The following is a 57671-nucleotide window of genomic DNA, read 5'->3' on the forward strand; positions in this document are numbered from 1 at the left end:
ACCCCTCGACGCGCTCCTTCTCCCGCCCGGCGAGGCCGACCAGGTCGAGGAGGGCGGCGATCCGCCGCTTCTGGTCCCGGGGCTCGACTCCGTACAGCTCGGCGAAATAGCGCAGGTTGTCGAGGGCGGAGAGCCGGTCGTACAGGCCCCGGTCGCCGCCGAAGACGTACCCGATCCGGCGGCGTACGGCGACCGGGTCGGACGCCACGTCGTGCCCCAGCACCCGGGCCGTGCCGGAGGTGGGCAGCAGCAGGGTGTTGAGCATCTTGATGGTGGTGGTCTTGCCCGCGCCGTTCGGCCCGAGGAGCCCGAAGAGCTCGCCGCGCGCCACCTCGAAGGTGATCCCCCGCACGGCTTCGGTCTCGGTGCGGCGCGGACGCAGGAAGCCGGTCCGGCTGGTGTAGGTGCGGCGCAGGTTCTCCGCCTCGATCGCAAGCATGGCCCGGACGCTAGATCCGCCGCTGCCGCCCTGCCATCGATTCGGAACCCCCCGAATCGTCCGCGCTCGCGGCCTTCCTTTTCACGAGACCGCGCGCAGCACGTCCTCCCCCGAGAGCAGTGCGAGCAGTGCGCGGCCGGTGTCGGTGAGCTGGTAGTAGACGCTGCGGCCTATTCGGTGCCGGGTGACCACATCGGCCTCGGCGAGGGCCGACAGATGCTCGGAGACCGTGCTCGGCGCGAGCCCGAGCCGGTCGGCTATCCCGGCGGTGGTGAGCGGTCCGCCGAGCTGGCGCAGCACGGAGGCCCGGCCCCGGCCCAGCAGCAGTCCGAGCCGGTCGCCGCTGTCGGCGCGCTCCACCGGCCGCTCACGCAGGGCGCCCGCGCCGCGCGCCTGGAAGGACACCGTCAGGACCTCGGGGTCGTCCGTGGAGTAGAGCCGGCATCCCTCCGCGAAGACGAGGGGCACGAGCAGGAGCCGCCGCTCGCCCGCCCGGTACTCCGCGTCGATGTGCTTCGTCAGCTCCAGGACCGGCGGCTGCCACTTGGCCCGGCTCTCCAGGCCGGTGAAGAGCGCGTCGATGCCCTCGGTGGCGAAGGTCCGCGCACGGATGAGCACTTCGTCCTCGACCAGGCGGCGCATGACGGGCCAGTGAGCGGCCATCGCACCCTCCCAGTACGCCGCGTACGCGTCGGCGAGCGCCGCACACGCGCCTTCGGGATCGGCGAGATAGGGGCGTACGTACGGATGGTCCTCAAGCCCCGCGTAGTGCTCGACGACCCCCGCGCGTACGACATCGGCCGGGGTGGTCCGTACCGCGTCCAGCTCCGTCCCGACGGAGGTGGCCCCGACCGGCCGGGGCAGCATGAAGTCGGGGAACTGGTGCGGGCCGTCGGTCAGCAGCCGGAGCGCATGCGTCCGGTCGTCCTCGCGCAGCACCTCGCGGGCCCGCACCACCCATTCCTCGTACGGGCGGGAGGGGTGGCGGTGCGGCATCGCGAGGTGAAGGCTGCAGAAGGCGTCCCACAGCGGGCTGATGGCGATACGGGTCGCGCCGAGCGACGCCTCGTCCAGCTCGATCCGGATCATCCGGTCACCGCCCGCCCGGGGGCAGCGGCTCCAGGAAGCCCTCCTCGACCAGCAGCCGGATGGCCTGCGGGGTGCGGTCCCGGAGCAGCACCGGGTCCTCGTTCATCAGCTGGGCGATGGCGTCGAGGATGCGCCCGGCGGGCAGCGAGCCGTCGCAGACACCGGCGAACCCGGCGCCGACCGCGTCGACCTTGGTGGCCCTTCGCATGCCCCGGTGCTGACGGAGCACCACATGCTCCGGGTCCTCCGCGCCGGGGAGCCCCACCTGTTCCTGGACCACCTCGGCGGCCAGGGTGAAATGGGCGGCGAGAAGCGCGGCGTCGTCCTGCTCGCGCAGATAGTCCTGACGGGCGAAGTGCGCCTCGACGGCGGGGCCGAGCGGCTGCTCCACCGCGTGCGGCCACTCCTCGATCACGACGGAGGGCTTCCCGGCGGCGGCCGCGGCGGACTTGCGCAGGGTGATCCAGCCGAAGCCGACGCCCTTCGTCCGCCGCGCCTCGAACTCGTCCAGCCAGGCGTCGTACCGCGCCTCGTACTCGGCCGGGTCCGTGCGGTGGTCGCCGCTGTCGCGCAGCCACAGCTCGGCGTACTGCGTGACGTCCTGCACCTCGCGCTGCACGATCCAGGCGTCGCACCCCTCCGGGACCCAGGTGCGCAGCCGGTCCTGCCACTCCTCGTCCTCGGTGTGCTCCCAGTTGGCCAGGAAGTGCGCGAAGCCGCCCTCGTTGAGCCGGTCGCCGGTCTGCCGCACCAAGGTCCGGCACAGGTCGTCACCGGCCATTCCGCCGTCGCGGTACGTCAGCCGGGCGCCCGGGGAGATGACGAACGGCGGGTTGGAGACGATCAGGTCGAAGGTCTCGGCGCCGACCGGCTCGTACAGCGAGCCCTCCCGCAGGTCGGCGGGGGCGGCGCCGGACAGGGCGAGGGTGAGCCGGGTGAACGCGAGGGCGCGCGGATTGAGGTCGGTCGCCGTGACCCTGGTGGCGTGCTGTGCGGCGTGCAGCGCCTGGATGCCGGAGCCCGTACCGACGTCGAGGGCGGAGCCGACGGGCTTGCGGACGGTGATCCCGGCCAGGGTGGTGGAGGCTCCGCCGATGCCGAGGACGACGCCCTTCTCGCGGGAGCCGATCCCGCCGGCGCCGCCCACCGCGCAGCCGAGGTCGGAGACGATGAACCAGTCCTCGCCGTCCGGCCCGCCGTAGGGCCGCACATCGACGGTCGCCCGCACCTCGCCGGCCGACTCGGTCAGCCAGCCGTCCGCCACGCACTCCTTCAGCGGGAGCACGCCCGCGGCCCGCTCGACGGGCACGGGCCGCTGAAGGAGGAAGAGGCGCACCAGTGTGTCGAGCGGTGCGTCACCACGGGTCGCCCGCAACGCCGGGACCGTCTCGCTGCGCGCCAGCGCGGCGTAGGCGGACGCGCCGAGCCGGTCGAGGAGCCCGTCGGCCGTGAACGCGGCCGCGAGCAGGGCCTCGCGGAACCGGTGCGCGTGGTCCGCCGCGGGAAGGTCTGCTGCGAAAAGGCTGGTCTTACTCACGTGCTCCATTGTGACGGCTCCCACTGACAACGGCAGCGACCCGGCCACCGCACCGGGCATCCCCGGGGTGGCCGGGCCGCTCACCCGGTGTCTGTCCGTCCGGTCCCCGTATCCATCTCCGTCCGGTCTCCGTCTCCGTCCGGTCTCCGTCTCCGTCCGCTGCCCGCTTCCGTCCGCTGTCGCGGACCGGGGGCCGGCCGCCCGGTTACGCCTTCTTGCTGGCGGATGCGGAAGGAGACGCTTCCTTCGACGGCTCGGTCGAAGGCTTGGCGGAGGACTCGGAGTCGTCCGACGAACCGGCCGAGGGATGCGCCGAGGCGGTCGGCTTCTGGCAGCCCTCCTGCTTGGCCATCGCGGTACCGACCTCGCCGGACTGAAGCTTCTGCAACGCCTGGTCACCGCTGGTGCTGATCTTGTTCAGCTCCTCCGCGATGCCCTTGAGGCCGTCGGCGAACTTGCCCTGGTCCTTCGTCTCCAGGGCATCGACCTTCTCCTGAAGCTTCTTGTAGGCCGCGGAAGAGGCGTTGAGCTCCTTCACAGCCTCCTTCTGCGTGGTTTCACCGTCGTCCACCGGCGGCGGACCCGCCGATTCGACGGCGGAACCCAGCGCCTTGTACGCCTGCGAGATCTGCTGGAAGGCTGCGGAGTCGGTCTCCTGGACATCCGCGGGCTTGCTGTTGTCGGAGGTCTGCTCCTGGATGGACGCGTTGGCGTTCGCGATCTTCTGCAGCTGCGGCTCAACCTGGTCGCAGACCTTCTTCGCCCAGTCGTTCACCTTGTCGTCGCTGTCGTCGCTACAGCCCGACAGGGCCAGTACGAGTACCGCACCGCCGGACAGCGCGGCTGCAAGCTTCTTGTTCACCGGTTTGGTCCCTTCCAAGGCTCTCGGCCCCGGAACTTACACGCCGAACGCCCTCCATCCGGGTGCCAGGCGTCCGATAGGCAGGCTTTTGCAGCCATTTGCACCAAGGGAAATGAGGGATACGCAACTCACCCGGACAGCCCTCGCCGAGGGGAACACGCAAGCGATTCTTCACTCTCGCGGGGCCAGTCCGGCCGGACGCAACGTCAGAACGTCACAGGGGCAGGGGAGCTGATCGCACGTCGTACGCGACGCGCCCGGACACCGCTCAGGGGAGAACGGCGACCGGCGTCTTCGGCCAGCTCATCCGGATGACTCCGCCGTCCGCACCGGACCTGACCTCCACGTCGTCGACGAGGCCACTGATGACCGCGAGGCCCATCTCGTCCTCATCGTCGGCCTCGGACTCATCGAGCCCTCCGCCGGAAGCACCGCACCGCCCGGAGACCCCTCCGGAAACGGAACCGTCGGCGCCGGGGCCCGGCACCTCGTCCCCGACCTCGATGGCGAAGGTCTTCTCCTCCTCGATCAGGCGGACCGTGACGGGAGCCGTGATGCCGTGGCTGCGGTGCAGCCCGACGGCACGGCTGCACGCCTCGCCCACGGCGAGGCGAACCTCGTCGAGCACGGCCTCGTCCACCCCGGCCCTGCGCGCCACGGCCGCCGCCACGAGACGGGCGGTCCTGACGTGTTCGGGCTGGGCGCTGAAGCGGAGTTCAACGGTGGCCATGCGATCCCCCTCGAACGTACGTATGTGCATGCCAGGGACAGACCGCACGGCCCGAAGCCTTGGCCGCTTCTGCTTCTGCGGACCTTGGCTTCCGGCGTCGAGCGGGCTCTCCCGGACGGATCGGGCGGCTGACGAACAACAGCTGACAAATAATCGGCCACGGCCGCCGACCGGGTGATCCCGGCAGTCCGGGCACGCCCCGCCGACCACGGCGGGACAGGGACTGCCGCCCCCGGCAGGCTCCCTCCGGAGCCGCCACGGGCGGGGCCGCCGCCGGACCGGAACGAACCGGCCCGGCGCCGGACCGGATGTCAGTCGGTGGCCGCGACGGCCTCGTCAACCGTGGTGTGGATCGGGAACACCTTGGTCAGACCGGTGATCCGGAAAATCTTGAGAATGCGCTCCTGGTTGCACACCAGGCGCAGCGAGCCCTCATGGGCCCGCACCCGCTTCAGGCCACCCACGAGCACGCCGAGGCCGGTGGAGTCGAGGAAGTCGACGCCTTCCATGTCGACAACCAGGTGGTAGCTGCCGTCATTCACCAACTCGACCAACTGCTCGCGCAGCTTGGGCGCGGTATACACATCAATCTCGCCACCGACCTCGACGACCGTACGGTCGCCACCAGGGCCGGACACATTGCGAGTCGACAAGGACAGGTCCACGGATCCTCCAGCACCTTGCTATCGAGCGGTCGCCCCTCGGTCTCCCCGACGGAGCCGGGGGACGGATCGCCAGCCGCGATGGCATTCAATCACTTACCGGCAGCCATGCACGACGCCTTCGGACCATTGTCCGCCTCGCCAGTGACACACTCGGTGCCGATGGCCAAGAATCAACGCCCCAGTCGACCCCTGGGGAGTGGGGGCTCCCGCCCCTCTCCCGACATGGTCCTCGACCGGCTCGCCGCAGGGGCGGGCCGGTCCGCGCGCATCACTCATACGGAGCACTTGCCCCCGCGCGCGGGAACCCATGCCGTCTGGCCCGACCGCATCCGACCGGAAGTGATCGCCGCCATCCAGAAGGCCGGCATCGACCATCCCTGGGCCCATCAGGCGGCCGCCGCGGAGCACGCGCTGGACGGCACATCCGTCGTGATCGCCACCGGAACGGCGTCCGGCAAGTCCCTGGCCTACCTCGCCCCGGTCCTCAGCGCCCTTCTGGACGGCTCCGAAGCCCCGAACGGGCGCGGTGCCACCGCTCTCTACCTCGCTCCCACCAAGGCCCTGGCCGCCGACCAGCGACGCTCGGTCAAGGCACTCGCGGCCCCGCTGGGCAACGGCATCCGGCCCGCCGTCTTCGACGGCGACACGCCGGTCGAGGAACGCGAGTGGGTGCGCCAGTACGCCAACTACGTCCTCACCAACCCCGACATGCTGCACCGGGGCATCCTCCCGTCACACCCCCGCTGGTCCTCCTTCCTGCGCTCCCTGCGCTACGTCGTCATCGACGAGTGCCACACCTACCGGGGCGTCTTCGGCTCCCACGTCGCCCAGGTGGTGCGCCGGCTCCGCCGCCTCTGCGCCCGTTACGGCTCCGATCCCGTCTTCCTCCTCGCGTCCGCCACCTCCGCCGAGCCCGCCCTCGCGGCCGGCCGCCTCACCGGCCTCCCCGTCACGGAGGTCGCCGACGACGCCTCCCCGCGCGGCGAACTGGTCTTCGCTCTGTGGGAACCCCCGCTGACCGAGCTGCACGGCGAGAAGGGTGCTCCCGTACGCCGTACCGCCACGGCCGAGACCGCCGACCTGCTCACCGACCTCACCGTCCAGGGCGTCCGCTCGGTCGCCTTCGTACGCTCCCGGCGCGGCGCCGAGCTGATCTCCGTCATCGCCAAGGAACGCCTCGCCGAGGTCGACCGCACCCTGCCTTCCCGGGTCGCCGCCTACCGCGGGGGGTACCTCCCCGAGGAACGCCGCGCCCTGGAACGCGCCCTGCACTCCGGCAGCCTCCTGGGCCTCGCCGCCACCACCGCCCTCGAACTCGGCATCGACGTCTCCGGGCTGGACGCCGTCGTCATATCCGGCTACCCGGGCACGAGGGCGTCCCTCTGGCAGCAGGCGGGCCGGGCCGGGCGGGCGGGCCAGGGCGCCCTCGCCATCCTGGTGGCCCGCGACGATCCGCTGGACACCTTCCTCGTCCACCACCCCGAGGCCCTGTTCGAGCAGCCGGTGGAGTCGACCGTCCTGGACCCGGACAACCCGTACGTCCTCGCCCCCCATCTCTGCGCCGCCGCCGCGGAGCTGCCGCTCACCGAGAACGACCTCCCGCTCTTCGGCCCGGCCGCGCCCGGGCTCCTGCCTCAGCTGGAGACCGCCAGGCTGCTCCGCGAGCGGCCGTCGGGCTGGCACTGGACCCGCCGCGAGCGGGCCGCCGACCTCACCGACATCCGGGGCGAGGGCCGCCGCCCCGTCCAGATCGTGGAAGAGGGCACCGGCCGGCTGCTGGGCACCGTGGACGAGTCCGCCGCCCACAGCGCCGTGCACGAGGGCGCCGTCCACCTCCACCAGGGCCGCTCCTACCTGGTCCGCAAACTGGACCTGGAGGACTCCGTGGCCCTGGTCGAGCAGGCCGACCCGCCGTACTCGACCACCGCCCGCGACACCACCTCCATCGCCGTCCTGGACACCGACACCGAGATCCCCTGGGGGGACGGCCGGCTCTGCTACGGGTCCGTCGAGGTCACCAACCAGGTCGTCTCCTTCCTCCGCCGCAAGCTGATCACCGGCGAGGTGCTCGGCGAGACCAAGCTGGACCTGCCGCCCCGCACCCTGCGCACCCGAGCCGTCTGGTGGACGGTGACCGAGGACCAGCTCGACGCCGCCCGGATCAACCCCGAGATCCTCGGCGGCGCGCTCCACGCCGCCGAGCACGCCTCGATCGGCATGCTGCCGCTCTTCGCCACCTGCGACCGCTGGGACATCGGCGGGGTGTCCGTCCCGCTGCATCCCGACACCCTGCTGCCCACGGTCTTCGTGTACGACGGCCACCCGGGCGGCGCCGGATTCGCCGAGCGCGCCTTCCACACCGCCCGTGAGTGGCTGTCGGCCACGCGCCTGGCCATCGCGTCCTGCGAGTGCGACGCGGGCTGCCCGTCCTGCATCCAGTCCCCCAAGTGCGGCAACGGCAACGACCCCCTGCACAAACGAGGCGCCGTCCGCCTCCTCACCGAACTCCTCCGCCCAGCCCCGCCCGCCGGACCGGCGAACGGGACGGACGGGGCCGACGAGCGGGGGGATGCGGCAGGGGAACCGGGGGATACGGCGGAGGGCCGGGACGCTACGGCGGAGGGCCCGAGTGCCACGCCGGAGGAGCCGTCTCCGCCGGCCCCGCCCGGGACCTGACCTCCGGCGCGTACGGCCCGAACCGCACCCGGGCCGTCACATCGGCGACCTCCCCCAGCACCGCGCACCGCACCACCTCCGCCCCCTGCGCCCTGGCCACCTCCTCGGCCGACGCGCAGGCCGGTTCCACGCCCTCCAGCGCCCGGTCCGCCGCCGCCAGTGCCGCCAGATCGGCCGCGCCCCCGGCCCGGTGCCGGGCGGCGACCACCTGTCCGAGCGCCAGGACCACCGCGAACACGGTGCACAGCGTCGTCGTGGTCACCGCGGCCCAAACGGTCGCCAGCCCCTGATCACCCACCGGCACCCGACGCCGCCCCCACCACCGAACCGGAGCCCCAACCCTCCGGCACCAGCCCCGCCCCCTCATCGGCCACGCCCTTCCACCGCTGGGTTCGGCGCACCCGCGGCAACCGCGGCGGCAGGCACCGGCGCGTCCTCAGCCGCGGCCGCCGCTTCCGCTCTCAGCGTCACGGCGAGGCGCCCGGGCCCGGGCGTCGGAGCGGTCACCGTCACCCGCCACAACGCTCCGGCCCGCTCCACCTTGACCGCCGCCCCGCCGGGCGCGGCGGAAAGAGCGGCTTCCCGCACCTGGGGCGCCGGCTCCGAACGGGCTGCGGCACGGGCACCGGCCCGGGCCGCGTCCACACAACGGATCTGGGCCGACGCGGCCATCAGCGCCCACAGCAGGGCCAAGGCGAACACCGCCAGCACCGGGATCACCATGGCGGCCTCCGCCGTCACCGCTCCCCGATCGCCGAACCTCCGGCCGCCCGGCACGGCGCCCCCGCGCCGTCCGCTCTCCCCTCGTCCCGGCCGGTCCCCTGGCACGGCCCCTGTCACCCCCGCAACGGCCTCAGAACTTCGCATCGAGCGCGCCCTTCAGCAGCGACTGCAACTGGGCCATCACCGCCGCGCTGGTGACGACCTTGTAGAGCACAGCGGCGAACGCACAGGCCGCGATCGTGCCCACCGCATACTCGGACGTCGTCATTCCGCTGTCGGCCCGGGCCCGTGCGTAACAGACCACGGACCGCGTCCAGTTCTTGATCTTGCGCATCACTTCAAACCCCCGATACATCGGTTACGTACAACACGACTGAACTGCGCTTACGTCTTCGCCTTCCGGACTACGCCGGCTGGAGCAGGCCCCCGGCCAGCCCGATCACCACGGGCGCCACTCCCACCGCCAGGAACGCGGGAAGGAAGCAGAGCCCGACGGGCGCGGTGACCATCACGGCGGCCCTCTGCGCCCGCGCCACGGCCGCCCTCGCCCGCTCGGCCCGCAGCGCCTCGGCGATCCGGGCCACCGGCTCCGCCGCCGGAGCCCCGGTCGAGCCCGCCCGGTCCAGGCAGCCGGCCAGGGCGGCTGCCCCCGGTATCCCGCCGAACCTCCCCCAGGCGACTACCGGGTCTCCACCGAGCCGGATCTCCGCCGCCGTCCGGGCGAGCTGATCGCCCACCGGACCGTCCAGGGACTCCCCCACCGCCTCGGCCGCCTCCACGGGGCCGGCGCCGGCGGAGAGGCAGGCCGCCAGCAGGTCCGCCGCCATGGGCAGTTGCCGTGCGGCCTCCGTCGCACGGGTCTTGGTCTCGGCGGCGAGTCGTGAGGCATGTCCCAGCCTCTGCCGCTGCCACCGTCGCGCACCCCAGGCCGAGGCCAGGCCGACCGCCCATCCCACCAGGCCGCCCACAAGGAACCACCCGGCCAGCACGACCGCCGACAGCACCACCCACCGCCTGACCGGACCCACGGAGACCGTCCGGCCCACCCGAGGCCCGGACGACCGGAACGGCCCCGTCCAGCCCCCGGAAACCGCCGGCCCCACCGCCAGAAGTTGCTCACCCCTCCGACGCACCCGCCGGCCGGCCTGCCGTCGCGCCACGGGAAGAACCACTCGCGCGTAGAGGCACAGCGCCACCACGACGGCTTCCGCCGCCCTGAGGACCCCTCCGGCCGAAGCGCTCATCCCGATTCCCCCGCCCGGACGATCCGGGCAGCCCAGAGAAGACCGCACACCTCCAGCAGGACGCCGGCCACCAGACAGACGAGGCCGGCGGTGCTGTGCAGCAACACCCTCAACGGGTCCGCGCCCAGCGCGGCACCGAGCCCCAACCCGAGCACGGGGAGCAGGGCAAGCACCGCGACCGTCGACCACGCCCCCGCGAGTTGCGCCCGCAGCTCATCCCGCTGACGGCGCTCGGCGCGCAGAGCGCTTTCGAGCCGCCCCAGGCCCGCCGCGAGCCCGGCCCCGCTGCCCACCGCCACCCGCCAGCAGGCGGCCACTCCGGCCAGCCCGTCCAGTCCGGGCTCACCCGCCGCCTGGACGAGAGCTCGCGGCACATCTCCCCCGAACCGCGCGGCGGCCGACACCCGGAATCCGGCCTCGCCCATGACGTCCGCACCGCGCACCGCGACAAGCAGCGCCTCCCCCGGCTCGCGACCGGCCCTGAGCTCGCCGACCAGCGCACCGCACAGATCGACGACCCCGTTCGCCCGGGCTTCCTGATCCTTGCGCGACCGCCTTTTCAGCAGCCACCTCCGCGCCAGAGGAACGGCGACGGCCCCCGCGATCAACGGCAGCACGGACTGTCCGAGCACCGCCGGCACCGAAGCCATCGGGAGACACAGCCACTCCCACCGCCCTCGCAGCCGCTTCTCGATCCGGCTGCGGACCCTCCACCACCTCTCCCCGCCCGTCGACCGCTCGCCCCCGTCGGTCAGCAGCGCCCGCGCCCGGCGCAGCGGCCGACTGCGTCCGATCATCACCAGCCACACCGCCATCGCCGCACACAGCGCCGCCGCGTGCACCACGTCCGGCACCCCGATGCGAGCCGTCTCCCCGGTCACAGCGCACCCCCGATGAGCTCGTGCAGCCGCTCCCAGCCCCGCTCCCGCTCAAAGCCCGTGACGCCCCACCGCAGCGCCGGAACGGTCAGCACCAGCCCGGCCGCATCCCGCTCCAGCACATGGATGTCCGCGATCCGCCTGCGTCCCGTCCGGTCCCGTACGAGGTGGACCACGACCGAGAGAGCCGCCGCCAACTGGCTGTGCAGCGCCAGCCGGTCGAGCCCCGCCGCGGTTCCGAGCGCCTCCAACCGTGCCGGGACGTGCCCGGCGGCATTGGCATGAACAGTTCCTGAGCCTCCCTCATGTCCGGTATTGAGGGCGGCCAGGAGTTCAGTCACCTCGCTTCCCCGTACCTCACCGACCACCAGTCGGTCGGGGCGCATACGCAGAGCCTGTCGCACCAGGTCCCGAAGGGTGACCCGTCCGGCACCCTCCTGGTTCGCGGGGCGCGACTCCAGCCGTACGACGTGCGGGTGGTCCGGTCGCAGCTCTGCCGAGTCCTCGGCGAGCACGATGCGCTCGCGCTCCCCCACCGCCCCCAGCAGGCTCGAAAGCAGAGTGGTCTTGCCCGCCCCCGTCCCCCCGCTGATCAGGTAGGAGACCCTCGCCTCCACCAGGGCCCTCAGCACCCGGTCGCCTCCGGGTGGCACCGTCCCGGCCTCGACCAGCTCTGCCAGCGAGAAGGCCCGGGGCCTGACCACCCGCAGCGACAGGCAGGTCGACCCGACCGATACCGGGGGAAGCACGGCGTGCATGCGGGTGCCGTCCGGCAGCCTCGCGTCCACCCAGGGCCTGGCATCGTCCAGCCGGCGTCCCGCCACGGCCGCGAGCCGCTGGGCCAGCCGGCGGACCGCAGCCGCGTCCGCGAAGGTCACCCCGGTGAGTTCGAGTCCGCCGCCCCGGTCCACCCAGACCCGGTCGGGCGCGGACACCAGAACGTCCGTGACATCGGGATCGGCGAGCAGCGGCTCCAGCACCCCGGTCCCGATCAGCTCTCCCCTCAGTTCGTCCGCGCGGCCGAGCACTTCAGCCGTGCCGAGCAGACGTCCCTGGGCCCGCAGAGCGGCGGCGACCCCGGCCGGGGTCGGCGCAGTGCCGCTGGAGGCGAGCCGCTGCCTCACCGCGTCGAGCAGCGCTTCGGTCATCGGATGCCCCCGGCGACCGGGCCGCTGACGCTCTCCCCCACGAGGGCCTGTTCCCAGAAGGCGTCACAGAATCTGGCCAGCGGGCCACGCGCGTTGCCGCCGGGCGGCTCGCCGGCGTCCTGCTCGGCCGACAGCCCTCTTTCCAGCGGGACCTCACCGGCCAGCGGCAGACGCATGGCTCGGGCCACCCACTGCGCGTCGAGCCCCGGCGCGTATGGCCCCCGCGCCACCACCCGCAGATCGTCAAGCACCATCCCGGCCATCGACGCCACCCGCTTGGCCGCCGCGACCGCGCGCAGCTCACCGGGAACGACCACAAGTCCCAGGTCCAGCTGGGCAAGGGCCTCGGCCACCGCCTCGTCCACCCGGCGCGGCAGGTCGACCACCACCACTCCGCCGAGCCGGCGCGCGGCGGCCAGCACCGCCCGCATGGCGGGTGGCGGGATCACCACCCAGTCGTCACGGCCCCAGCTGAGCGCCCGAAGCCCATGCAGCGCGGGCAGCGACTCCTCCAGCGCGCCCCCGCCGACCCGGCCCTTGGAATGGGCGAAATCCGGCCACCGCATGCCGTCCGCCCGCTCGCCGCCGAGCAGCACATCGATGCCGCCACCCAGCGGGTCCCCGTCAATGAGCATGGTCCGCTGCCCCGCCCTCGCCGCGGTCACCGCGAGGGCGCAGGCCAGCGTGGACGCGCCCGCACCGCCCCGGCCTCCGATCACCCCGACCGTGACCGCCGGCCGGCCGACGCCTTCCGACGCGTTGGCGATCTGGTCGACAAGCCAGGTCTCGGCGTCTGGCAGCCGGATCACGCACTCGGCGCCGATCTCGACGGCGCGACGCCATACGTCCGGCACCTCCTGGCCCCGTCCCACGACCATGACGCCCCGCCTGCGCGCCGCGCCGCGGCACCGTGCGGCCGCGTCGTCGCCGACGAGGACCAGGGGCGCCTGCTCCCACCCCTCTCGATGTTCCGGCAGCGTGTGGTGCACCTCCGGTTCCGCGCCGGCGGCGGCACACAGCCTCAGCAGGTCGTCGAGCAGGTCCACGTCCTCGGTCACGATCAGCGGCCCGCCCCGCCGCGTGGTGACAGCCGCCCGCCGGTTCTGCGCACTGGATTCGGCCACGCTCTCCCCCTCCATCACTCACCTTCACCGCGGTTCGCGGCGATCTCGGAGCCCGTCCGAGAACGGCGATTCCGGTACCCGTGGAGTTCACAGGTGGAATCACGGTGCAGCGCTTCCGGAAATCATGTGGATCTTGCTCAAAAACCGTGGACAACTCTGTGGTTGTGAATAACTTCGTCGCTCATACCGGTGACTTCCCGGTGCGACCCTTTCGCTACCCAACGTCACAGTGCACGCTGAAGGAAGTCGAGCACGGACATGCCTCGGCAAGGAGCAGGAGGAGGAGAAATGGTCGATCCCGAGCGACAAACCGCGTCCGGACATGCGACGACCCCCGCCGGGGGGGGAGAGCGGGGGTCGTCCCCACGGCCGACTCGGGGGGGAGGAGCCGGACCGGGTTAGCACGGTCGCGAACGATCCGTGACTTCCATGGTGTACCCGAGGCCCTTCTCAAGCAAACCCACGCACCGGGGTTTACGCCGAATGGCGGGCCCCTATGCTCTGCCGTGTGGAAAACCGCTTCTTGCCGCGCACAGCTGCCTTCTTCGACCTGGACAAGACGGTCATCGCGAAGTCCTCGACTCTGACCTTCAGCAAGTCCTTCTACCATGGCGGGCTGATCAACCGCCGCGCGGTGCTGCGTACCGCGTACACACAGTTCGTGTTCCTCGCCGGGGGCGCGGACCACGACCAGATGGAGCGGATGCGCGAATATCTTTCGGCGCTCTGCAAGGGCTGGAACGTGCAGCAGGTCAAGGAACTCGTGGCCGAGACCCTGCACGAACTGATCGACCCGATCATCTACGACGAGGCAGCGACCCTCATCGAGGAGCACCACACCGCCGGCCGCGACGTCGTGATCGTCTCGACCTCGGGCGCCGAGGTGGTCGAGCCGATCGGCGAACTGCTCGGCGCCGACCGTGTCGTCGCCACCCGCATGGTCGTCGGTGACGACGGCTGCTACACGGGCGAGGTGGAGTACTACGCGTACGGCCCCACAAAGGCCGAAGCCATCAAGGCGCTCGCGGAATCCGAGGGATACGACCTGGCCCGCTGCTACGCGTACAGCGACTCGGCCACCGATGTCCCGATGCTGGAGTCCGTGGGCCACCCCCACGCGGTCAATCCGGACCGCGCACTGCGACGGGAGGCAACGCTCCGCGAGTGGCCGATTCTCGCCTTCGACCGGCCCGTCCGCCTCAAGCAGCGGCTCTCGGCATTTTCCCTGCCACCGCGACCGGCACTCATGGCCGCGGCTGCCGTGAGTGCGGCCGCGCTCACGGCGGGAGCCGTCTGGTACGCCGCCCGCCGACGGACCGGCGCGGCTACCGCCTGACCCAGCAGGTTGAACCAACTCATCCGTAATTGAACCTAAAAGTAAAGAAGTGCGGCCACCACTACCGCTCCACCAGCCCCTGGAGTACAAAGGACTCAACGGCCCGCGAGACCAAGGACATCCGTGAGGATGACCTGAAGTACGCAGCAAAGGCCCCACGGACCGCGCACGGAAACCCGGCACCCACGCGACGTCGACCCGTCGATTACGGGCCAGCCACACCAGGAGCGGGCAAAGACTCCGCCCTGATGGGCATTTCTCGAGGACGCTTGGTAACTGGGCGGACGTGCCAGCGGCGGTACCGCGACCGGTACCGCCGCAACCATGCTCAGCCCGTACGACAGCAGCCGGCCGACGTTATGCCGCGCCCCGTTGCAGCGCCTCGCACACCGCTGTCGATTCCCTGACGCCCAGTTCCGCCGAGCGTCCGCAATGACCGATCCAGGCCGCCATCCCTTCGGGCGTGCCGGACAGGTAGCCGTCGAAGGCGGCCGCGTAGGCCGCTCGCCCCTGCTCGGCGTGCCCGACCTCTGCCGGGCAGATCGATTTGGGATCGAGTCCGCTTCCGATCAGCACGATCCGCTCCGCGGTCCGCGCCACCAGGCCGTTGTGCGAACCGAAGGGGCGCAGTGCCAGCAGCTCTCCGTGGACGACGGCGGCGGTCACCAGAGCGGGCGCCTCGGTCCCCGAAAGGATGATCCTGCCGAGGCCGCCCAGCCGGCCCGCGACCTCGTCCGCGTCCGGCAGCGGCGCTTCGATCAGAGGCTCGTCGACCGGTTCGCCCGCGAGCCGGGGCCGCCCGACCGCGTCCTCCGGGGCAGCACTGCCGGCCGCCACCAGGTGAAGCCGGGCCAGCACCCGCAACGGCGACTGCCGCCAGATGGAGAGAAGCTGACCCGCCTCAGCCGTCAGGCGAAGCGCGGCCCCGACGACACGCGCCTCGTCGTCACTGCTGAAATCGGTGCGCCGGCGCACCTCTTCGAGGTTCCAGTCGGCACCGGACAGGGCGGCCGATCCACGCGCGCCCCGGAGAGCGGCCTCCGCCGTGACCTCGTTGCTGCGGCGCCGCATCACTCGGTGGCCGTATACGCGGTCCACGGCCTTGCGTACGGAGTCCACCGCGTCGGTCACGCCCGGCAGAGCGCCCAGAGCGACGAGCGGGTCCGAGGAAGTCGTACTCATAAGTAGCGAGGCTACGCGCCTCCCGGCCGCCTCCCGGCCGCCTCCCGGCCGGGAGTGGTCTTCTTCACGAAACCAGACAACCCATTGCGATCAATCGACTACCCTAGGTGAACATGAAGATCGCTTTCGTAGGGAAGGGCGGCAGCGGGAAGACCACGCTGTCCTCGCTCTTCATCCGCCACCTCGCAGCCAATGAAGCCCATGTCGTCGCGGTGGACGCCGACATCAACCAGCACCTCGGAGCCGCGCTCGGCCTTGACGAGGACGAATCCGCAGCGCTGCCCGCCATGGGCGCCCAGCTGCCCCTGATCAAGGAATACCTGCGTGGCAGCAATCCGCGCATCGCCTCGGCCGAGACGATGATCAAGACGACGCCGCCGGGCGAAGGCTCCCGCCTCCTGCGCGTACGCGAGGACAACCCGATCTTCGACGCCTGTGCCCGTACGGTCCGGCTCGACGACGGAGACATCCGGCTGATGGCCACGGGGCCGTTCACCGAATCGGACCTGGGCGTGGCGTGCTACCACTCGAAGGTCGGCGCGGTCGAGCTCTGCCTCAACCACCTCGTGGACGGCCCCGACGAATACGTGGTGGTCGACATGACCGCCGGTTCGGACTCCTTCGCCTCGGGGATGTTCACCCGCTTCGACATGACGTTCCTCATCGCCGAACCGACCCGCAAGGGCGTCTCCGTCTACCGCCAGTACAAGGAGTACGCGCGGGACTTCGGCGTGGACCTGAAGGTCGTCGGGAACAAGGTGCAGGGCGAGGACGACCTGGACTTCCTTCGCTCCGAGGTGGGCGACGACCTGCTGGTGACCGTCGGCCATTCCGACTGGGTGCGGGCGATGGAGAAGGGCCGCCCCGCGCGCTTCGAGCTGCTTGAGGCGGACAACCGGATGGCCCTGCAAACCCTGCAGAACGCGGCGGAGGATTCGTACGAGCGCCGGGACTGGGGCCGTTACACGCGCCAGATGGTGCACTTCCACCTGAGGAACGCGGAGAGCTGGGGGAACGAGAAGACCGGCGCCGACCTCGCCGCACAGGTCGACCCCGGCTTCGTACTGGACGAGCGCTTCATCCGCGCCGAAGCCACCCAGCCGGCGTGAGCGACTGAGGTCCCGGTCGAGGCCGGCCACGGCGTGGCTCCGACGGGCGCACCGGACGGCGCCGGGCACGTCTCCTGCCCGGCGCCCGGAGCCACCGGATCTAACGACCGGCCGGGTTGCCCGCGGCCGCGGCCGGTGCCTTCGAGGCCGACTGCTCCCGGCCCGCACCCGTCGTGAGGAACGCGGGCCAGCCGGCCTCGGGCGCCTGGCCGACCTTCAGCGTCCGGAGCTTCGCCAGGGTCGCCGGATCCTGGGCGTCGAGCCAGTCCGCCAGCTGCCTGAACGAGACACAGCGCACATCCTTCTTGGTGCAGACCGCCGCGATCGTCTGCTCGATGGCGCGCATGTACGTGCCACCGTTCCAGGACTCGAAGTGGTTGCCGATGATCAGCGGCGCACGATTGCCGTCATACGCGCGATCGAATGCCTGGAGCAGGCCGTCCCGCATCTGGTTGCCCCAGTACTCGTGCTTGTCGGGGTCGCCCTGCGTCGTGCCGGACTGGTTGAACATGAAGTTGTAGTCCATCGACAGCGTCTCGAACTCGCGCCCCGGGACCGGCACCAGTTGCATGGAGAGGTCCCAGACACCGTTCTTCTTCTGGGGCCACACCTGGTCGTTGACACCGCTGGAGTCGTAGCGGAACCCCATGGTGCGCGCCGCCTCCACCATGTTCTTCTGCCCCTCCAGGCAGGGGGTGCGGCCGCCGACGAGCTCCTTGTCGTAGTCGAAGGGCAGCGCCTTCTCGTCCTTGAGGACCGGATCGTTCGTCTTCCAGCCCTTCACGAATGACTTGGCCTGACTGATCTCGCTCTTCCATTCCTCGACGGACCAGGTGCCGACGCCGCCGTCCTTGCCGCAGAAGTGGCCGTTGAAGTGGGTGCCGATCTCGTTGCCGTCCAGCCAGGCGCCTCGGAGCTGGGTCAGGGTGTCGCGGATGCCCTTGGTGTCGTTGAAACCGATGTCCGAGGCACCGGCGTTGTGCTTGGGCGGGTCGTACTGGGCCCGCTTCCCCTCGGGCAGCAGATATACGCCGCTGAGGAAGTACGTCATCGAGGCGTCGTACTTCCTGCCCACCTCGCGGAAGTGCGAGAAGAGCCGCTGGCTGTCCTCGCCCGCTCCGTCCCACGAGAACACCACGAACTGCGGGGGTTTCCGGCCGTTCGTCAGGCGGTCCACGGCCGGCTGCTTGGGCTGGACACCCGTGAACGCGGTGGAACCATCGCCAATGGCCTGGAACACGCGCTTGGGCGCAGCTTCAGCGCCCTTCTTCTTCTCTCCCGCGGCGCCGTTCACGGCCCCGAGTCCGGGACCCTCCGCGCCGGAGCCGACCCCCGAGCACCCGGCCGCCCCCGCGACCAGCGCGACGGCCACGACGCCCAGGCCGATCCTTTTCGTGGCGCTCATCGACTTCCTCGCGGCGGCCATCATCCGCCCACCTCTTTCTCGCAGGTAGCTTGCGCCGGGTGCCGACACGGCGCCGCCAAAGTCGCACGCACGGTCCAAGAGCCAGCACGACAGGCCGAATGAAAAGCTGACTATTCACCGGAATGGGTGGCTGGATGGCCCATTTGCTCTTAATCCTGGACATCACTCTTTACTCTCCATTACTGTCTGTTTACCGAGAGTTGAGAAATCCCGCCGCTGCATGCCGTGACCCACGGCCGCGTCACCGAGTTCCACGACCGCGCCGCCCAGGAAGAGACGGGAAATATGTCTGCCTGCGTGCCCACTCGCCACGACCACTCAGCCCGCAGTTCGCGCCCCTCCCGGTCCTCGGGAGTCAAGCGACCACACAGCCCGCCCCCGCCGCCGCGCGGCGGACGGTTCCGCATCCCGGGCGCCGATGTGTCCGCGTCCGTCACTGTCTTTCTGCTCGCCATCCCCATGTCGCTCGGCCTGGCCGTCGCCATGGGAGCCCCGCTGGAAGCGGGGCTCATCTCCGCCGCGGTCGGCGGCATCGTCGCCGGACTCCTCGGCGGCACCCCCCTACAGGTCTCCGGCCCGTCCGCCGGACTGACCGTGGTCACCGCCGAGACGATCCAGATCTACGGCTGGCGCACCACCTGCGCCATCACGATCGGGGCGGGCCTGCTTCAGCTCGCGCTCGGCTCATTGCGGGCGGCTCGCAGCGCACTCGCCGTCAGCCCCGCCATCGTCCACGGCACGCTCGCCGGCATCGGCGTGGCCATCGCGCTCGCTCAGCTGCACATCGTGCTGGGCGGTTCACCGCAGAGCTCGGCGATCTCCAACGTGCTGCATCTGCCCGACCAACTGGCACGTGCCAGTCCCGCCGCCCCGCTGATCGGTGCGCTCACCGTGGCCGTCCTCGTCCTGTGGCCCCTGCTGCCCGGACGGGCCGGGAGATTCCTGCGCCGGGTTCCGGCGGCCCTGGCCTCCGTGGGTCTGGCGACGGCCGTGGCCGCATGGGCGGCACCGTCGATCGCCCGGGTCGACCTGCCGTCCTGGCGTTCGCACGCCCTGCCCGAAATGCCGCATGGACCAGTGCTGGGCCTGGCTACAGCCGTGTTCACGATGATGCTGGTGGCCAGCCTGGAGTCGCTGCTCGCCGCCGTCGCCGTGGACAAGCTGGCCGCCGACCGGAGCCGCGCCCACTCGACAGACTCTGCTGCGCGGTCCGGTGAAGTACGGGGCCATGAGGCACGCGAGGCCGATGAGGCACGCGAGAACGGGGACCGCCCGGCCGCTGCCGGGACACCCGCCACCGAGGCAGCCACCGCCCCCGCCGGCCCAGGCGGCACCAAGCGGCCCGCGCCGCCCCTGCGCAAACGCTCCGACCTCGACCGGGAGCTACGCGCACAAGGCGTCGCCAACGCGGTGTCGGGCCTGCTCGGGGGACTCGCGGTCTCCGGTGGAGCCGTGCGCAGTTCGGCGAATGTGAGAGCCGGGGCGACCGGCCGCGCGTCCACCGTGCTGCACGGCGTATGGATCCTGGTCGCGTCCGGCCTGCTCGTCACCCTGCTGGAGCGCATCCCGCTCGCCGCCCTGGGGGCGCTGGTGATGATGGTCGGCCTCAAGATGGTGAGCCTGGCGCACATCCGCAACGTCCATAAGCACCGGGAGTTCCTGGTGTACGGCGCGACCATCGCCGGAGTGCTGGTCGTCGGCGTACTCAAGGGCGTGGTCATCGGCATCGTCGTAGCGGTGGCCGTCGCCCTGCACCGGCTGGGGCGGACCCGGATCTCGGTGTCCGAACAGAACGGGCAGCATCTCGTGGTCGTGCGGGGCCAGTTGACCTTCCTGGCCGTCCCACGCCTCAGCCGGGTCCTGGGCCGTCTCCCCCAGGACGCGGATGTGGTCCTGGAGCTGGACGGCTCGTTCATGGACCACGCCGCATACGAGACGATCCAGGACTGGAGCAACGCCCATACGGCCCACGGCGGCCAGGTGGCGTTCGCCGGGAGGTCGGGCGGCAGGATCGCCGAGCCCGCCGCAGCGGCGCACTCCTGCTGCCGGCCATGGACCCCCTGGCGCAACCACCACTGCCACGACCAGCCCGAACATGCCCCTCCCGCGGAGGCCGGCCACCGCGCGGATGCCACCGCGACCGAGGCCCCGCAGCACCCGGCGAGCGCCCCGGGCACGGCCCACTCGCCGACCCCCGCAGCCACCGCCGGCCCCACCGCCCCCTCCCCCCAGGCACCCACCGCCGCACACACACGGCGCCCCGCTCAAACCGGCTCCGCCCCGCAGCCCGCAGCCGCCGGCCGGCGCCGGCCCCCGCGCCCCATCCGCGATCACCGGCTGGTCAGAGGTCTCAGCTCGTTCCAGCGGGATACGGCGCCCCTGGTCCGGGGGGAGCTGGCGCGGCTCGCCAGGGAGGGCCAACGTCCCTCGCAGCTCTTCATCACCTGCGCGGACTCCCGCCTCGTGACGAGCATGATCACGGCCAGCGGCCCGGGCGACCTGTTCACCGTGCGGAACATCGGCAACCTGGTGCCACCGCCCGACGCCGAGGAGGGCGACCACTCGGTGGGGGCCGCGATCGAGTACGCGGTGGACGTGCTCGGCGTCGAGTCCATCACCGTCTGCGGGCACTCGGGCTGCGGCGCGATGAACGCGCTGCTGGGAGCCGCCCAGGAAGCCCCGGAAGCCCCGGACACCTCGCTGTGGCGCTGGCTCCGGCACGGGCTGCCCAGCCTGGCCCGGGTGTCCTCGGCCGGCGACGCCCCGGTCCGGCTCTCCGGGCGGCTGCCCGCCGACGCGGTGGAGCAGCTCTGCCTGACCAACGTGGTCCAGCAGCTCGACCATCTGAGGGCCCACCCCTCGGTGGCGCGCCGCATCGGCGAAGGCACCCTCCAGCTCCACGGCATGTACTTCCACGTGGCCGAGGCCCAGTCGTATCTGCTGGACGAGGACGCGAGCACGGAGAGCGGAACGGCCGAGGTGTTCGACCCGATCGCCCCGGCACACCCGACCACGTCGACGCACCCGATCACCCCGGCACACTCTGCCGAGCCCACACACCCCATCGAGCCCACACACCCTGCCGAGCCCACGCACCCCGTCGAGCTGACCCGTACCGGCGGCTGAACCGCAGGCCGCTCGGATCCGTAAGACCTGGTGATCCCGCTTCCGTGTCGGCGGCGCCCGCACCGACGGTGTGCTCCACCGCGCCGCCACGGCGGGGACGCGGGATCATGCCTCTATACACGAGACACAGGTCTAAACCAATTCCCGGCAGACACTTGTCACCCGGCCTTGGGACTGATGAGCTATGCCCCGGGACACAACGGACACCCTGGGACTGGGAGAAGTCGTGAGCAACGAGAGCCTGGCCAACCTGCTTCGGGAAGAGCGGAAGTTCGCTCCGCCTGCCGAGCTGGCCGCCAACGCCAACGTCACCGCAGAGGCGTACGAGCAGGCCGAAGCGGACCGGCTGGGCTTCTGGGCCGAGCAGGCCCGCCGCCTGACCTGGGCCACCGAGCCCACCGAAACGCTCGACTGGAGCAACCCGCCCTTCGCGAAGTGGTTCGCGGACGGCGAGCTCAACGTCGCGTACAACTGCGTGGACCGTCACGTCGAGGCGGGCAACGGCGACCGGGTCGCCATCCACTTCGAGGGCGAGCCCGGCGACAGCCGCGCCATCACCTACGCGGAGCTGAAGGACGAGGTCTCCCGCGCCGCCAACGCCCTCACCGAGCTCGGTGTCGGCAAGGGCGACCGGGTCGCCGTCTACCTCCCGATGATCCCCGAGGCCGCCTTCGCGATGCTGGCCTGCGCCCGCATCGGCGCCGCGCACTCGGTGGTCTTCGGCGGCTTCTCCGCCGACGCCATCGCCGCCCGCATCCAGGACGCGGACGCGAAGGTCGTCATCACCGCCGACGGCGGGTACCGCCGCGGCAAGCCCTCCGCGCTCAAGCCCGCGGTCGACGACGCCGTCTCCCGTATCGACAGCGTGGAGCACGTCCTGGTGGTCCGCCGCACGGGCCAGGACACCGCGTGGACCGAGGGCCGCGACGTCTGGTGGCACGAGATCACGGGCCGCCAGTCCGCCGAGCACACGCCCGAGGCGTTCGAGGCGGAGCAGCCGCTCTTCATCCTGTACACGTCGGGCACCACCGGGAAGCCCAAGGGCATCCTGCACACCTCCGGCGGCTACCTCACCCAGGCGGCGTACACGCACCACGCGGTCTTCGACCTCAAGCCGGAGACCGATGTCTACTGGTGCACCGCCGACATCGGCTGGGTGACCGGGCACTCCTACATCGTCTACGGACCGCTGGCCAACGGCGCCACGCAGGTGATGTACGAGGGCACCCCCGACACCCCGCACCAGGGGCGCTTCTGGGAGATCGTCCAGAAGTACGGGGTCACGATCCTCTACACCGCGCCGACCGCGATCCGTACGTTCATGAAGTGGGGGGACGACATCCCCGCCAAGTTCGACCTGTCGTCCCTGCGCGTCCTCGGTTCGGTCGGCGAGCCGATCAACCCCGAGGCGTGGGTCTGGTACCGCAAGCACATCGGTGCCGACAAGTGCCCGATCGTGGACACCTGGTGGCAGACCGAGACCGGCACGATGATGATCTCGCCGCTGCCCGGCGTCACCGAGACCAAGCCGGGAAGCGCCCAGCGCGCCCTGCCGGGCATCTCCGCGACCGTCGTGGACGACGAGGCCAACGAGGTCCCGAACGGCGGAGGCGGCTACCTGGTCCTCACCGAGCCGTGGCCGTCGATGCTCCGCACCATCTGGCGCGACGACCAGCGGTTCCTCGACACCTACTGGTCGCGCTTCGAGGGCAAGTACTTCGCCGGTGACGGAGCCAAGAAGGACGAGGACGGCGACATCTGGCTGCTCGGCCGGGTGGACGACGTCATGCTGGTGTCCGGGCACAACATCTCGACCACCGAGGTCGAGTCGGCGCTCGTCTCGCACTCGTCGGTCGCCGAGGCCGCCGTGGTCGGCGCCGCCGACGAGACGACCGGCCAGGCCATCGTCGCCTTCGTCATCCTGCGGGGCACCGCGACCGCCTCCGACGAGCTGGTCGCGGAGCTGCGCAACCACGTCGGGGCGACCCTCGGCCCGATCGCCAAGCCGAAGCGCATCATGCCGGTGGCCGAGCTGCCGAAGACCCGTTCCGGCAAGATCATGCGCCGCCTGCTGCGTGACGTGGCGGAGAACAGGGCCCTGGGCGATGTCACGACCCTGACCGACTCCTCGGTCATGGACCTGATCCAGAGCCAGCTGCCGTCCGCCTCCTCCGAGGACTGACACCGGCGCACGATCCGAAGGGCATCCGGCAGCGCGCCGGGTGCCCTTCGGGCGCTTACGGTGAGACCACCGCTCCCAAGCATCCTTATCGCCACACCCCACGGGTACAGTGGCAGCTGATCGACAACTTCATACGAAAATCTTCACAGGGGTGCCGGGAAGTCTGGTCGGCAAGTGCATCAGCCATGCCATCGCCGCCGTACCGACCCGGAGGTCTCCCCCCGTGGCCACACCCACCCCTACGCCCGCCGGCCCGCGCCGCACCCTTCTGGGGCGGCTGCCGCTCCCCGAGCGCAATTACGTCGCCGACGCCCTGCGTACGGAGACCGTCGGGGGCGTCATCCTGCTGGTCGCCGCCGTGGCCGCGCTGGTGTGGGCGAACACCGCGGGTGCGAGCTATTCGGCCGTCAGCGACTTCCACATCGGGCCCGAAGCCCTCGGTCTGCACCTCTCCGTCGAGCACTGGGCCGCCGACGGGCTGCTCGCGATCTTCTTCTTCGTCGCGGGCGTCGAACTCAAACGCGAACTCGTGGCGGGAGAACTGCGCGACCCGAAGGCCGCGGCGCTCCCCGTGGCCGCCGCGCTCTGCGGAATGGCGGCCCCAGCACTCGTCTACACCCTGGTGAACGTCTTCGGCGACGGCTCGAAGGACGGCTGGGCCGTCCCCACCGCCACGGACATCGCCTTCGCGCTCGCCGTTCTCGCCGTCATCGGCACCTCGCTGCCCGCCGCGCTCCGGGCCTTCCTGCTGACGCTCGCCGTCGTGGACGACCTCTTCGCGATCCTCATCATCGCCGTCTTCTTCACCGAGGACATCGACTTCCTCGCGCTCGGCGGCGCCTTCCTCGGCCTGGGCCTCTTCTATCTGCTGCTCCGCCTCGGTGTGCGCGGCTGGTACGTCTACGTACCGCTCGCCCTCGTCGTCTGGGGGCTGATGTACAACAGCGGCGTCCACGCCACCATCGCCGGGGTCGCCATGGGCCTGATGCTGCGCTGCACCCGCCGCGAGGGCGAGGAGCACTCCCCCGGTGAGCGCATCGAGCACCTGGTGCACCCGCTGTCGGCCGGCTTCGCCGTGCCGGTCTTCGCGCTCTTCTCCGCAGGGGTCTCCCTGTCCGGGGGCGCCCTGGGCGCTGTGTTCGACCGGCCGGAGACCCTCGGGGTCGTCCTGGGCCTCGTCGCCGGCAAGACCATCGGCGTCTTCGGCGGTACGTGGCTGACCACCCGGCTCACCAGGGCCGAGCTGAACAAGGACCTGGCCTGGGCGGACGTGTTCGCGATCGCCACCCTCGCCGGCATCGGCTTCACCGTGTCGCTGCTGATCGGGGAGCTCGCGTTCGCCGGTGACGACGACATGATCAACGGGATCAAGGCGTCGGTTCTGCTCGGCTCCCTCATCGCCGCCGTACTCTCCGGTGTACTGCTCAAACTCCGGGTACGCAGATACAGGGCGCTGTCCGACGCCGAGGAGCTCGACGAGGACGGTTCCGGAGTGCCGGACGTCTACGAACAGGACGATCCGGCCTACCACCTGAGGATGGCCGCGATCCACGAGGAGAAGGCGGCCGAGCATCGCCGCCTTGCCCGACTGGCGGGGGCAGCGAGCAACAGGCCGGACAGTCCGGCATGATCTGACATCGGACGTGTTGAACAGGAGAGGGAGTCAGGGATGAGCGACCCCGGCAATTACGCGGGCGGCGCCGACCGCAGTCTCGGCCAGCTGATCGCGTCGGCGACGGCCGAACTGTCGGCTCTGGTGCACGACGAAATCGCCCTGGCCAAGGCCGAGGTGCGGCAGGACGTCAAGCGCGGCGTCATCGGCAGTGTGGCGTTCATCGTCACGGGCGTGCTGATCCTGTTCGCGATCCCGGTGCTGAGCTTCGCGGCCGCGTACGGCATCCACAACCTGGGACTGGGCCTCGCCTGGTCGTTCCTGATCGTCGGCGGCGCGTTCATCCTGCTGGGCATTCTGCTCGCGCTCTTCGGGTACGCGAAGATCAAGAAGGTCAAGCCGCCGGAGAAGTCCATCGCCTCCGCCAAGCAGACCGCCGCCGTCCTCCAGGGCGTCAAGCCGCACCCCCGCCCCGAGACCGCCGCCGACGCGATCCTCCCGGTGGGCGGCAGCACCCGCTCCGACCACGCCATCGAAAGCGCACCGGTCCAGGACAAGGCGTCGGCTGTGGCACGCTCGTCCACATGACCGTTCCCGCACCGTCCGCCCCGGCCGGCGGCCCCGTCCGCCTCGACGGCCCCTGGACCCACCGGGACGTCGCGGCGAACGGCGCCCGCTTCCACATCGCCGAAATGGGTGAAGGGCCCCTGGTCCTCCTCCTGCACGGCTTCCCGCAGTTCTGGTGGACCTGGCGCCACCAGCTGCCCGCGCTCGCCGAGGCAGGCTTCCGGGCCGTGGCGATGGACCTGCGCGGCGTCGGCGGCAGCGACCGCACGCCCCGGGGCTACGACCCCGCCAACCTGGCGCTCGACATCACGGGCGTGGTCAGGTCCCTCGGCGAGCCGGACGCCGCCCTCGTCGGCCACGACATGGGCGGATACCTGGCCTGGACGGCCGCCGTGATGCGCCCGAAGCTGGTGCGCCGGCTGGTCGTCTCCTCGATGCCCCACCCACGGCGGTGGCGCTCCTCGATGCTCTCCGACTTCGCGCAGTCCCGGGCCGGCTCGTACATCTGGGGCTTCCAGCGGCCCTGGGTGCCGGAGCGTCAGCTCGTCGCCGACGACGGCGCCTTGGTGGGCCGGCTGATCAGCGAGTGGGCGGGGCCGGGCAAGGCGGAGTTCCCCGACGAGACGACGCTGGGCGTCTACCGGCGGGCCATGACGATCCCGTCCACGGCGCACTGCTCGATCGAGCCGTACCGCTGGATGGTGCGCTCGCTGGCGCGCCCGGACGGCATCCAGTTCAACCGGCGCATGAAGCGGCCCGTCCGGGTGCCCACGCTGCACCTGCACGGTTCACTCGATCCGGCGGTCCGCACGCGCAGCTCGGCCGGGTCCGGCGAGTATGTCGAGGCGCCCTATCGTTGGCGACTTTTCGACGGTCTGGGCCACTTCCCCCACGAGGAGGACCCGGCGGGGTTCTCGGCCGAACTCATCAACTGGCTCAAGGATTCCGAACCGGATCGCTAGCCGTTTTGGCACACATGTCCTACGAACGGCCACGTGCCCGGCGCATAAGCCAATTGGCTGACGGATAGGCGGTTACGGACCATGAGGCACGGGCAGACGTCCGGGTATGGGCTGGACGCACGACTTCGGTGACGCAGCACGCAACCGTCGCTCGACCGCCACGGCGGACCCGGGCATTCACGAGGGGGACGGCCTTCAGGGCCGGGTGCACGCTTTGCACGTCATGCATGATCCTCGGCTCGGCATCTCACGCATCCTCCGCCGCAGGGCCCGCTGGGTCTCGGCGCGGCTCCGCCATCCCCGTAACTGACGTACCCGCAGGCACCACCGTGGACCTCTAGAGCGCGCATCCCTGACTGTCGACCTGCTGGTTGGCGGTACGGCCCTGCGTGATGTCGTCGCGGATCTCGTCCGCCGTCAGCGCGTAGCCCGTGTCCGGGTCGTCGAGCGACTTCGCGAACACGACTCCGTACACCTTGCCCTCGGGGGTCAGCAGCGGGCCGCCGGAGTTGCCCTGGCGGACCGTGGTGTACAGCGAGTACACATCGCGGCGGACCGTGCCCCGGTGGTAGATGTCGGGGCCGTTGGCGTCGATGCGGGCCCGGACGCGCGCGGAGCGTACGTCGTACGAGCCGTTCTCGGGGAAGCCCGCGACGATGGCGCTGTCGCCCGTCTCCGCGTCGCTGTCCGGACCGGTGAACTGCAAGGGCTTCACATCGAGGTCCGGGACGTCGAGCACGGCGATGTCGCGCTGCCAGTCGTAGAGGACGACCTTCGCGTCGTACAGACGTCCCTGGCCGCCGATCTGCACGGTCGGCTCGTCCACGCCGCCGACGACGTGCGCGTTGGTCATCACCCGGCGGTCGGAGAACACGAACCCGGTGCCTTCGAGGACCTTGCCGCAGCTCGGGGCCGTACCCACGACCTTCACGATGGACTGCTTGGCGCGCGCGGCGACCGGGCTGCCGACCAGCGCCGGGTCGGGGGCCCTGACCTCGGTGATGGGTTCGTTGGCGAACGGGCTGAAGACCTGCGGGAAGCCGTTCTGCGCGAGGACCGAGGAGAAGTCCGTGAACCAGGTGGATGCCTGGGGCGGCATCACCCGGGAGACGCCCAGCAGGACCGAGGAGCTGCGGACCTCCTTGCCCAGCGTCGGCAGCGAGGTGCCCGCCAGGGCGGAGCCGATCAGCCAGGCGACGAGCAGCATCGCCACCACGTTGACCAGGGCGCCGCCGGTCGCGTCCAGGGCGCGCGCGGGCGACCACGTGATGTGCCGGCGGAGTTTGTTTCCCAGATGCGTGGTGAACGCCTGGCCGATCGACGCGCACACGATCACGATGACGACCGCGACGACGGCCGCGGTGGAGGAGACCTCCGAACCGTCCGTCATCTGATCCCACAGGACCGGCAGGAGGTAGACGGCGACGAGACCGCCGCCCAGGAACCCGATCACCGACAGAATGCCGACGACGAACCCCTGGCGATAGCCGATGACCGCGAACCACACGGCTCCGGCCAGCAGCAGGATGTCCAGCACGTTCACCGTCTATAGCCTCGCAGATTCGTCACCGGGCCCGTACGTCTCCGTGGTCCGGGCGGTCCCGGACCGGCGGAGCACGGAAGTCAGCCTGTCATGCGCGCCAGTCGAGCGGCACCTGCCTGGCTCTGTCCCACGGGCGTTCCCAGCCCGCGAAGTGCAGGATCCGGTCGATCACGCCGGCCGTGAACCCCCAGACGAGTGCCGATTCGACCAGGAATGCCGGGCCCCGGTGACCGCTGGGGTGGACGGCCGTCGCCCGGTTGTCAGGGTCCGTGAGATCCGCCACGGGCACCGTGAAGACCCGCGCGGTCTCGCCCGGGTCGACCACATCGACCGGGCTGGGCGTCCGCCACCAGCCGAGGACCGGCGTCACCACGAAGCTGCTCACGGGGATGTAGAGACGGGGCAGCACGCCGAAGATCTGCACTCCGCGCGGATCGAGGCCGGTCTCCTCCTCGGCCTCGCGCAGGGCGGCCCTGAGCGGCCCGGTCGTCGCCTGGTCGCCGTCCTCCGGGTCGAGCGAGCCGCCGGGGAACGACGGCTGGCCGGGATGGGAGCGCAGGCTTCCGGCGCGCTCCATCAGAAGCAGCTCGGGGCCGCGCGTCCCCTCGCCGAACAGGACGAGCACGGCCGACTGGCGCCCCGCCCCGTTCTCCGGTGGCAGGAAGCGGCTGAGCTGCTGCGGCCGCACCGTGCGCGCGGCACGGGCGACGGGGTCGAGCCAGTCGGGCAGCCCTTCCTCCGAAACCATGACCGCGGGGCCGTCCGCCCCACCGCGCTCCGTGCCGGTCTCATGCGTCTTCATAGGCACCCCTCCGTCTCACAACGCCCGTCGTCCCGCGATTCGTTCCGCAGCGGCGGTACGCGTCAGCCGGCGCCCGGGGGAGGTGCCGGGCTGCCCGGGTAGTCCGGCGGCGGGCTCAGCCGCTGGCCCGGCTTGCCGCCCATCTCGTACTTCAGGAGCTTGCGGGCCTTCTCCGGGTCCGTCTCGCCCTCACCGTACGACGGGCACAGCGGGGCGATCGGGCAGGCGCCGCAGGCGGGCTTACGGGCGTGGCAGACGCGGCGGCCGTGAAAAATGACGCGGTGCGAGAGCATGGTCCACTCGCTCTTGGGGAAGATGCCCGCGACCTCCGCCTCGACCTTCTCCGGGTCCTCCTGCTCGGTCCACTTCCAGCGCCGGACCAACCGCCCGAAATGGGTGTCCACGGTGATCCCGGGCACTCCGAAGGCGTTGCCCAGCACGACGTTGGCCGTCTTGCGGCCGACCCCCGGCAGCTTCACCAGATCCGCGAGCCGCCCCGGCACCTCGCCGCCGAAGTCGTCGCGGAGCGCGGCGGACAGGCCGAGCAGCGACTTCGCCTTGGCCCGGAAGAAGCCGGTGGGCCGGATGAGCTCCTCCAGCTTCTCCGGAACGGCGGCGGCCAGGTCCTCGGGTGTGGGGTAGGCGGCGAAGAGGGCGGGCGTCGTCTGGTTGACCCTCAGGTCGGTGGTCTGGGCGGAGAGGACCGTGGCGACGAGCAGTTCGAACGGATTCCGGAAGTCCAGCTCCGGATGGGCGTACGGGTAGACCTCGGCGAGCTCGCGGTTGATCCGGCGGGCGCGGCGGACCATGGCCAGATGCGATTCGGGTCGCCCCGGCTTCTTCTTCGGCGCGGCGGCGCCGGGCGCCCCGCCCTCCGCCGGCTTCGCCCGCCTGGCCGAGCCGGGCCCTGCGGACCGGCTCTTCGCCGCCCCGGAGCCGCTTTCCGCCGTTTTCTTCAGGTTCTTCCCTTTGCCCGCACCCTGTTCGCCCACAGCGGAATCACGCCCCTCCGACACCCCGTCAGCCCCCTTGGCCTGCGCTCTCACCGGAAATCCGGACACTCGGTCAGCCTAGAGCCCGGCACTGACATCCGCCCCGGTCACGGGCGATCCGCCCCCAATCGGCCCCCTGCCGTACCCCTCGGCACGCGCGTGCGTCAAACTGGTTTGTGATTGATCGCACTGTTTTACCGTCCGGCATGATGGGGACCACGGTTCCCTGAACAGGCCGACAAGGAGAGAACTCGTGGACGACGTTCTGCGGCGCGCCCCGCTTTTCGCGGCGCTCGATGACGAGCAGGCCGCGGAGCTCCGCGCCTCGATGAGTGAGGTGACCCTCGCGCGCGGTGACGCGCTGTTCCACGAGGGTGACCCGGGCGACCGCCTCTACGTGGTCACCGAGGGCAAGGTGAAGCTCCACCGCACCTCCCCCGACGGTCGCGAGAACATGCTGGCGGTCCTCGGCCCCGGCGAGCTGATCGGTGAGCTCTCGCTCTTCGACCCGGGCCCGCGCACCGCCACCGCCACCGCGCTGACCGAGGTCAAGCTCCTCGGCCTCGGCCACGGCGACCTCCAGCCCTGGCTCAACGCGCGCCCCGAGGTGGCCACCGCCCTCCTGCGCGCCGTCGCCCGGCGCCTGCGCAAGACCAACGACCAGATGTCCGACCTGGTCTTCTCCGATGTGCCCGGCCGCGTCGCCCGCGCCCTCCTGGACCTGTCGCGCCGCTTCGGCGTCCAGTCCGAGGAAGGCATCCACGTGGTGCACGACCTGACGCAGGAGGAGCTGGCCCAGCTGGTCGGCGCTTCCCGCGAGACGGTCAACAAGGCCCTCGCCGACTTCGCCGGCCGCGGCTGGCTGCGCCTGGAGGCCCGCGCGGTGATCCTGCTGGACGTGGAGCGGCTGGCCAAGCGGTCGCGCTGACCCGTCGTACGCCATGAGTGAGGGGCCCCGCCGACAGCCGGCCGGGCCCCTCACCCGTGGTGCCCTCAGATCAGCCCGTGCTCGGTCAGGTAGTCCAGCTGCGCCCGCACCGACAGCTCCGCCGCCGGCCACAGCGAGCGGTCCACGTCCGCGTAGACATGGGCCACCACCTCGGACGAGGTCAGGTAACCCGATTCCACCGCGGTCTCCACCTGGGCCAGCCGGTGCGCGCGATGGGCGAGATAGAACTCGACCGCCCCCTGCGCGTCGTCCAGCACCGGCCCGTGGCCGGGCAGCACCGTATGGACCCCGTCGTCCACCGTCAGCGAGCGCAGCCGCCGCAGCGAGTCGAGGTAGTCCCCGAGCCGCCCGTCCGGGTGCGCCACCAGCGTCGTCCCGCGGCCGAGGATCGTGTCCCCGGTCAGCACCGCCTGATCGGCCGGCAGATGGAACGACAGCGAGTCCGCCGTGTGGCCCGGCGTCGGCACCACGTACATCTCCAGGCCGCCGGTCGTGATCACGTCACCCGTGGCCAGGCCCTCGTCGCCGAGCCGCAGCTCCGGGTCGAGCGCGCGCACCTTGGTCCGGGTCAGCTCCGCGAACCGCGCCGCGCCCTCCGCGTGGTCGGGGTGGCCGTGGGTGAGGAGCGTCAGCGCGATCCGGCGGCCCGCCCGCTCGGCGGTGTCGATGACGGCCCGCAGATGGGCGTCGTCCAGCGGGCCCGGGTCGATGACCACCGCCAGGTCCGAATCGGGCTCGGCGACGATCCAGGTGTTGGTCCCGTCCAGCGTCATCGCCGAGGGGTTGGGCGCCAGGACGTTGACCGTACGGGCCGTGGCGGGACCGGACAGCACACCGCCGCGCGGCTGTCCGGGCAGCGCAGCCGCGTCACTCATGCCGCACCGCCTTCCGCGTCGCCCTTTTTCTCCCCGCCGTGCGTTTCGTCCGCGCCGGCGGTGGAAACGTGCTTGGTGAATTCCTCGTGCCCCGGCCAGCTCAGCACCAGCTCGTCACCGTCCAGACGCGCCTGCGCGAGTACGGGGGTGAGGTCCTGGTCCGTCGCCGCCTCCAGCGCCCGCGCGGCGGTGGCGTACGGCCGCAGGGTCCGCAGCGTCGCCACGGTCGGCGGCATCATCAGCAGCTCGCCCCTGTCGTATCCGTCGGCCGCGTCGCCCGGGGTGATCCACACCGTGCGGTCGGCCTCCGTCGAGGCGTTCCGGGTGCGCTGGCCCGCGGGGAGCGCGGCGACGAAGAACCAGGTGTCGTAGCGGCGCGGCTCGAACTCCGGCGTGATCCAGCGCGCCCACGCGCCGAGCAGGTCCGAGCGCAGCACCAGCCCGCGCCGCTCCAGGAACGCGGCGAACGACAGCTCCCGCGCGACCAGCGCCGCGCGATCGGCCTCCCAGTCGTCGCCGGTGGTGTCGGTGACGACGGTCTCCGGCGTCGGACCGGCCAGCAGGACCCCGGCCTCCTCGTACGTCTCGCGGACCGCGGCGCAGACGATCGCCTGCGCCTGGGTCTGCGTGCCGACGCCCAGCCGGTCCGCCCAGATATCCAGCGCGGGCCCGGCCCAGCGGACGAGCCGGTCGTCGTCGCGCGGGTCGACGCCGCCACCCGGATAGGCGTACGCCCCTCCGGCGAAGGCCATCGAGGTGCGCCGGCGCAGCATGTGGACGGCGGGTGCGCCCCCGGCGCCGGTGGCGTCGTCCCGGAGCAGCATCACGGTGGCGGCCCGCCGGGGCTCGGCGGCCGTCAGCTCGCCTGCGGCGAGGGCCCTGATCCGGCCGGGCCATTCCGGGGGGTACCACTGACCATTGGACATGGCCGGAGGCTATCCGGAACCGCGTCGATGTTCGAGGGGTGCCCGGATCCGTACATGGCGTGTACACGCAAGATCCCGCCCGGTCCTCACGACCGGACGGGATCAGGGGCGGAGACGGTACGGATCAGGCTCCGGTCAGCTCGACCTGGATCTCGACCTCGACCGGCGCGTCCAGTGGCAGCACGGCGACGCCCACGGCGCTGCGGGCGTGCACCCCCTTGTCCCCGAGGACCTCGCCCAGCAGCTCGCTCGCGCCGTTGATCACACCGGGCTGGCCGGTGAAGTCGGTGGCCGAGGCGACGAAGCCGACGACCTTCACGACGCGGGCGATCCGGTCCAAGTCGCCCGCGACCGACTTCACGGCGGCGAGGGCGTTCAGCGCGCAGGTCTTCGCGAGCTCCTTGGCCTCGTCAGGCGTGACCTCGGCGCCGACCTTGCCGGTCACGGCCAGCTTGCCGTCGACCATGGGCAGCTGACCGGACGTGTAGACGTACACCCCGGACCGCACGGCCGGCTGGTACGAGGCCAGCGGCGGCACGACGGCCGGCAGCGGCAGTCCGAGCTCGGCGAGCTTCGCCTCGACGGTGCCCGCCACTACTGCTTCTCCCGCTTCAGGTAGGCCACGAGCTGCTCGGGGTTGTTCGGGCCGGGAACGACCTGGACCAGCTCCCAGCCGTCCTCGCCCCAGGTGTCCAGAATCTGCTTGGTCGCGTGCACGAGAAGGGGCACGGTCGCGTATTCCCACTTGGTCATGGCCCGACTGTAATGCCTGCGCAATCCGGGGCACGCGCAGCCTCGTGCGTAGCCTGCGGTGCGACTGGTTAGGCTCGAATACGTGAGCAGGTTCCAGGTCGTCAGCGGCAAGGGCGGTACCGGTAAGACCACGGTCGCCGCCGCCCTCGCGCTCGCCCTCGCGGCCGAGGGCAGGCGCACCCTCCTCGTGGAGGTCGAGGGCAGACAGGGCATCGCCCAGCTCTTCGAGGCGGACTCCCTCCCCTATGAGGAGCGCAGGATCGCCGTCGCTCCGGGCGGCGGCGAGGTGTACGCGCTCGCCATCGACGCGGAGCTGGCGCTTCTCGACTACCTCCAGATGTTCTACAAGCTCGGCAGCGCGGGCCGGGCGCTCAAGAAGCTCGGCGCGATCGACTTCGCCACCACCATCGCGCCCGGGGTGCGGGACGTCCTGCTGACGGGCAAGGCGTGCGAGGCGGTCCGCCGCAAGGACCGGCAGAACCGGTTCGTCTACGACTACGTGATCATGGACGCCCCGCCGACCGGCCGCATCACCCGCTTCCTCAACGTGAACGACGAGGTGGCCGGGCTCGCCCGGATCGGCCCGATACACAATCAGGCGCAGGCCGTGATGCGGGTGCTGAAGTCCCCGGAGACCGCGGTGCACCTGGTGACGCTGCTGGAGGAGATGCCGGTCCAGGAGACCGCGGACGGCATCGCGGAGCTGCGCGCCGCCGAGCTGCCGGTGGGCCGGGTCATCGTGAACATGGTGCGCCCGCAGCTGCTGGACGGGGAGGCGCTGCGCGCCACGGTGGGCGGGCGGCGCAAGGAGATCGCCAAGACGCTGACGCGGACGGGCGTGACCGGTGCGGCGGGGCTCGTACGCCCGCTGGTCGAGCAGGCCGCCGAGCACACCCAGCGGGTCGCGCTGGAGCGGGAGCAGCGCGGCGTGCTGGCCGGGCTCGGTCTGCCGGGGTACGAGCTGCCGCTGATCGGCGAGGGGGTGGACCGGGCCGGGCTCGACCACCTGGCGGCCGCCCTCCGCGAACAGGGCGCGGGCCGAGCGGGAGCCGGACGAGGGGCGGGTTCATGACAGCGCACACGAAGGCGGGGGCGGGAAGCGGCGCCGGGACCGAAGCGGCGGCGCCCGTGCCGGCCCTGGACACCGACGCGCTGATCGACGACCCGGGCATCCGGATCATCGTCTGCTGCGGTTCCGGCGGCGTCGGCAAGACGACCACCGCCGCGGCGCTCGGGGTGCGGGCGGCGGAGCGCGGCCGCAAGGTCGTCGTCCTCACCATCGACCCGGCCCGCAGGCTCGCCCAGTCCATGGGCATCGACTCGCTGGACAACGTGCCGCGCCGGGTGAAGGGCATCGAGGGCTCCGGTGAGCTGCACGCCATGATGCTCGACATGAAGCGGACCTTCGACGAGATCGTGGAGGCCCACGCGGACGGCGATCGGGCCCGCGCGATCCTGGAGAACCCCTTCTACCAGTCCCTGTCGGCCGGCTTCGCGGGCACGCAGGAGTACATGGCGATGGAGAAGCTGGGGCAGCTCCGGGCGCGGGACGAGTGGGACCTGATCGTCGTGGACACACCGCCGTCGCGGTCCGCGCTGGACTTCCTGGACGCCCCGAAGCGTTTGGGGTCCTTCCTGGACGGGAAGTTCATCAAGCTGCTGATGGCGCCCGCGAAGATGGGTGGCCGCGCGGGGATGAAGTTCCTCAACGTGGGCATGTCGATGATGACCGGGACGCTGGGCAAGCTGCTGGGCGGTCAGTTCCTGCGTGACGTACAGACGTTCGTCGCCGCGATGGACACCATGTTCGGCGGCTTCCGTACCCGGGCGGATGCCACATACAAACTCCTTCAGGCACCCGGTACGGCGTTTCTCGTCGTCGCGACTCCGGAGCGGGACGCCCTGCGCGAGGCGGCGTACTTCGTGGAGCGTCTGGCCGCGGAGGACATGCCGCTCGCGGGGCTGGTGCTCAACCGGGTCCACGGCAGCGACGCGGCGCGGCTCTCCGCCGAGCAGGCGCTCGCCGGCGCGGAGAAACTTGAGGCAGAAAATCTTGAAACCGACGGCATTGTGGATCAGGCGGCCGGGAAGGCTGGACTTCGTGAGCCCGCCGACTCCCCCGCGGCCGGGCACGCACCCACCACGGACTCCGGACCCCGGCCCGGCGGCGCGTCGGCCGTCACAACCGAAGAGCTGACCGCGAGCCTGCTCCGTCTGCATGCCGAGCGGATGCAGGTGGTCGCGCGCGAACAGAACACACGCGACCGCTTCACCGCACTGCACCCCGAGGTGGCCGTGACCGCCGTGGCCGCACTGCCCGGAGACGTCCATGACCTCTCGGGCCTGCGCGCCATCGGGGACCGTCTCGCGACCGGTTAGCCGCCCAGCCCCTCGTACTACGTAAGCCGTACAACGTACGAACCGCCGGGGACTAGCCGACGGCGGCGAACGTCTCGTGCAGCTCCTCGCTGCCCTCCAGCCCGATCGCGACGGGCAGGATGCCCGAGGCGCGCTCGTACTCACTGCGGGCGGTCTCCAGCAGCCGGCGCCAGGACGTCACCGTCGGCCGCCTGCGCAGCAGCGCACGGCGCTCCCGCTCGGTCATCCCGCCCCACACGCCGAATTCGACGCGGTTGTCCAGCGCGTCGGCCAGGCACTCGGTCCGCACCGGGCATCCGGTGCACACCGCCTTGGCCCTGTTCTGCGCTGCCCCTTGTACAAACAGTTCATCCGGATCAGTAGTGCGGCAGGCTGCCTGCGCACTCCAGTCGGTTACCCAGCCCATCCCGGCGCCGTCCTCTCCCGAATCGAGGCTCCCCCACGGCGGCAGCGGCATATTCACCGCTGCCAGTTGAGGACGTTACGGAAAGTGGCGACAGCACAACACCCCCTTCGGGCCCAATCTTGAATGGCCCGAACGGACTATGCGTATACGGCAGATCACCCAGGGGAGTGAGGTGAGGACATGAAGGACTATCCCGTCAGAATCGGGACAGTCTGCCAGAACCGCTTCGGACGTTCGGTGACACACGGGGCGATTTCGGGAGCGCCGGACGTGTGGCCGGATCGTGCACGGGGGTTGATACGGAACCGGACCGCTGTGACAGTTGAGAGCAGCTTAGGCCAAGGCATGTCCGTGTGTCCGGCGAATGGGAACGTAGCCCCTTCGCGCCACCATGCCACCAGGTCCGGCGGCCGCGGCGCGGCACCCACGCCGGTTCCGAATGTCACGGTCCGGTACGCGAACTCTCCGAGAGACCCCCGGTCCTACGGAACGCTCATATCTACGGATTAGGCTGCCCCCATGCCAAAGAAGCGCTCGGGCGGGGGTCTCACCACGACCCAGCAGGCCGCCAAGTTCCTCGGTGTCGCCGCACTCTCCGGAGTCGTCCTGGCGGGCATCGCGCTGCCGGCGGCCGGAGCACTGGGCCTCGCGGCCAAGGGGACGGTCGACGGGTTCGATGAAATCCCGGCCAACCTGAAGACCCCGCCGCTGAGCCAGCGCACCAAGATCCTCGACAGCAAGGGCGGCCTGATCGCCACGGTCTACTCGCGCGACCGCACGGTGGTGCCGCTCACCAGCATCTCCCCGTACATGCAGAACGCGATCATCGCGATCGAGGACGCCCGGTTCTACGAGCACGGCGCGGTCGACCTCAAGGGCATCCTGCGCGCGCTCAACCGAAACGTTCAGGCGGGCGGTACGGCGGAAGGCGCGTCGACCCTCACCCAGCAGTACGTGAAGAACGTCTTCGTGGAGGAGGCCGGCGACGACCCGGCCAAGGTCGCCGAGGCCACCCAGCAGACGCTGGGACGCAAGGTCCAGGAGCTGAAGTACGCGATCCAGGTCGAGGAAGAGCTCGGCAAGCGGAAGATCCTGGAGAACTACCTCAACATCACCTTCTTCGGGCAGCAGGCATACGGCGTCGAGGCGGCTTCCCAGCGCTACTTCTCCAAGTCGGCGAAGGACCTGAAGCTGGAGGAGGCGGCGCTGCTGGCCGGGATCGTGCAGTCGCCCAGCCGCTACGACCCCATCAACGACACGGAGGAAGCGACCAAGCGCCGCAACACCGTGCTCCAGCGGATGGCGGACATCGGCAAGGTCTCGCAGGAAGAGGCCGACAAGGCCAAGAACACCCCGATCAAGCTGAAGGTCAAGCGGCCGCGGAACGGCTGCATCACCGCCGTCAGCGGCGCCGGGTTCTTCTGCGACTACGTCTCGAAGATCGTCAAGACCGACCCGGCCTTCGGCAAGACCGAGAAGGACCGCGCCAAGCTCTGGGCGACCGGCGGTCTGACCATCAAGACGACCCTGGACCCGAAGTCGCAGGCCGCGTCCAACGAGGCCGCCGTCTCCCGGGTCAACAAGGACGACAAGATCGCGGACGCGGTCGTCCAGGTCCAGCCCGGCACCGGGCGGATCCTGGCGATGGCCCAGTCCCGGCCGTACGGTCTCGACGGGTCCAAGCACCAGACCGTGCTGAACCTCTCCGTCGACCACGCGATGGGCGGCAGCTACGCCGGCTTCCAGGTCGGGTCGACGTTCAAGCCGATCACCGCGGCCGCGGCGCTGGAGAAGGGCATCAGCCCGGCGCAGAGTTTCGACACCCCGCGCAAGATCAGTCTGCCGGCCGACGCCTTCCGCACCTGTGCCGGGGCGCCCACGGACGACGACCCGTGGGAGGTGCAGAACGAAACGGAGACGGAGAAGGGCATGTTCGACATGACCAGCGCGCTGGGCAAGTCGATCAACACCTACTTCGCGAAACTGGAAGAGAAGACCGGCCTCTGCGAGACGCTCGCGATGGCGAAGAAGGTCGGCTACGAACGCGGCGACAACAAGCCGCTGCTGGAGGTCGCCAACACCACGCTGGGCGGGCAGGAGTCGACCCCGCTGGCCATGGCGTCGGTGTACGCGACCTTCGCCAACCGCGGCACGTACTGCACGCCGGTCGCGATCCTCTCGGTCACCAAGCCGGACGGCAAGGCGGTCGAGGTGCCGAAGTCGCGGTGCAACCGCGCGATGAGCGAGCACACGGCCGACACCATAAACCAGATGCTCAAGGGCGTCGTCGAGGACGGCACCGGTACGCAGGCCGGCCTCAGCGACCGCGACAACGCGGGCAAGACCGGTACCACCGACGGGCGCAAGAACGCCTGGTTCGTCGGCTACACGCCGAACCTGTCCACAGCGGTATGGGTCGGCAGCGACGGCGCCCACCAGGACGAGATGACCGACATCGTCATCGGCGGCCAGTACTACGACAAGGTCTGTGGTGGCTGCCTGCCCGGTCCGATCTGGAAGACGGCGATGACCGGCGCCCTGAACCCGTCCGAGACCCCCTCCTTCAACCCGGTCGACGTACCGCGGGCGAAGCAGAAGGAGGACAAGGACAAGAACAAGGGCGGGGACAAGAAGAAGCCGGGCGACAACAAGCCCGGCGACGACGACAACCCGTTCCCCGGCATCAGCATCCCGCCGGACATCCTCGGCGGCAACAACGGCCACGGCCGCGGTCAGAACGACGGCGGTACGAACGGCCCCTGATCAGCCGTTACGCATACGAGGGCGGGGCGCTCCGGATCATCCGGGGCGCCCCGCCCTCATTCGTACGCGGCCGGCTCGGCCTTCGCTCAGCCCGCGAGGAGCTTCTTTACCGCGGCGGCCACCCGGCCGCCGTCGGCGCGCCCCGCGACCTTCGGGTTGACGATCTTCATGACGGCGCCCATCGCACGCGGGCCCTCGGCCCCGGCGGCCTTCGCCTCCTCGACGGCGGCGGCCACGATCGCGGTCAGCTCCTCGTCGCCCAGCTGCTGCGGGAGGTACGCGTCGAGGATCGCGCCCTCCTGCTTCTCCCGCTCGGCCTGCTCGGTCCGGCCGCCCTTGGCGAAGGCATCGGCGGCCTCACGGCGCTTCTTGGCCTCCTTGGCGATCACCTTCTGCACCTCGTCGTCGGAGAGTTCGCGGGCGGCCTTGCCGCCGACCTCTTCCTTCGTGATCGCGGTGAGGGTCAGCCGGAGCGTGGACGAGGTCAGCTCGTCACGCGCCTTCATGGCCGTGGTGAGGTCTTCCTTGAGCTTGGACTTGAGCGTGGTCATGAAGTGATTGTGGCAGGTGCGGGGCGCCCGGCGCCCGCCTGTTTTCCTGCGGGCGTACGCCGTCTGCGACGATGGGCGCATGCGCGCACGCTACGGAGTACCCCTGAAAATCACGGCGGTCACCGCCGCGGCCGGCGCCGCCGGTCTCGCCTACGCGGCAGGCTTCGAGGTCCGGTCGTTCCGCCTGCGCCGGGTCACCGTCCCGGTGCTTCCGCGCGGGGCGCGCCCGCTGCGCGTCCTCCAGGTCTCCGACGTGCACATGGTCAGCGGACAGCGCAAAAAGCGCGCCTGGCTCCAGTCCCTGGCAGGTTTGCGCCCCGACTTCGTGGTGAACACCGGCGACAACCTCTCCGACCCCGAGGCCGTGCCGGAGCTGCTGGACGCGCTCGGCCCGCTGATGGAGCTCCCGGGCGTGTACGTGTTCGGCTCCAACGACTACTACGGCCCCAAGCTGCGCAACCCGGTCCGCTATCTCTTCGAGAAGGCGTCGGGCAAGCACGGCCTCAACGGCAACGCCCCGGCGACCGGCGTCGTCCACAACCCGTGGGAGCCGATGCGCGACGCCTTCGACGAGGCGGGCTGGCTCAATCTGTCCAACACCCGCGGCCGCCTGAAGCTGGACGGCCTGGAGCTCGCCTTCACCGGCCTGGACGACCCGCACATCAAGCGCGACCGCTACGCCGAGGTCTCCGGCGGCCCCGAGACGGGCGCCGACCTCTCGATCGGCGTGGTCCACGCCCCGTATCTGCGCTCCCTGGACGCGTTCACGACGGACGGTTACCCCCTGGTCCTCGCCGGTCACACCCACGGCGGCCAGGTCTGCGTCCCCTTCTACGGCGCCCTGGTCACCAACTGCGACCTGGACACGGACCGCGTGAAGGGCCTCTCCACCCACCATTCCGGCGGCAACCGCTCCTACCTCCACGTCTCGGCGGGCTGCGGTACGAGCCGCTACGCCCCGGTCCGCCTGGCCTGCCCCCCGGAGGCGACCCTGCTCACCCTGACACCCCGGAACGCCTGACCGGCCCACCCTCGCCGATCACGACAAAAACCGGATTTCGTCTCCGGGCGCCGGTGGGCTAGAGTTGTCGATGTCGCCGGGAGACCGGCGGCGATCGGGGTGTAGCGCAGCTTGGCAGCGCGCTTCGTTCGGGACGAAGAGGTCGTGGGTTCAAATCCCGCCACCCCGACAGTGAAGTACCAGGTCAGGGGCCTTATCCGCTTAGCGGGTCGGGCCCCTTCCGGGTTTTGGGGCAGGGGCAGGGACACTCCAGGGAACCGCTCAGGAACCGAAACGGGACGAGCCGGCGGCGCCCCGGGCGGTGCGGGGCCGTACTCCGTAATCAGCCCGGGGCTCGGAGCGAGTCGAGAACCGCGTCGACGGAGCGGCGCAGGGAGCGTGCGTCGCCGCCCGCCTGCGACCGCAGGTTCACCCCGTACGCGAGCAGCGCGAGCAGATCAGCCGCCGAGACCGGATCGGCAGAAGGCGCCAACTGTCCATCCCGCCCTGCCGCTTCGAGCGCGGCACGCAGCGCGTCGCACAGTCCTTGGTGGTGCCGGTCGAGGACGGCACGTACCTCCAGGTCGTCGCTCTCCGCGCTCGCATGCGCGTTGGACACCAGGCAGCCCCAGCCCGCGTGCTCTCCCGACGTACGCGCGTCGATCAGGCCGAGAAAGAAGTCCGCAATCGCGGGCAGCCCCCGCCCGTCCTCGGCGAGCTGCCGGAAAACGGGCTGCGAGCGAGCCGCCACATAGCGGTTCAGCGCGGCGAGGTACAGCTGCCGCTTGCCGCCGTACGTGGAGTAGAGGCTGGAGCGGTTGAGCCCCGTGGCGTTCACGATGTCCTGCACTCCGGTAGCCGCCACGCCCTGCTTCCAGAACAGGCGGACCACCGTCTCCAGCGTCGCGTCGGGATCGAAGTGCTTGATGTCCGCCATGCCTCACCTCACCACCAACTTGGAACAGTGGTTCCAAGATACTGCTCGGGCCGCTATCTTGAAACGAGTGTTCCAAGATAGCGGGCGGCTTTCTTCCGCCTGTCCCCACACAGGAAGGACACCGACCTCATGACCCTCAACGCAGAACTGCGCACCTTCTACGAAGCCCGCCAGCAGCAGATCCCCGCCGAGGTCCGCGAGATCATGCGGCGGGCCGGCGCCGAACTCACCGCTTCCGGCCGTATCAACCACGCCCTCACCGCCGGTGCGCAGGCCCCGCGCTTTACGCTGCCCTCCGCGACCGGCAAGGCTGTCGGGCTCGGTCAACTTCTCACGCAGGGCCCGGTCGTGCTCACCTTTTACCGCGGTGCCTGGTGCCCGTACTGCAACCTCACGCTGCGCTCCCTGCAACAGCACCACACCGGCATCACCGACCGCGGTGCCCAACTCGTTGCCGTCTCCCCGCAGATCCCCGACGAGTCACTGTCTCTGGCCGAGAAGCACGCCCTGGACTTCACTGTCCTCAGCGACGCCGGCTCCGACACCGCCAAGGCATACGGCCTCGCCTTCGACCTGCCGGACGACCTCGCCGCCGTCTACGACAAGCTCGGCTTCGACCTCCACCGGGTCAACGGCGGTCACCCGCGCACCCTTCCGGTGCCCGCGACGTACGTCATCGACCAGAACGGCACCGTCCGCTGGGCGTTCGCCGACACCGACTACACCAAGCGCGCCGAACCGGCCGACATCATCGCCGCGCTCGACACTCTGCGCTGAGGCGCTGCCCGTCAGGCAGTCGCCCGGGGCCGGCTGAAGGCGCGCCGGCAGGCGCCGGGCGTGGTGCCCGGATGTGCCTGGAAGCGGCGGCGCAGGTTGACCGCCGAGGCGAGTCCGACACGGGTGGCGACGGCCTCGACCGGAAGGTCGGTCTGCTCCAGCAACACCCCGGCAGCTTCCAGGCGTTGCCTCAGCAGCCACTGACCCGGGCTGACGCCGAGGTGTTCGCTGAAGCGCCGGGCAAGGGTCCGGCTGGAAAGACCGGCTCGTTCGGCGAGCCGGTCCGGGGTCAGCGGAGCGCCGAGGCGGGACGCGGCCCACTCAATGAGGGCGCCAGCAACTCGTCCGTCCTCGCCAGGGCGGGCTGCGCGGCGTACTGGAGTTGGCTGCCCTCCCGGTGCGGGGGCAGGACCATGTTCCGCGCGATCCGCGCGGCGTAGGCGGCGTCGTGGTCGCGGCGCACCCAGTGCAGGCACAGGTCGATGCCCGCACCGGTTCCGGCACCGGTGGCCTCGATCGCCATGTGAAGCCCTCCGTAGGGGGGCGATGCCGTCTGGAAGGCGACGTGGGAGTCGCCAACCTCGGCACACGCCACGCCCGCAGCAGGCATACCGGTTCAGGTCCTGTCGGAGCTTCACTCCTGAGGGTGACCCGGACGAGTCACTCGGCTGGGAGCCCAGCACAAGGGACGTTGTCAGCGGCGGCGGCCGGCCTTGAACCGTCAGCGCAGTAGCCTGTAGCGGGGAGAAGGTGGTGAAACGGTTGCCGAGCAGTCATGGGCGTGATAAACGCTGGCCGGGAGCCGGGAGCCGGGAGCCGGGAGCCGGGAGCCGGGAGCCGGGAGCCGGGAGCCGGGAGCCGGGAGCCGGGAGCCGGGAGCCGGGAGCCGGGAGCCGGGAGCCGGGAGCCGGGAGCCGGGAGCCGGGAGCCGGGAGCCGGGAGCCGGGAGCCGGGAGCCGGGAGCCGGGAGCCGGGAGCCGGGAGCCGGGAGCCGGGAGCCGGGAGCCGGGAGCCGGGAGCCGGGAGCCGGGAGCCGGGAGCCGGGAGCCGGGAGGTGTGCGATGCTGCCCTCGGGCGGAGGTACACGATGGAGTCCGACGAGCGCATTCTCGTTCCCGTGGGGCCCGACGCCGTACGCTGGCGGACTTTCGGCGGCGAACGCACGATCGTGGTCGCCGCGCGGACGGTGACGTCGCTGGTGCGCGTGCTGGACGTGGTGCCCGAGATCGTCCACGACGACCCGCGGATCACCGTGGTCTTCGCCTACGACCCCACCTCCGCCTTCAACAACGGCGTGCTCGACCTGCTCCGTTCCCTGGGCTGCCGTACGCTCCCGTGGTCCCAGCTTGCCGAGATCGAGCCCGACCTGCTCGTCTCCGCCTCCGAGAACATCAAGGTGCCACACGGGGACTACCCGGTCCTGGTGCTTCCGCACGGGGTCGGCTTCCACAAGCAGGTCCCCGATTCCGCCGGGCCGGGCACCCGCCTGTCCGGACTGGTGCACGACGACCTGCTGGCGGCCGGCCGGGCCCGGCTCGCCGTCTCCCAGCCCGACCAGGAATCCCAGCTGGCCGCCGCCCACCCCGGCACGGCCGGCAGCACGGTCCTGATCGGTGACCCCTGTCTCGACCGGCTCCGGGCGAGCGTCCGGTGGAGAGAGCGCTACCGCGCCGCCCTGGGCATGCAGCCCGGCCAGCGACTGGTCATGGTCTCGTCGACCTGGGGCGAGGAGTCGTTGGCCGGGTCCTGGCCGGGGCTTCCGGCGGACCTGCTGTCCCAGCTGCCGGCGGACGAGTTCCGAGTGGCGCTGGTGCTGCACCCGAACGTCTGGTCCGGGCACGGAGCCTGGCAGGTCCGGGTCATGCAGCAGACCGCTCTGGAGGCCGGGCTGATCATCGTCGATCCCACGGCCGGCTGGCAGCAGGCCCTCGTGGCCTCGGACATAGTGGTCGGGGACCACGGGTCCGTCACCCTGTACGGAGCCGCGATCGGATGCCCCGTACTGCTCGGCGCGTACGGCTCGGAGGCCGTGCCCGGGACCGCCGGGAGCGCGCTGCGCACGGCGGCCGGGCAGCTGACCCCGGATCAGCCGCTGGAGTCTCAGCTGGCGGCGGCGTGGGCGGACCACCGGCCGGACCGGTACGACGCGGTGACCGCAGCAGCTTTCGCCGAGCCCGGGCAGGCCGTCCCGAGGCTCCGGGAGCTGGTCTACGAGCTTCTCGCACTCCCGCAGCCGAAGCAGCCCCACCACCCCGGCCGCGGTCCGCGGGCCTTCTCGATTCCGGCCCCGGCACCGGGGCGGGCCCGGTCGCTGATGGTGCACACCTCCGTCGTCAAAGACGGCGGGATCGAACTCCTGGTGAATGTCCGCCGCTTCCCCGCGGCACTCGCACAAAGGACGACCGAGACCGACACAGCCCTGTGGCACCTGGCCTGCGACATCGACGAGCCGGACACCCGACTCACTGAGAGTGCCACGGTCATCCACTCGTCCTCCGAGGTCCTCTCCTCGGAAGCGGGGCGACAGCGCGTCGCATCCCTCTTGGCCGACTTCCCCGGTGCCCGGATCGCAGCGCTGCCCGGCGTGGACGGCTGCACCGTCGGTGTACGCGACGGACAGCTGCTCCACGTCAGCACCGCCGAGGGACCGGGCGCCGACCCCGGCACGGCTGCTGCTGCGGTCTACGCATGCCTGCGGCTCGGCATCCCGCTCCATGCCACAGACGTGGTCGTGGTCCACGGCACACGCCGGCAGCGGCTGCTGCTCCGTGGGCTGCCCCCGGCCACGGGTCAGCCGACAGCGAGCCGGGCCAGAACCGCCGCCGCGCGAGGGCTACCGCCCTCCTCGTAGACCGCTAGCGCGCGTTGCAGGCAGCTCCTGGCCTCCGCCGGATCGTCCAGGAGGTCTGCCAGGTCCTCCAAGGCTTGGGCCTCGTAATGCGAAGCACCGACCGCGTGCAGGTCGTCCGCGGCCCGGGACAGGGTGTCCGCCGCCTGGGCACGGGTACCGGTGCGGGCCAGGACCCGACCGGTGGCGGCCAACGACCGCGCCGCCATCCGCCCGTCTCCGAGGGCGAGAAACGCCTCCCGGGCCCGGGCGAGGGAGGCCAGGGCCGCCGAATGGTTGCCGGCCGCGCCCTGCGCGCAGCCCAGGAAGTGGCGGGCCAGGGCCTCGCCGCGTTCTTCTCCGGCCTCGGCGTTGAGGGCTAGCGAGGCACGGTAGGCATCCACCGCCCGGGCCGGATCGTGCGCGTCCCAGTAGCGGCCGAGGAACTCCTGAACCGATGCCTGGAGCACCAAGTGGCCCGACTCCACAGCACGCTGCTCGGCCAGATCGAGCTGCGCCTTGGCCTCCTCGTCCCGGCCCAGGTCGAGCAGCGGCCGGGACAGCAGGCTGCGCAGCCTGGCCTCGGCGGCCGGGTTGCCGTCGCGTCGAGCCGCTTCGGCGCCCAGTTCGAGGGATTCCCGCCAGTCCGCGACATGCCGGTGGTGGAGGAAGAGGACGGTGAATGCCTCGGCCGTCTGCCACGCTGTACGGTCCAGCTCGAAGCCGGCCGCGGCCCGGAGCACGGCAAGGATGTTGGCGCGTTCGGCCTCCAGCCAGCTGATGGCATCGCGGCCGGGGTCCGTCCCCCCGGCGAACGGCCCTGCGACACCGGCGACTGACGTACCGGCGTCTCCGGCGAGTCGGAGAATCCGGAGCCGGTCGGCCCGGACCGCGAGATCCGCGGCAGCGGTCAGCGCGAGGTAGTGGCCGGCGACCCGGCGAACCGTGTCTCTCTCCGAGTCGGGTGGGTCGAGTGCGCGGGCGGTGTCGCGGGCGTGCAGTCGGACCAGGCCGTGCAGGGCGTACCTGCCGTCGTCCGTCACCGCGAGCATGCTCGCGGCCTCGAGTACGTCCAGCGCGTCCTGGGCCCGGTCCACGGTGTCCAGCCCGGCCGCCACCGCGGCGACGGCAGCGTCGAAGCTCAGGCCGGGCAGCAGGCCGAGCACCCGGTACATGCGGGCGGCGGATTCGGGGAGGTCACGATAAGCGAGTTCGAGGGCTGCGGACACGGTGCGCTCCTCGTGGGCGGGGGAGACGGTGATGCGGCTGAGGCGGCTCTGCTCGTCGAAGAGTTCGGTGACCAACGCGCCGATTGTCAGGCGGCGCTGGGAGAGCAGCCGCGCGCCACAAATGCGCAGGGCGAGGGGCAAGCCGCCGCAGAGGTCGGCCAACCGGGCCGCGGCCTCAGCTTCATCAGCGACGCGCTGGGGGCCGCAGAGGACCGACAGCAGCTCCAGTGAGCTGTCAGCCCCGAGGACTTCGAGCGGGAGGAGGGAAGCGCCGTCGAGCACGAGCTCACCCAGGCGCCACGTGCTGGTCGCCAGTACGGCACTGCCCGGTCCTTGCGGAACGAGCGGTTTCACCTGTGCCGCGTGAGTGACGTCGTCCAGTACCACCAGGATCTGGTGCTTGGCGGACAGGTCCCGGTAGAGGGCCGTACGGTCGGCAAGTCCTGCGGGAAGGTACTGGTCGCTCACGCCCAGGGCGCGCAGGCAGATGGCGAGGGCTTCCGAGACGTCCCCGCCGATGCCGGCGCGCAGCGCCGTGAAGTCGATGAAGATCTGACCGCTCGGGAAACGTGTTTTGTTGGTGTGGGCCCATTGGCAGACGGCGGCCGTCTTGCCGATCCCGGGGAGCCCGCTGAAAACGCCGATCGGGCAGTCGGCCGAGTCCCCGTACGCAAGTAAACCGTCCAGCTCGGCGAACGGCTGCCGGCGGTCGACGAATCCGCGAGGGGGGCGCGGGACCTGGTCGGGGCGCCGGTCCGGCGCTGCGCCGCGGTCCACGTGGTAGTTGAACGTGATGCCGCCGTGGACGACGCCGACCTGGGCGAGCTGCCCCTGCACGCTGCCGGAGAGGTCGTTCGAGATGCCCGGCTGCCCTGGGCGTTCCGAACCGTCCTGCGTGCCCATGAACCACCGCCTCTCGGGATCTCCAGCCCGTAGTCACCGTACTGGACCCGTGCAGGAGAGGGAGGATTTTGAGCCCGCTACGATCAGCAACATGCCACGCCAGGCTCCCCGTGACGTCCCCGGACCGTCCTCGTCATCCACACCTCAACAGCCGCCCGCCACTGGTAGAATCGACAATTTCGCGGGCAGCGGGCAGCGGGCAGCGGGCAGCGGGCAGCGGGCAGCGGGCAGCGGGCAGCGGGCAGCGGGCAGCGAGCAGCGAGCAGCGAGCAGCGAGCAGCGAGCAGCGAGCAGCGAGCAGCGAGCAGCGAGCAGCGAGCAGCGAGCAGCGAGCAGCGAGCAGCGAGCAGCGAGCAGCGAGCAGCGAGCAGCGGGCAGTGCTCGTCGCGGTGCGTTCCGCCAGTGCCCTGCACCGGCTCCTCGACGTGCTGCCCGTGTTCGACGGCGACCGCCGCATCACCACCCGGTTCACCTTGATACCGGGCTCGGACTTCGACATCGACGCCCTTGCTGCCCTGGACCGCTCCGGCGCCCGCACCCTCAGCTGGGACGAGGCCGTCCGCACCAGACATGACCTGATCCTGGCCGCGAGCCCGAAGGGGGCGCTCCGCCGACTGGCGGGCCCCCGGGCACTGCTACCGCACGGAGCCGGCTTCAACAAGTCGATCGCCGACGACGGCTCGGCGGGCGTCCCTTCGGGTCTCGACCCCCACTACCTGCTGCCCGGGGGCGAACCCCTGGCCGACCTGCACGCCCTGGCGCACGACGAACAGGTGAGGCGGCTGGCAAAGCACAACAGCCCCGCACACGCGCGCCGTGCCGCGGTGGTCGGTGATCCGACGCTGGACCGGCTGATCGCCTCCGAACCGCTCCGGGCTGAATTCCGGGATGCCATCGGCACCGGGCCACGTACCCTGCTCGTCCTCACGTCCACGTGGGGACCCGAATCCCTGCTGGCCCGACGGCCCGGCCTGCCCACCGACCTCTGCACGCTCCTGCCGCACGACTCCTTCCAAGTCGCGTTGGCCCTCCACCCCAACGCGTACAGCCGCACCGGGGGGCTCGACCTGTCCCGCGGACTCGCCCCCGCCCTCGCGGCCGGCCTCGTCCTCCCCCGCCCGTACGAGGAGTGGGCCGCGCTGCTCGTCGCAGCGGACGCCGTGGTCACCGACCACGGCTCGACCGCGCTCTACGCCGCAGCCCTCGGCCATCCGGTCATCAACGCGTACGACGGCGGGCACGAGCTGCTCCCCGACAGCCCGATGGCACAACTGCTGGCCGCCGTTCCCCGCCTCCCGGCCGCCACGGAGCTGCCGGACGCGCTCCGGGCCGCCCTGGCCCTGGACACGCGCGGACCGGCCTCCCGTGCGTTTTCCCACCGCGGCCAGGCACTGTCCCTGCTCCGGCGGCACCTCTACCGGCTGCTGGAGCTCAGCCCACCGAACGGCCCGCTGGAAGCCCGCGCGTTCCCCCCGCCCACCGTCGTCCCCGCTCGGCCACGAGCCTTCGCCGTACGGGCCGAGGTGTCGGAGGACCGGATCGGACTGGAGCGATTTCCTCCGCATACCCGCGAGTCCGTGCACCACGTGGCCGCCGAGTACCCCGGGGCCGGACTCCGCGAGACCCAGAGCGCGGCCGTCCTGTGGCGCCGGGCCGACGGCTCCCCCCACGCCCACGCCACCGCCTGGACGGCGGGAGGCTGGACGGCTCGCGTCTTGGCGGACGCTCAGTCCTGCCGGACGGCCGTCGCGGTCCTGACTCGCCGGCGCTGCCTGCTCAGGCACCGCACCGCCGGGGCCGTGAGCCTCCGCATCGTGCCGCACCACGAGGCGGGCCGGGTCTCCTACGCCGATCCGACGGCCGTGGCGTCCGCCGTGCACGCCTGGCTGAGTCGCAACACCGCACACCCACTGCCCGTGTCACTGCTGTGCGACACGGGCCCGATCAGCGTCCGCGTAGACCTGGCCCGCGCGGACGCCGATGATCTCGACTACGAGTTCTGACTCTCGGAGGCAACTGCTCCGTATTCGATCTCGATGAGACGTGCCGCCGTCCGGTGAGCCTCAGCAGCACGCGCTTCGCCGCGCAGGTCCGCGAGTACGGCGAGCTCTTCCAGGGCCCGGACCTCATCGGTACGGGAATCGCGCCTGCGGGCACCTTCGAGCGCAGCCCTGACCAGAGGGTCGGCCTGCTCCGGACAGCCGCTCAGCCGCAGGGCGCGGCCCAGCTCGAATCCCGTCCGCGCCGTCATGCGTTCCCGCTCCTGTCCGCAGGCCATGTCGTGAGCCTCGCGGAGCAGGGCGACCGCTTCCTGGTACTGCCCGCTGCGCAGTGCCGTCCGCCCCAGCAGGTAGGTCTGCAACAGCACGCCGTAAGCGTTGTCGATGCTCTCGTGGATCGCCTTCGACGCCTCGAAGTCCGCAGTCGCGCCGGCCCAGTCCCCGGCCTCGGCCTTGAGCAGACCGCAGAACTCCACTGCCGAGGCCGCGAGTTTCCGCTCCGGCGCCGCCCCTCCCAGAGCCTCCGCGGCGTTGAGGGCATGCCGCAACTGTTCGGCAGCCTCCTCGTACCGCTTCTGCTCCCACAACGGGCGGGCCAGTTGGCACCTCATCCGGACCATGGCCGGCAGGTACTCCGCGCGGTCGGCGGCGGCGACACCCGTACGGAACGCGTCGGTGACGTCCGCGTAGTGCGGGTGGTCGAGGAAGTGGGTCCACAGCGGCTCGCACAGCGCCCAGGCGTCCTCGTACAACCCCTCCTCGAAAGCCGTCCGGACACATCCGTACAAGGCGTGGCGCTGGGATTCAAGCCAGCGCAGTGCTTCCGGCTTGCCGGTGAACTCGATGTCCGGGGCGTCTCCGGCCGTCGGCTCGGGAATCCCGGCGAACGTCATACGGGCTCCGGCTGCCAGCAGGTCCGCGCGGGCAGCCTGTCGCCGGTACCAGACGGTCAGTGACCGACGGGCCGCTGCCCGCTCCGCCCCGTCCGGATCCCGTTGCCGCGCCAGGCGGTCGGCATGTCCGCGCAGGAGGCCGTGCATGCGCCATCCCTCGGGCCGGCCGTCCAGCAGTCCCGCGTGCTCCAGCTCCTCCAGTGCGTCCCCCGCGAGAACAGGACCGCAGCCGAGCAGCACGGCGACGGCCGGCACCTCGATGACGGGGCCTGGATGCTGGGGCAGCAGGCGGTACAGGCGCGCCCCCTCCGGCGACAGGGCAGCGTACGCGGCGTCCCAGACGGCTTCGACCATGGGAATGCCCTTACCGTTCAGCTCGGCTGTCAGGTCCGCGACGAGCCGGGACAAGCTGCGCCTGCGGTACTTGCGCACCCACTGCCCGGCCACCTGGATCGCCGCCGGCAGGCCACCGCAACCCCGCGCCAGATCGAGCGCGGCAGCCGGCTCTGCCATCAGCCGGGGATCGTCGACGAGGTGACCAAGGAGCAGCATCGCGTGGTCCACGGAGAGGGGGCCCACCGGCACCTCGACCGCCGCCGTGCCCTCAAGGTCGTACAAGGCGCCTTGACTGGTGGCGATCACCAGGCTGCCGCCCGAGGCAGGCAGGAGCGGAAGCACCTCCGTCCCGACGCGCGCATTGTCGATGACCACGATGAGCCGTTTGTCCCGCGTGCTGGTCCAGAGCTGCTTGGTCCGACCGCCGAAGGACTTCTCCAGCCACTCCGGCAGCACCCCCAGGCTGGTCAGGAGCTCTCCGACAGCGTCCGAGAGCTCGACGACACCGTCCCGGCGCAGGTCGTCGAGATCCACGTAGAGCACACCATCCGGGTACCTGTCAGCGAGTCCTCGGGCCATGTGGAATCCGAGCGCCGTCTTGCCGATGCCTCCGATCCCGGTCAGTGCGACGACCAGGGGGCCACGTTGCGGTGAATGCTCCTCGACCGCACGGGAGATGCGCTCCTGCTCGCCGGTTCTGTCCTCGAACCTGGACAGCGCGGGCGGGATTTGGAAGGGGATGGACCGTGCCGGGGAGACCCCCTCGTGCCAGTGTTGATGAAGCTCGCCGATGCGCCCTGCCTGGACAACGGCCTCTGCTCGCCCGTCCAGGCTGTTCCGTGTCTCCTCCGCCATGCGCCAACAGTAGTGGCACATGGCATACATGACGATGCGTGAGAACCGGCCACGACAGGCCGCGCCCGGACCAGACGTACCGGAATTCCTCCGTCAGCGGGACGGCCGACCTAAGGTTGAGGAGATCCAGCGCCCAACACCGCGAAAGAGGGAGCCAAGCATGGACCCGATCACCGCAGCGGCCCTCACCTCGCTGGCCGGCGGACTCGGCGGCGAAGCGAGCCGCCAAGCGTGGCAGGGACTCACCGCACTGGTGCGACGACCGTTCGGGCGTGGCACGGCACAGGGGACGGACGACGGCGCAGCGGCCCGGATCAGCTCCGGCGAACTCGAAGTCGCCTCGCTGGCGGGAGAGCCGGCCGACCCGCTGCGCGCTCAGGCCCTGGCCACGGCCCTCGGTGTACGAGCGGCGATGGACAGCGAGTTCCGCACGTTGCTGGAAGAGTGGTGGCAGCGGGCTCAGGCCGGTCCCTCTGGCGGCGACGTGCACAACAACATCGGCGGCAACATCGAAAGTGGTGCCACCGCGGTCCAGAGCCGGGACATCGCCGCCCTCACCTTCAACATGACGCGCAGTGCGACCTCACCGGAGAGGGACGACCGGTAACGAGCCCTGACACGCCTGCCAGGGCTCAGGGCTGTCAGGCGCCCGGATCGAGCCGCCCGGTGCACGCAGCCTGGATGGCCTTGAGTGCGTCCGCGGCCTCCCTGAATGCCGGCGGGAGCACGCAGGTTCCGGTCCTGAAGCCCGTGTCGATATGGGCGGAAAGGATGGCCGGGGCAGGTGGGCACCGGCCGAGTGCCCGGCGAAGACCCGGGTGAACGGCTGGGAGCCGTAGGGGTCCTGGCGTTTCAGGAACACGGTGTCGGCGGCGGACCGGGCGCGCAAGGCCCCGGTCACGGGCTGCGGTTCCCGGGCTGCGGCCCGGCTGCCGTGCGCCGAAAGGATCGCGGGGCACGCCTTCACGCCACTGCCTGCCTGGTCAGCACTCAACGAACATCACCGAGAGTAATCAAGAGTCGAGGTTCAGGCTAGGGCACGAAACCGGCTTCCCTCGATCTGATGAACACCGCGGAAGCGGTGACGCGGCCGACTCGCCCCGCACCCACACCTTGCGAAGCATCGGAGTAATCGGGCTCGAACCTTTATTTCAGGGGGCGTTGGGGGTTTGTCTACGCGCGGAGCTACGAGTGCCGACCGATCATTCGGGCAATTCAGGCGGGTTCCCGCAGAGCTATTACCGACTGGTACCGGGAGCTGCTACAACAGGGACCGCTCACTCAACCCCCCACACTTCGGAGGGCTGACAGCTATGTCAGTACGGAGATTCTGGGCGTCCGCATCCACTCTGCTCCTCGCCGCCGCTGCCGCTCTGGGGATCGCCCAGCCGGCTTCGGCGTCCTCCTCGGCCGCCGCCGGCGGGTACGTCGCCCTGGGCGATTCGTACTCGTCCGGTGTCGGCGCGGGAAGCTATCTGTCCGACAGCGGTGACTGCCGGCGCAGCACCAAGGCGTATCCGTACCTCTGGGCGGCGGCGAACTCGCCGTCCTCGTTCGCCTTCGTGGCCTGTTCGGGCGCCACCACGAGCACCGTGGCCAGTGGCCAGCTCGGGGCACTCAGCTCGTCCACCTCGCTGGTGAGCGTCACCGCGGGCGGCAATGACGTCGGGTTCGCCGATGTCATGCAGGACTGCGTGCTGTCCGGCGAGTCCGCCTGTATCTCGGCCGTGAACACGGCCGTCGGGAAGATGAACAACACCCTGCCGTCGGGGCTGAGTTCGCTGTACGCCTCCATCCACTCCAGGGCCCCGCAGGCCCATGTCGTGGTGCTGGGCTACCCGCGCTTCTACAAGATCGGCGGAAGCTGCGTCGTCGGCCTGTCCGACAAGGCGCGTACGGCCATCAACCACGCGTCCGACGTGCTGAACGGTGTCATCGCCAAGCAGGCGGCGAACGCCGGGTACACCTTCTCCGGGGTCGCCGACGAGTTCACCGGGCATGAGCTGTGCTCCGGAGACCCGTGGCTGCACAGCGTCTCGATCCCCGTCTACAACTCGTACCACCCCAAGCCCGAGGGGCAGTCCGGTGGTTACCTGCCGGCGTTCCGCTCGGCGGCGTAGCACGGAAGCGGCGCCCCGGTGGGGAACCGGGGCGCCGCTTCACCTTCAGGCGGCCGGGCGGGTCGCCTTGAGGGAGTACATCAGCGGGAAGCGCGGGCGGTCCGGCGGAAAGCGGAAGAAGTCGTCCCTTCCGCGTTTCAGGACCGGGAAACGTGCGAAGAGCGAGACGTCGTGCTCGTGGAGGAATTCGATCCGCAGCCCGGCGGCGGCCAGCGCCGACACCACACTGCCCACCGGGTGCTGCCACTCGACGCTCCGGTTGTGGACGGTCGGGGCATCGAAGTCCGCGTACGTACCCGGCGTCTCGTCCACCCATGCCTCGCGGCTGAAGTAGTCGTGCACGATCCGCGAACCCGTCTCGTCGTCCAGGCAGTCCGTGAGCGGATGGAACTCCGCGAGATAGAGAAAGCCACCGGGCTTCACCAGCGACGCGGCCGTCTCGGCCCAGCGGTCGATGTCGGGCAGCCAGTTCAGCGCGCCGACGCCCGTGTAGACGATGTCGTACGAGGAGTCCGGTACGGCCTGGGCCGCGTCGTACACGTCGGCGGCGACGAAGGCCGCGCGGTCGGGGCCGAGCCCCAGGTCCTCGGCGAGGCCACGGGCGGTCTCGACGGCCGGTTCGGAGAAGTCGAGGCCGACCACCTGCGCCGCGCCGTGCCGCGCCCAGGAGAGCGTGTCGAGTCCGATGTGGCACTGGAGGTGCAGCAGCGACCGGCCGGTCACATCACCGACCTCGGCCAGCTCGAAGGGCCGCAGGACGTCCTTCCCCGCACGGAAGGAGCCCAGGTCGTAGAAGTCACTGCCTGCGTGGATGGGCACACGTTCATCCCACATCCTGCGGTTGGCCTCGCGCCAGTCGGGCGGTATCGGAGCGGTGGACATGTGCGCGAGGTTATCCACAGGCTGCGGACGAGGCGAACGGATTGTCGGGGGTTCTGCGCAGAATGGGGTCATGACTGAGGCCACTGGTTCGCCGACGACCGCATCCGTCCCGCCGTGGGAGCAGCGCTTCCGCGCTCCCCGCGTTTCGCTGCCCGACTGGGCCGAGGACGCGCCCGACCGCGCGTTGTTCGTCTCCAACGCGACGGGGACCTATGAGCTGTACGCGTGGGACCGGGCGACCGGTGAGCAGCGCCAGGTGACCGACCGGCCGAACGGGACGACGGACGGCGTGCTGACCCCGGACGGCGAGGCCGTGTGGTGGTTCGACGACACCGACGGGGACGAATTCGGGGTGTGGATGCGCCGGCCGTTCCACGGCGGGGCGGACACCGGGTCCGTGCCGGCCGCCCCCGGTCTCGGGCCGTCCTATCCGGCCGGGCTCGCGATCGGCCGGGACGGAACGGCGGTGATCGGCCGTTCGACGGACGAGGACGGCACGACGGTCCATGTCGTACGGCCCGGCGCGGCCCCCGTGGAGATATACCGGCACCGCGAGTCGGCCGGGGTCGGCGACCTGAGCCACGACGGGACGCTGATCGCGCTGGAGCACACCGAGCACGGGGACGCGATGCACTCCGCGCTGCGCGTGGTCCGGCCGGACGGGACCACGGTCGCGGAGCTGGACGACACCGAGGGGGGTACGAAGGAGCTGGGCCTCGCGGTCCTCGGCTTCGCGCCGGTCGCCGGGGACACCCGGCTGCTGGTCGGGCACCAGAGGCGCGGACGCTGGGAGCCGATGATCTGGGACCCGGTGGCGGGCACGGAGACGGATCTGGCCGTCGACCTGCCGGGCGATGTGGGTGCCGAGTGGTATCCGGACGGCTCCGCGCTGCTCATCGAGCACGGCTTCGAGGCCCGCAGCGAGCTCTGGAGGTACGAGCCCGCCGCGTCCGACGGCAGGCTGGTCCGGGTGGAGACGCCGACCGGCACGGTCTCCGGCGCCACGGCCCGCCCGGACGGGACGGTCGAATACCTGTGGTCGTCGGCGGCCGAGCCGCCCGTAGTCCGCTCCACGACCGGCGCGGTGGTGCTCGACCCGCCGGGCGCCAAGGCCCCGGCCTCGGTGCCCGTCGAGGACGTGTGGGTGGACGGGCCCGGCGGCCGGATCCACGCGCTCGTCCAGCGTCCGGCGGCCCCCGCCGAGGGGCCGTTCCCGACGGTCTTCGAGATCCACGGCGGCCCCACCTGGCACGACAGCGACGCCTTCGCGGCCGGCCCCGCGGCCTGGGTCGACCACGGCTACGCGGTCGTCCGGGTCAACTACCGCGGCTCGACCGGTTACGGACGGGCCTGGACGGACGCGCTCAAGCACCGGGTCGGGCTGATCGAGCTGGAGGACATCGCGGCGGTACGGGAGTGGGCGGTGAAGTCCGGCCTCGCGGACCCGGCGAAGCTCGTCCTGGCCGGCGGCTCCTGGGGCGGCTATCTCACGCTGCTCGGCCTCGGTACGCAGCCCGGCGACTGGGCCCTCGGGCTGGCCGCGGTCCCCGTCGCGGACTACGTCACGGCGTATCACGACGAGATGGAGGCCCTGAAGGCGATGGACCGCACGCTGCTGGGCGGGACGCCGGAGGAAGTGCCCGACCGGTTCGAGGCGTCGTCGCCCCTGACGTACGTCGACGCCGTGCGCGCCCCGGTCTACATCTCCGCCGGGGTCAACGACCCGCGCTGCCCGATCCGCCAGGTGGAGAACTACGTGGACCGGCTGAAGGACCGGGACGCCGTGCACGAGGTCTACCGGTACGACGCGGGGCACGGCTCGCTCGTCGTGGAGGAGCGGATCAAGCAGGTCCGGCTGGAGCTCGGCTTCGCCCGCCGGCACCTGTCCGGGGTATCACCGGCGGGGCCCGGGGACCCGGTCGGATAAAGGGCCGCTTTCCGGGTGCCCCCGCTCCGGGCGGCCGGAGCGGGGACCGTACCGTGGAGGGGTGTACCGGTTCCTGCTGACCCCGCGATGGTGGGGGATCAACCTCTTCGTCGTGCTGGCGATCCCGTTCTGCGTGTTCATGGGCACCTGGCAGCTCGGCCGCTTCGAGGACCGCGTGCACACGCACGAGGCCGCCGAGAAGCAGCCCGCGCCGGGCACCCGGGCCGCCAGGCCGCTCGACGAGCTGCTGCCCGTCGACACGGAGACCTCCGGCCGGCCCGCCACCGCGACCGGGCGGTACGCGGACCGCTTTCTGGTGCCCGGCCGTGAGCTGGACGACCGGAAGGGCTTCTACGTCCTGGACATGCTGCGGACCGACAGCGGCAAGGCCCTGCCGGTGGTACGCGGCTGGCTGCCCGGGGAGCCAGGACAGACCCGGGTGCCGTCCGCGCCGGCCGGCCGGGTCACGGTGACCGGCGATCTCCAGGCTTCGGAGAACGCGGGCACCGCGGGGGTCGGCGCGACGGGCGGGCTGCCGGACGGCCAGGTCGGCATGATCAGCGCGGCGTCGCTCGTCAACCTGGTGCCGTACAAGGTGTACGACGCCTGGGTGACGCTCCCGGCGAGCGGTGCGGGCGGCTCCGAGAAGGCCGCGAGCGCCTCGGCGGACACCGCGAGCGGTGCCGCCGGGACCGGGGCGGCACCGCTGCGACCGGTGCCGGCCGCCGCGCCGGAGGGCGGCGGGCTCGATCTCAAGGCTTTCCAGAACCTCGGCTACACGGGCGAGTGGTTCGTCTTCGCCGGGTTCGTGGTCTTCATGTGGTTCCGGCTGCTCCGGCGCGAGGCCGAGGCCGCCCGGGACATACGGCTCGGCCTGGTCCCCGAGGCGGAGACCGCCACCCCGTCGGTTCCCGGGGCGGAGGTGCGCCCGGGGGCGTGAGCGGGTGGCCCGGCGGTGCGGGCCGCTCCGCTCCTAGGAGCCCGTTCCAGCCCGCTCCTACGACGCCGGTTCCAGGGCGCCCGTCCGGTAGATCGTTCCCGCGCAGGCGTTGTCGATCTTCGCGGCGGCGACCGGAGCCCCCGGCTCGGGGGTGTGCTGCACGGAGATGCTGCCCTTGGCGGGGGCGCCGTCGGTGCCGAACTGGGGCTCCGTACCGGTCTCGCTCTCTCCGGTGGTGCCGGCCGAGCCAGATCCGGCCGGACTGCCGCTGCCGGTACCCGCCGCACCCTCGGTCGGTGTCGGGGAGGGCGAAGCACCGGTGGACGGACAGGTGTCCTCGGGTACCCAGGCGAACTGCACCTCGTAGACCGCGTCCGGCTTCAGCACGACGACGGTCTCCTCGGTGACGGGGTCGGGCAGACCGGACGCGGGATCGCCCTCGGTGTGCCGGACGACCTCGATCCGGGTCGGGTCGGCCGCGCCCATCGC

At 71.2% G+C, this 57671-nt stretch carries 50 protein-coding genes, 1 tRNA gene and 1 pseudogene (2 of these 52 cut by a window edge); 22 read left to right on the top strand and 30 right to left on the bottom strand.

Annotated elements, in window-relative coordinates:
* The 6 genes from OG338_RS13170 to OG338_RS13195 form a co-directional block, all read right to left on the bottom strand.
* Positions 1 to 439, bottom strand: partial view of an ATP-binding cassette domain-containing protein gene (locus OG338_RS13170; protein ID WP_405937520.1) — the beginning only. It extends 569 nt beyond the left edge of the window; only the first 439 of its 1008 coding nucleotides appear in the window; its start codon is at positions 437 to 439; the stop codon falls past the left edge of the window.
* Between the two features lie 81 nt (positions 440 to 520).
* Positions 521 to 1528, bottom strand: coding sequence for a winged helix-turn-helix domain-containing protein (locus OG338_RS13175; protein ID WP_405937521.1), 1008 nt, complete (start codon positions 1526 to 1528; stop codon positions 521 to 523).
* 4 nt (positions 1529 to 1532) lie between these two features.
* Positions 1533 to 3074 (bottom strand): methyltransferase, encoded by a 1542-nt coding sequence (locus OG338_RS13180; protein ID WP_405937522.1) that lies wholly within the window; start codon positions 3072 to 3074, stop codon positions 1533 to 1535.
* Positions 3075 to 3270: 196 nt separating this feature from the next.
* Positions 3271 to 3927: a small secreted protein gene (locus OG338_RS13185; protein WP_405937523.1), complete on the bottom strand. Its 657-nt coding sequence runs from the start codon at positions 3925 to 3927 to the stop codon at positions 3271 to 3273.
* Positions 3928 to 4195: 268 nt separating this feature from the next.
* A complete protein-coding gene (locus tag OG338_RS13190; RefSeq protein ID WP_405937524.1) occupies positions 4196 to 4657 on the bottom strand; it encodes an ATP-binding protein in 462 nt (153 codons plus the stop codon).
* A gap of 311 nt (positions 4658 to 4968) precedes the next feature.
* The gene (locus OG338_RS13195; RefSeq protein WP_003967428.1) at positions 4969 to 5322 is read right to left on the bottom strand and encodes an STAS domain-containing protein; all 354 of its coding nucleotides are present in this window, start codon (positions 5320 to 5322) and stop codon (positions 4969 to 4971) included.
* A gap of 78 nt (positions 5323 to 5400) precedes the next feature.
* On the opposite strand from OG338_RS13195, the gene OG338_RS13200 reads away from it, so the two are divergent.
* A complete protein-coding gene (locus OG338_RS13200) occupies positions 5401 to 7998 on the top strand; it encodes a DEAD/DEAH box helicase (RefSeq protein WP_405937525.1) in 2598 nt (865 codons plus the stop codon).
* Here OG338_RS13200 and OG338_RS13205 read toward each other — a convergent pair.
* From OG338_RS13205 to ssd, 7 genes are all read right to left on the bottom strand, one after another.
* On the bottom strand, positions 7934 to 8260 hold the full coding sequence (locus OG338_RS13205) for an Rv3654c family TadE-like protein (protein ID WP_405937526.1): 327 nt from the start codon (positions 8258 to 8260) through the stop codon (positions 7934 to 7936). The two genes, OG338_RS13200 and OG338_RS13205, sit on opposite strands and share 65 nt — an antisense overlap.
* Positions 8261 to 8361: 101 nt before the next feature.
* Positions 8362 to 8739 carry a TadE family type IV pilus minor pilin gene (locus OG338_RS13210; RefSeq protein ID WP_405937527.1) on the bottom strand — a complete coding sequence of 126 codons (378 nt, stop codon included), beginning with the start codon at positions 8737 to 8739 and terminating at the stop codon, positions 8362 to 8364.
* A gap of 112 nt (positions 8740 to 8851) precedes the next feature.
* Positions 8852 to 9055 carry a DUF4244 domain-containing protein gene (locus OG338_RS13215; RefSeq protein WP_405937528.1) on the bottom strand — a complete coding sequence of 68 codons (204 nt, stop codon included), beginning with the start codon at positions 9053 to 9055 and terminating at the stop codon, positions 8852 to 8854.
* Between the two features lie 70 nt (positions 9056 to 9125).
* The gene (locus OG338_RS13220) at positions 9126 to 9965 is read right to left on the bottom strand and encodes a type II secretion system F family protein (RefSeq protein ID WP_405937529.1); all 840 of its coding nucleotides are present in this window, start codon (positions 9963 to 9965) and stop codon (positions 9126 to 9128) included.
* Positions 9962 to 10846 carry a type II secretion system F family protein gene (locus OG338_RS13225; RefSeq protein ID WP_405937530.1) on the bottom strand — a complete coding sequence of 295 codons (885 nt, stop codon included), beginning with the start codon at positions 10844 to 10846 and terminating at the stop codon, positions 9962 to 9964. The genes OG338_RS13220 and OG338_RS13225 overlap by 4 nt, the downstream gene beginning before the upstream one ends.
* Positions 10843 to 11991, bottom strand: a complete 1149-nt coding sequence (locus OG338_RS13230; protein WP_405937531.1) for a TadA family conjugal transfer-associated ATPase — start codon at positions 11989 to 11991, stop codon at positions 10843 to 10845. The genes OG338_RS13225 and OG338_RS13230 overlap by 4 nt, the downstream gene beginning before the upstream one ends.
* Positions 11988 to 13049 carry a septum site-determining protein Ssd gene (ssd, locus tag OG338_RS13235; protein ID WP_405940409.1) on the bottom strand — a complete coding sequence of 354 codons (1062 nt, stop codon included), beginning with the start codon at positions 13047 to 13049 and terminating at the stop codon, positions 11988 to 11990. The genes OG338_RS13230 and ssd overlap by 4 nt, the downstream gene beginning before the upstream one ends.
* 562 nt (positions 13050 to 13611) lie before the next feature.
* On the opposite strand from ssd, the gene OG338_RS13240 reads away from it, so the two are divergent.
* Complete coding sequence (locus OG338_RS13240) at positions 13612 to 14451, top strand: HAD family hydrolase (RefSeq protein ID WP_405937532.1); 840 nt, start codon at positions 13612 to 13614, stop codon at positions 14449 to 14451.
* Positions 14452 to 14808: 357 nt separating this feature from the next.
* Here the strand turns inward: OG338_RS13240 and OG338_RS13245 are convergent, their stop codons facing one another.
* The gene (locus OG338_RS13245) at positions 14809 to 15633 is read right to left on the bottom strand and encodes an oxidoreductase (RefSeq protein WP_405937533.1); all 825 of its coding nucleotides are present in this window, start codon (positions 15631 to 15633) and stop codon (positions 14809 to 14811) included.
* A gap of 113 nt (positions 15634 to 15746) precedes the next feature.
* Between OG338_RS13245 and OG338_RS13250 the strand changes: the two genes are divergently transcribed.
* Positions 15747 to 16742, top strand: a complete 996-nt coding sequence (locus OG338_RS13250; RefSeq protein WP_405937534.1) for an ATP-binding protein — start codon at positions 15747 to 15749, stop codon at positions 16740 to 16742.
* Between the two features lie 100 nt (positions 16743 to 16842).
* Here the strand turns inward: OG338_RS13250 and OG338_RS13255 are convergent, their stop codons facing one another.
* On the bottom strand, positions 16843 to 18171 hold the full coding sequence (locus OG338_RS13255; protein WP_405937535.1) for a hypothetical protein: 1329 nt from the start codon (positions 18169 to 18171) through the stop codon (positions 16843 to 16845).
* 417 nt (positions 18172 to 18588) lie between these two features.
* On the opposite strand from OG338_RS13255, the gene OG338_RS13260 reads away from it, so the two are divergent.
* From OG338_RS13260 to OG338_RS13285, 6 genes are all read left to right on the top strand, one after another.
* Entirely contained in the window at positions 18589 to 21294 is a 2706-nt protein-coding gene (locus OG338_RS13260; protein WP_405937536.1) for a SulP family inorganic anion transporter, read from the top strand.
* Positions 21295 to 21478: 184 nt separating this feature from the next.
* Entirely contained in the window at positions 21479 to 23476 is a 1998-nt protein-coding gene (gene acs / locus OG338_RS13265) for an acetate--CoA ligase (protein ID WP_405937537.1), read from the top strand.
* A 223-nt stretch (positions 23477 to 23699) separates the two neighbouring features.
* Positions 23700 to 25106, top strand: coding sequence for a Na+/H+ antiporter NhaA (gene nhaA, locus OG338_RS13270; protein ID WP_405937538.1), 1407 nt, complete (start codon positions 23700 to 23702; stop codon positions 25104 to 25106).
* A 39-nt stretch (positions 25107 to 25145) separates the two neighbouring features.
* Positions 25146 to 25676 carry a phage holin family protein gene (locus tag OG338_RS13275; protein WP_405937539.1) on the top strand — a complete coding sequence of 177 codons (531 nt, stop codon included), beginning with the start codon at positions 25146 to 25148 and terminating at the stop codon, positions 25674 to 25676.
* A complete protein-coding gene (locus OG338_RS13280) occupies positions 25673 to 26617 on the top strand; it encodes an alpha/beta fold hydrolase (RefSeq protein ID WP_405937540.1) in 945 nt (314 codons plus the stop codon). Before OG338_RS13275 ends, OG338_RS13280 begins: the two co-directional genes overlap by 4 nt.
* Positions 26618 to 26723: 106 nt before the next feature.
* Positions 26724 to 26927 (top strand): hypothetical protein, encoded by a 204-nt coding sequence (locus tag OG338_RS13285; protein ID WP_073864044.1) that lies wholly within the window; start codon positions 26724 to 26726, stop codon positions 26925 to 26927.
* Positions 26928 to 26954: 27 nt separating this feature from the next.
* Here the strand turns inward: OG338_RS13285 and OG338_RS13290 are convergent, their stop codons facing one another.
* From OG338_RS13290 to nth, 3 genes are all read right to left on the bottom strand, one after another.
* Positions 26955 to 28160, bottom strand: a complete 1206-nt coding sequence (locus OG338_RS13290; protein ID WP_405937541.1) for a MarP family serine protease — start codon at positions 28158 to 28160, stop codon at positions 26955 to 26957.
* A gap of 88 nt (positions 28161 to 28248) precedes the next feature.
* Positions 28249 to 28962 (bottom strand): NUDIX hydrolase, encoded by a 714-nt coding sequence (locus OG338_RS13295; RefSeq protein ID WP_405937542.1) that lies wholly within the window; start codon positions 28960 to 28962, stop codon positions 28249 to 28251.
* Positions 28963 to 29024: 62 nt separating this feature from the next.
* A complete protein-coding gene (gene nth, locus OG338_RS13300) occupies positions 29025 to 29954 on the bottom strand; it encodes an endonuclease III (RefSeq protein WP_405937543.1) in 930 nt (309 codons plus the stop codon).
* A gap of 253 nt (positions 29955 to 30207) precedes the next feature.
* Between nth and OG338_RS13305 the strand changes: the two genes are divergently transcribed.
* Positions 30208 to 30882: a Crp/Fnr family transcriptional regulator gene (locus tag OG338_RS13305; protein ID WP_014046869.1), complete on the top strand. Its 675-nt coding sequence runs from the start codon at positions 30208 to 30210 to the stop codon at positions 30880 to 30882.
* Between the two features lie 65 nt (positions 30883 to 30947).
* Here the strand turns inward: OG338_RS13305 and OG338_RS13310 are convergent, their stop codons facing one another.
* The 4 genes from OG338_RS13310 to OG338_RS13325 all read right to left on the bottom strand — a co-directional run bounded on the left by OG338_RS13310 (position 30948) and on the right by OG338_RS13325 (position 33457).
* A complete protein-coding gene (locus OG338_RS13310) occupies positions 30948 to 31778 on the bottom strand; it encodes an MBL fold metallo-hydrolase (protein WP_405937544.1) in 831 nt (276 codons plus the stop codon).
* Complete coding sequence (locus OG338_RS13315) at positions 31775 to 32704, bottom strand: NUDIX hydrolase (RefSeq protein WP_405937545.1); 930 nt, start codon at positions 32702 to 32704, stop codon at positions 31775 to 31777. Before OG338_RS13315 ends, OG338_RS13310 begins: the two co-directional genes overlap by 4 nt.
* Positions 32705 to 32828: 124 nt before the next feature.
* The gene (locus OG338_RS13320; RefSeq protein WP_405937546.1) at positions 32829 to 33299 is read right to left on the bottom strand and encodes a RidA family protein; all 471 of its coding nucleotides are present in this window, start codon (positions 33297 to 33299) and stop codon (positions 32829 to 32831) included.
* A complete protein-coding gene (locus OG338_RS13325) occupies positions 33299 to 33457 on the bottom strand; it encodes a DUF4177 domain-containing protein (RefSeq protein WP_003991873.1) in 159 nt (52 codons plus the stop codon). The genes OG338_RS13320 and OG338_RS13325 overlap by 1 nt, the downstream gene beginning before the upstream one ends.
* An 82-nt stretch (positions 33458 to 33539) precedes the next feature.
* Here OG338_RS13325 and OG338_RS13330 point away from each other — a divergent pair, with 82 nt between their 5' ends.
* Both OG338_RS13330 and OG338_RS13335 read left to right on the top strand, forming a co-directional pair.
* Positions 33540 to 34529, top strand: coding sequence for an ArsA family ATPase (locus OG338_RS13330; RefSeq protein ID WP_405937547.1), 990 nt, complete (start codon positions 33540 to 33542; stop codon positions 34527 to 34529).
* Positions 34526 to 35836, top strand: coding sequence for an ArsA family ATPase (locus OG338_RS13335; protein ID WP_405937548.1), 1311 nt, complete (start codon positions 34526 to 34528; stop codon positions 35834 to 35836). Before OG338_RS13330 ends, OG338_RS13335 begins: the two co-directional genes overlap by 4 nt.
* A gap of 52 nt (positions 35837 to 35888) precedes the next feature.
* Here the strand turns inward: OG338_RS13335 and OG338_RS13340 are convergent, their stop codons facing one another.
* Positions 35889 to 36242, bottom strand: a complete 354-nt coding sequence (locus OG338_RS13340; protein ID WP_018102132.1) for a WhiB family transcriptional regulator — start codon at positions 36240 to 36242, stop codon at positions 35889 to 35891.
* A gap of 519 nt (positions 36243 to 36761) precedes the next feature.
* Between OG338_RS13340 and OG338_RS13345 the strand changes: the two genes are divergently transcribed.
* Positions 36762 to 39005, top strand: coding sequence for a transglycosylase domain-containing protein (locus OG338_RS13345; protein WP_405937549.1), 2244 nt, complete (start codon positions 36762 to 36764; stop codon positions 39003 to 39005).
* Positions 39006 to 39091: 86 nt separating this feature from the next.
* Here the strand turns inward: OG338_RS13345 and OG338_RS13350 are convergent, their stop codons facing one another.
* A complete protein-coding gene (locus OG338_RS13350) occupies positions 39092 to 39556 on the bottom strand; it encodes a GatB/YqeY domain-containing protein (RefSeq protein WP_405937550.1) in 465 nt (154 codons plus the stop codon).
* Between the two features lie 79 nt (positions 39557 to 39635).
* Here OG338_RS13350 and OG338_RS13355 point away from each other — a divergent pair, with 79 nt between their 5' ends.
* Positions 39636 to 40577 (top strand): metallophosphoesterase, encoded by a 942-nt coding sequence (locus OG338_RS13355; RefSeq protein WP_405937551.1) that lies wholly within the window; start codon positions 39636 to 39638, stop codon positions 40575 to 40577.
* 95 nt (positions 40578 to 40672) lie between these two features.
* A tRNA-Pro gene (locus OG338_RS13360) sits at positions 40673 to 40746 on the top strand.
* A gap of 153 nt (positions 40747 to 40899) precedes the next feature.
* On the opposite strand, the gene OG338_RS13365 is transcribed toward OG338_RS13360, so the two are convergent.
* The gene (locus tag OG338_RS13365) at positions 40900 to 41493 is read right to left on the bottom strand and encodes a TetR/AcrR family transcriptional regulator (RefSeq protein WP_405937552.1); all 594 of its coding nucleotides are present in this window, start codon (positions 41491 to 41493) and stop codon (positions 40900 to 40902) included.
* 129 nt (positions 41494 to 41622) lie between these two features.
* Here OG338_RS13365 and OG338_RS13370 point away from each other — a divergent pair, with 129 nt between their 5' ends.
* Positions 41623 to 42270 carry a peroxiredoxin-like family protein gene (locus OG338_RS13370; protein WP_405937553.1) on the top strand — a complete coding sequence of 216 codons (648 nt, stop codon included), beginning with the start codon at positions 41623 to 41625 and terminating at the stop codon, positions 42268 to 42270.
* Positions 42271 to 42281: 11 nt separating this feature from the next.
* On the opposite strand, the pseudogene OG338_RS13375 reads toward OG338_RS13370, so the two are convergent.
* Positions 42282 to 42781, bottom strand: a pseudogene (locus OG338_RS13375) (GlxA family transcriptional regulator); the annotation flags it as partial.
* 576 nt (positions 42782 to 43357) lie between these two features.
* Here OG338_RS13375 and OG338_RS13380 point away from each other — a divergent pair.
* Positions 43358 to 45121: a hypothetical protein gene (locus tag OG338_RS13380; RefSeq protein ID WP_405937554.1), complete on the top strand. Its 1764-nt coding sequence runs from the start codon at positions 43358 to 43360 to the stop codon at positions 45119 to 45121.
* Here OG338_RS13380 and OG338_RS13385 read toward each other — a convergent pair.
* Positions 45061 to 47229 (bottom strand): NB-ARC domain-containing protein, encoded by a 2169-nt coding sequence (locus tag OG338_RS13385; protein ID WP_405937555.1) that lies wholly within the window; start codon positions 47227 to 47229, stop codon positions 45061 to 45063. The two genes, OG338_RS13380 and OG338_RS13385, sit on opposite strands and share 61 nt — an antisense overlap.
* A 389-nt stretch (positions 47230 to 47618) precedes the next feature.
* Here OG338_RS13385 and OG338_RS13390 point away from each other — a divergent pair, with 389 nt between their 5' ends.
* Positions 47619 to 49232: a translation initiation factor 2 gene (locus OG338_RS13390; RefSeq protein ID WP_405937556.1), complete on the top strand. Its 1614-nt coding sequence runs from the start codon at positions 47619 to 47621 to the stop codon at positions 49230 to 49232.
* Here OG338_RS13390 and OG338_RS13395 read toward each other — a convergent pair.
* Positions 49220 to 51313, bottom strand: a complete 2094-nt coding sequence (locus tag OG338_RS13395; RefSeq protein WP_405937557.1) for an NB-ARC domain-containing protein — start codon at positions 51311 to 51313, stop codon at positions 49220 to 49222. The two genes, OG338_RS13390 and OG338_RS13395, sit on opposite strands and share 13 nt — an antisense overlap.
* Before the next feature lie 160 nt (positions 51314 to 51473).
* Here OG338_RS13395 and OG338_RS13400 point away from each other — a divergent pair, with 160 nt between their 5' ends.
* Complete coding sequence (locus OG338_RS13400; RefSeq protein ID WP_405937558.1) at positions 51474 to 51920, top strand: hypothetical protein; 447 nt, start codon at positions 51474 to 51476, stop codon at positions 51918 to 51920.
* A 706-nt stretch (positions 51921 to 52626) separates the two neighbouring features.
* On the top strand, positions 52627 to 53433 hold the full coding sequence (locus OG338_RS13405) for an SGNH/GDSL hydrolase family protein (RefSeq protein ID WP_405937559.1): 807 nt from the start codon (positions 52627 to 52629) through the stop codon (positions 53431 to 53433).
* Positions 53434 to 53478: 45 nt separating this feature from the next.
* Here the strand turns inward: OG338_RS13405 and OG338_RS13410 are convergent, their stop codons facing one another.
* Complete coding sequence (locus OG338_RS13410; RefSeq protein WP_405937560.1) at positions 53479 to 54315, bottom strand: class I SAM-dependent methyltransferase; 837 nt, start codon at positions 54313 to 54315, stop codon at positions 53479 to 53481.
* A 70-nt stretch (positions 54316 to 54385) separates the two neighbouring features.
* On the opposite strand from OG338_RS13410, the gene OG338_RS13415 reads away from it, so the two are divergent.
* Positions 54386 to 56242, top strand: coding sequence for a S9 family peptidase (locus OG338_RS13415; RefSeq protein ID WP_405937561.1), 1857 nt, complete (start codon positions 54386 to 54388; stop codon positions 56240 to 56242).
* A 61-nt stretch (positions 56243 to 56303) separates the two neighbouring features.
* Positions 56304 to 57182 (top strand): SURF1 family protein, encoded by an 879-nt coding sequence (locus tag OG338_RS13420; RefSeq protein ID WP_405937562.1) that lies wholly within the window; start codon positions 56304 to 56306, stop codon positions 57180 to 57182.
* A gap of 57 nt (positions 57183 to 57239) precedes the next feature.
* Here OG338_RS13420 and OG338_RS13425 read toward each other — a convergent pair whose 3' ends face one another.
* On the bottom strand, positions 57240 to 57671 hold the 3' end of the coding sequence (locus tag OG338_RS13425; RefSeq protein ID WP_405937563.1) for a hypothetical protein. 702 nt of this gene lie beyond the right edge of the window; only the last 432 of its 1134 coding nucleotides appear in the window; the start codon falls outside the window, past its right edge — the gene reads right to left on this strand; the stop codon is at positions 57240 to 57242.

The organism is Streptomyces sp. NBC_00726 (assembly GCF_045161735.1).
Taxonomy (GTDB): domain Bacteria; phylum Actinomycetota; class Actinomycetes; order Streptomycetales; family Streptomycetaceae; genus Streptomyces.

Bases quoted from the DNA above. Each gene is read 5' to 3' on its own strand.
- OG338_RS13340 (WP_018102132.1), bottom strand. From the start codon at position 36,242: ATGGGCTGGGTAACCGACTGGAGTGCGCAGGCAGCCTGCCGCACTACT.
- OG338_RS13295 (WP_405937542.1), bottom strand. From the start codon at position 28,962: ATGAAGACGCATGAGACCGGCACGGAGCGCGGTGGGGCGGACGGCCCC.
- OG338_RS13410 (WP_405937560.1), bottom strand. From the start codon at position 54,315: ATGTCCACCGCTCCGATACCGCCCGACTGGCGCGAGGCCAACCGCAGG.
- OG338_RS13275 (WP_405937539.1), top strand. From the start codon at position 25,146: ATGAGCGACCCCGGCAATTACGCGGGCGGCGCCGACCGCAGTCTCGGC.
- OG338_RS13385 (WP_405937555.1), bottom strand. From the start codon at position 47,229: ATGGGCACGCAGGACGGTTCGGAACGCCCAGGGCAGCCGGGCATCTCG.
- OG338_RS13370 (WP_405937553.1), top strand. From the start codon at position 41,623: ATGACCCTCAACGCAGAACTGCGCACCTTCTACGAAGCCCGCCAGCAG.
- OG338_RS13245 (WP_405937533.1), bottom strand. From the start codon at position 15,633: ATGAGTACGACTTCCTCGGACCCGCTCGTCGCTCTGGGCGCTCTGCCG.
- OG338_RS13240 (WP_405937532.1), top strand. From the start codon at position 13,612: ATGCTCTGCCGTGTGGAAAACCGCTTCTTGCCGCGCACAGCTGCCTTC.
- OG338_RS13255 (WP_405937535.1), bottom strand. From the start codon at position 18,171: ATGATGGCCGCCGCGAGGAAGTCGATGAGCGCCACGAAAAGGATCGGC.
- OG338_RS13200 (WP_405937525.1), top strand. From the start codon at position 5,401: ATGGCATTCAATCACTTACCGGCAGCCATGCACGACGCCTTCGGACCA.
- OG338_RS13345 (WP_405937549.1), top strand. From the start codon at position 36,762: ATGCCAAAGAAGCGCTCGGGCGGGGGTCTCACCACGACCCAGCAGGCC.
- OG338_RS13365 (WP_405937552.1), bottom strand. From the start codon at position 41,493: ATGGCGGACATCAAGCACTTCGATCCCGACGCGACGCTGGAGACGGTG.
- OG338_RS13190 (WP_405937524.1), bottom strand. From the start codon at position 4,657: ATGGCCACCGTTGAACTCCGCTTCAGCGCCCAGCCCGAACACGTCAGG.
- OG338_RS13395 (WP_405937557.1), bottom strand. From the start codon at position 51,313: ATGGCGGAGGAGACACGGAACAGCCTGGACGGGCGAGCAGAGGCCGTT.
- acs (WP_405937537.1), top strand. From the start codon at position 21,479: ATGCCCCGGGACACAACGGACACCCTGGGACTGGGAGAAGTCGTGAGC.
- OG338_RS13280 (WP_405937540.1), top strand. From the start codon at position 25,673: ATGACCGTTCCCGCACCGTCCGCCCCGGCCGGCGGCCCCGTCCGCCTC.
- OG338_RS13175 (WP_405937521.1), bottom strand. From the start codon at position 1,528: ATGATCCGGATCGAGCTGGACGAGGCGTCGCTCGGCGCGACCCGTATC.
- OG338_RS13355 (WP_405937551.1), top strand. From the start codon at position 39,636: ATGCGCGCACGCTACGGAGTACCCCTGAAAATCACGGCGGTCACCGCC.
- OG338_RS13335 (WP_405937548.1), top strand. From the start codon at position 34,526: ATGACAGCGCACACGAAGGCGGGGGCGGGAAGCGGCGCCGGGACCGAA.
- OG338_RS13310 (WP_405937544.1), bottom strand. From the start codon at position 31,778: ATGAGTGACGCGGCTGCGCTGCCCGGACAGCCGCGCGGCGGTGTGCTG.
- OG338_RS13215 (WP_405937528.1), bottom strand. From the start codon at position 9,055: ATGCGCAAGATCAAGAACTGGACGCGGTCCGTGGTCTGTTACGCACGG.
- OG338_RS13380 (WP_405937554.1), top strand. From the start codon at position 43,358: ATGGAGTCCGACGAGCGCATTCTCGTTCCCGTGGGGCCCGACGCCGTA.
- OG338_RS13180 (WP_405937522.1), bottom strand. From the start codon at position 3,074: ATGGAGCACGTGAGTAAGACCAGCCTTTTCGCAGCAGACCTTCCCGCG.
- OG338_RS13230 (WP_405937531.1), bottom strand. From the start codon at position 11,991: ATGACCGAAGCGCTGCTCGACGCGGTGAGGCAGCGGCTCGCCTCCAGC.
- OG338_RS13350 (WP_405937550.1), bottom strand. From the start codon at position 39,556: ATGACCACGCTCAAGTCCAAGCTCAAGGAAGACCTCACCACGGCCATG.
- OG338_RS13220 (WP_405937529.1), bottom strand. From the start codon at position 9,965: ATGAGCGCTTCGGCCGGAGGGGTCCTCAGGGCGGCGGAAGCCGTCGTG.
- OG338_RS13405 (WP_405937559.1), top strand. From the start codon at position 52,627: ATGTCAGTACGGAGATTCTGGGCGTCCGCATCCACTCTGCTCCTCGCC.
- OG338_RS13250 (WP_405937534.1), top strand. From the start codon at position 15,747: ATGAAGATCGCTTTCGTAGGGAAGGGCGGCAGCGGGAAGACCACGCTG.
- OG338_RS13400 (WP_405937558.1), top strand. From the start codon at position 51,474: ATGGACCCGATCACCGCAGCGGCCCTCACCTCGCTGGCCGGCGGACTC.
- OG338_RS13285 (WP_073864044.1), top strand. From the start codon at position 26,724: ATGGGCTGGACGCACGACTTCGGTGACGCAGCACGCAACCGTCGCTCG.
- OG338_RS13325 (WP_003991873.1), bottom strand. From the start codon at position 33,457: ATGACCAAGTGGGAATACGCGACCGTGCCCCTTCTCGTGCACGCGACC.
- OG338_RS13315 (WP_405937545.1), bottom strand. From the start codon at position 32,704: ATGTCCAATGGTCAGTGGTACCCCCCGGAATGGCCCGGCCGGATCAGG.
- OG338_RS13415 (WP_405937561.1), top strand. From the start codon at position 54,386: ATGACTGAGGCCACTGGTTCGCCGACGACCGCATCCGTCCCGCCGTGG.